The 57671-nt window shown below is 49.1% G+C and carries 47 protein-coding genes, 4 tRNA genes and 1 pseudogene (1 of these 52 running past the window's edge); 18 read left to right on the top strand and 34 right to left on the bottom strand.

The features are described 5' to 3' along the window. On the bottom strand, positions 1–29 hold the start of the coding sequence (locus HMPREF2560_RS07975; protein WP_070607571.1) for a polyamine ABC transporter substrate-binding protein. It extends 1117 nt beyond the left edge of the window; the window shows 29 of its 1146 coding nt (coding positions 1–29); the start codon lies at positions 27–29; its stop codon lies off the left edge, out of view. Between the two features lie 328 nt (positions 30–357). On the opposite strand from HMPREF2560_RS07975, the gene HMPREF2560_RS07970 reads away from it, so the two are divergent. Both HMPREF2560_RS07970 and parE read left to right on the top strand, forming a co-directional pair. Beyond that, positions 358–894 (top strand): RNA pyrophosphohydrolase, encoded by a 537-nt coding sequence (locus tag HMPREF2560_RS07970; RefSeq protein WP_049336237.1) that lies wholly within the window; start codon positions 358–360, stop codon positions 892–894. A gap of 68 nt (positions 895–962) precedes the next feature. Then, positions 963–2948, top strand: coding sequence for a DNA topoisomerase IV subunit B (gene parE, locus HMPREF2560_RS07965; protein WP_070607574.1), 1986 nt, complete (start codon positions 963–965; stop codon positions 2946–2948). Between the two features lie 189 nt (positions 2949–3137). Here the strand turns inward: parE and HMPREF2560_RS07960 are convergent. The 4 genes from HMPREF2560_RS07960 to HMPREF2560_RS07945 form a co-directional block, all read right to left on the bottom strand. Then, positions 3138–3214, bottom strand: a tRNA-Asp gene (locus tag HMPREF2560_RS07960). A 32-nt stretch (positions 3215–3246) separates the two neighbouring features. Beyond that, positions 3247–3322, bottom strand: a tRNA-Val gene (locus tag HMPREF2560_RS07955). A 122-nt stretch (positions 3323–3444) separates the two neighbouring features. After that, positions 3445–4038: a GTP cyclohydrolase II gene (ribA, locus tag HMPREF2560_RS07950; RefSeq protein WP_063068903.1), complete on the bottom strand. Its 594-nt coding sequence runs from the start codon at positions 4036–4038 to the stop codon at positions 3445–3447. Next, complete coding sequence (locus HMPREF2560_RS07945; RefSeq protein WP_070607577.1) at positions 4031–4696, bottom strand: hypothetical protein; 666 nt, start codon at positions 4694–4696, stop codon at positions 4031–4033. Before HMPREF2560_RS07945 ends, ribA begins: the two co-directional genes overlap by 8 nt. Before the next feature lie 161 nt (positions 4697–4857). Between HMPREF2560_RS07945 and HMPREF2560_RS07940 the strand changes: the two genes are divergently transcribed. Continuing rightward, positions 4858–4942: transfer RNA gene (locus HMPREF2560_RS07940), tRNA-Leu, on the top strand. Positions 4943–5106: 164 nt separating this feature from the next. Beyond that, positions 5107–6447 carry a DUF2868 domain-containing protein gene (locus tag HMPREF2560_RS07935; RefSeq protein ID WP_070607579.1) on the top strand — a complete coding sequence of 447 codons (1341 nt, stop codon included), beginning with the start codon at positions 5107–5109 and terminating at the stop codon, positions 6445–6447. Between the two features lie 73 nt (positions 6448–6520). On the opposite strand, the gene HMPREF2560_RS07930 is transcribed toward HMPREF2560_RS07935, so the two are convergent. From HMPREF2560_RS07930 to grpE, 3 genes are all read right to left on the bottom strand, one after another. Then, positions 6521–6709 (bottom strand): hypothetical protein, encoded by a 189-nt coding sequence (locus tag HMPREF2560_RS07930; RefSeq protein WP_283116304.1) that lies wholly within the window; start codon positions 6707–6709, stop codon positions 6521–6523. 298 nt (positions 6710–7007) lie between these two features. Next, positions 7008–8936 (bottom strand): molecular chaperone DnaK, encoded by a 1929-nt coding sequence (gene dnaK / locus HMPREF2560_RS07925; RefSeq protein WP_070873813.1) that lies wholly within the window; start codon positions 8934–8936, stop codon positions 7008–7010. Between the two features lie 301 nt (positions 8937–9237). Next, a complete protein-coding gene (grpE, locus tag HMPREF2560_RS07920; RefSeq protein WP_003747507.1) occupies positions 9238–9798 on the bottom strand; it encodes a nucleotide exchange factor GrpE in 561 nt (186 codons plus the stop codon). Between the two features lie 150 nt (positions 9799–9948). On the opposite strand from grpE, the gene cysE reads away from it, so the two are divergent. Then, positions 9949–10767: a serine O-acetyltransferase gene (gene cysE / locus HMPREF2560_RS07915; protein ID WP_070873812.1), complete on the top strand. Its 819-nt coding sequence runs from the start codon at positions 9949–9951 to the stop codon at positions 10765–10767. Positions 10768–10841: 74 nt separating this feature from the next. Here cysE and HMPREF2560_RS07910 read toward each other — a convergent pair whose 3' ends face one another. Then, entirely contained in the window at positions 10842–11432 is a 591-nt protein-coding gene (locus tag HMPREF2560_RS07910) for a tyrosine-protein phosphatase (RefSeq protein ID WP_070873811.1), read from the bottom strand. Positions 11433–11557: 125 nt separating this feature from the next. Between HMPREF2560_RS07910 and mnmC the strand changes: the two genes are divergently transcribed. Next, positions 11558–13168 carry an FAD-dependent 5-carboxymethylaminomethyl-2-thiouridine(34) oxidoreductase MnmC1 gene (mnmC, locus tag HMPREF2560_RS07905; RefSeq protein ID WP_070873810.1) on the top strand — a complete coding sequence of 537 codons (1611 nt, stop codon included), beginning with the start codon at positions 11558–11560 and terminating at the stop codon, positions 13166–13168. A gap of 77 nt (positions 13169–13245) precedes the next feature. Here mnmC and HMPREF2560_RS07900 read toward each other — a convergent pair whose 3' ends face one another. Beyond that, complete coding sequence (locus HMPREF2560_RS07900) at positions 13246–15618, bottom strand: TonB-dependent hemoglobin/transferrin/lactoferrin family receptor (protein WP_070735063.1); 2373 nt, start codon at positions 15616–15618, stop codon at positions 13246–13248. 175 nt (positions 15619–15793) lie between these two features. Then, entirely contained in the window at positions 15794–16417 is a 624-nt protein-coding gene (locus HMPREF2560_RS07895; RefSeq protein WP_049344636.1) for a biliverdin-producing heme oxygenase, read from the bottom strand. Between the two features lie 403 nt (positions 16418–16820). On the opposite strand from HMPREF2560_RS07895, the gene HMPREF2560_RS07890 reads away from it, so the two are divergent. The 3 genes from HMPREF2560_RS07890 to HMPREF2560_RS07880 are packed head-to-tail and all read left to right on the top strand — an operon-like array spanning position 16821 to position 20307. Further along, complete coding sequence (locus HMPREF2560_RS07890) at positions 16821–18131, top strand: paraquat-inducible protein A (protein WP_083306171.1); 1311 nt, start codon at positions 16821–16823, stop codon at positions 18129–18131. Continuing rightward, complete coding sequence (gene pqiB, locus HMPREF2560_RS07885) at positions 18128–19789, top strand: intermembrane transport protein PqiB (protein ID WP_070607596.1); 1662 nt, start codon at positions 18128–18130, stop codon at positions 19787–19789. The genes HMPREF2560_RS07890 and pqiB overlap by 4 nt, the downstream gene beginning before the upstream one ends. Further along, entirely contained in the window at positions 19789–20307 is a 519-nt protein-coding gene (locus tag HMPREF2560_RS07880) for a PqiC family protein (protein ID WP_070607599.1), read from the top strand. The genes pqiB and HMPREF2560_RS07880 overlap by 1 nt, the downstream gene beginning before the upstream one ends. Positions 20308–20366: 59 nt before the next feature. Here the strand turns inward: HMPREF2560_RS07880 and HMPREF2560_RS07875 are convergent, their stop codons facing one another. Next, positions 20367–21077, bottom strand: a complete 711-nt coding sequence (locus HMPREF2560_RS07875; protein ID WP_070607601.1) for a GrxB family glutaredoxin — start codon at positions 21075–21077, stop codon at positions 20367–20369. An 88-nt stretch (positions 21078–21165) separates the two neighbouring features. Between HMPREF2560_RS07875 and HMPREF2560_RS07870 the strand changes: the two genes are divergently transcribed. The 4 genes from HMPREF2560_RS07870 to putA all read left to right on the top strand — a co-directional run bounded on the left by HMPREF2560_RS07870 (position 21166) and on the right by putA (position 30189). After that, on the top strand, positions 21166–23379 hold the full coding sequence (locus HMPREF2560_RS07870; RefSeq protein WP_070607604.1) for a RelA/SpoT family protein: 2214 nt from the start codon (positions 21166–21168) through the stop codon (positions 23377–23379). A gap of 198 nt (positions 23380–23577) precedes the next feature. Then, positions 23578–24372 carry a formate/nitrite transporter family protein gene (locus tag HMPREF2560_RS07865; protein WP_063068917.1) on the top strand — a complete coding sequence of 265 codons (795 nt, stop codon included), beginning with the start codon at positions 23578–23580 and terminating at the stop codon, positions 24370–24372. A gap of 454 nt (positions 24373–24826) precedes the next feature. Continuing rightward, the gene (gene putP, locus HMPREF2560_RS07860) at positions 24827–26353 is read left to right on the top strand and encodes a sodium/proline symporter PutP (protein WP_070607607.1); all 1527 of its coding nucleotides are present in this window, start codon (positions 24827–24829) and stop codon (positions 26351–26353) included. A gap of 230 nt (positions 26354–26583) precedes the next feature. Next, a complete protein-coding gene (putA, locus tag HMPREF2560_RS07855) occupies positions 26584–30189 on the top strand; it encodes a bifunctional proline dehydrogenase/L-glutamate gamma-semialdehyde dehydrogenase PutA (protein WP_070607610.1) in 3606 nt (1201 codons plus the stop codon). A 57-nt stretch (positions 30190–30246) separates the two neighbouring features. On the opposite strand, the gene nth is transcribed toward putA, so the two are convergent. The 4 genes and pseudogenes from nth to HMPREF2560_RS07835 all read right to left on the bottom strand — a co-directional run bounded on the left by nth (position 30247) and on the right by HMPREF2560_RS07835 (position 34484). Further along, the gene (gene nth, locus HMPREF2560_RS07850; protein WP_049323145.1) at positions 30247–30876 is read right to left on the bottom strand and encodes an endonuclease III; all 630 of its coding nucleotides are present in this window, start codon (positions 30874–30876) and stop codon (positions 30247–30249) included. 137 nt (positions 30877–31013) lie between these two features. Then, the gene (gene nhaC / locus HMPREF2560_RS07845; protein ID WP_070607613.1) at positions 31014–32393 is read right to left on the bottom strand and encodes a Na+/H+ antiporter NhaC; all 1380 of its coding nucleotides are present in this window, start codon (positions 32391–32393) and stop codon (positions 31014–31016) included. A gap of 180 nt (positions 32394–32573) precedes the next feature. After that, positions 32574–33197: an alpha/beta fold hydrolase gene (locus HMPREF2560_RS07840; protein ID WP_070607616.1), complete on the bottom strand. Its 624-nt coding sequence runs from the start codon at positions 33195–33197 to the stop codon at positions 32574–32576. Between the two features lie 99 nt (positions 33198–33296). Next, positions 33297–34484 (bottom strand): annotated as a pseudogene (locus HMPREF2560_RS07835) (sugar MFS transporter). 310 nt (positions 34485–34794) lie between these two features. Between HMPREF2560_RS07835 and HMPREF2560_RS07830 the strand changes: the two are divergent. Then, on the top strand, positions 34795–35208 hold the full coding sequence (locus HMPREF2560_RS07830; protein ID WP_070735069.1) for a YqaA family protein: 414 nt from the start codon (positions 34795–34797) through the stop codon (positions 35206–35208). A gap of 65 nt (positions 35209–35273) precedes the next feature. Here the strand turns inward: HMPREF2560_RS07830 and HMPREF2560_RS07825 are convergent, their stop codons facing one another. The 4 genes from HMPREF2560_RS07825 to HMPREF2560_RS07810 all read right to left on the bottom strand — a co-directional run bounded on the left by HMPREF2560_RS07825 (position 35274) and on the right by HMPREF2560_RS07810 (position 39075). Next, on the bottom strand, positions 35274–36467 hold the full coding sequence (locus HMPREF2560_RS07825) for an amino acid aminotransferase (RefSeq protein ID WP_070735071.1): 1194 nt from the start codon (positions 36465–36467) through the stop codon (positions 35274–35276). 97 nt (positions 36468–36564) lie between these two features. After that, positions 36565–37215 (bottom strand): HAD family hydrolase, encoded by a 651-nt coding sequence (locus HMPREF2560_RS07820; RefSeq protein ID WP_070735074.1) that lies wholly within the window; start codon positions 37213–37215, stop codon positions 36565–36567. Positions 37216–37284: 69 nt separating this feature from the next. Continuing rightward, positions 37285–38229: a cation diffusion facilitator family transporter gene (locus HMPREF2560_RS07815; RefSeq protein ID WP_070735076.1), complete on the bottom strand. Its 945-nt coding sequence runs from the start codon at positions 38227–38229 to the stop codon at positions 37285–37287. Positions 38230–38244: 15 nt separating this feature from the next. Further along, positions 38245–39075 (bottom strand): ferritin-like domain-containing protein, encoded by an 831-nt coding sequence (locus HMPREF2560_RS07810; RefSeq protein WP_070735078.1) that lies wholly within the window; start codon positions 39073–39075, stop codon positions 38245–38247. Between the two features lie 289 nt (positions 39076–39364). Between HMPREF2560_RS07810 and lolA the strand changes: the two genes are divergently transcribed. Then, the gene (lolA, locus tag HMPREF2560_RS07805) at positions 39365–39985 is read left to right on the top strand and encodes an outer membrane lipoprotein periplasmic chaperone LolA (RefSeq protein ID WP_070735081.1); all 621 of its coding nucleotides are present in this window, start codon (positions 39365–39367) and stop codon (positions 39983–39985) included. Positions 39986–40061: 76 nt separating this feature from the next. Here lolA and glmM read toward each other — a convergent pair whose 3' ends face one another. Together glmM and HMPREF2560_RS07795 are read right to left on the bottom strand one after the other, a co-directional pair. After that, positions 40062–41399: a phosphoglucosamine mutase gene (glmM, locus tag HMPREF2560_RS07800; RefSeq protein ID WP_004520640.1), complete on the bottom strand. Its 1338-nt coding sequence runs from the start codon at positions 41397–41399 to the stop codon at positions 40062–40064. Between the two features lie 198 nt (positions 41400–41597). Next, positions 41598–42455, bottom strand: a complete 858-nt coding sequence (locus HMPREF2560_RS07795; protein ID WP_070607619.1) for a c-type cytochrome — start codon at positions 42453–42455, stop codon at positions 41598–41600. Between the two features lie 285 nt (positions 42456–42740). On the opposite strand from HMPREF2560_RS07795, the gene HMPREF2560_RS07790 reads away from it, so the two are divergent. Continuing rightward, positions 42741–42816 (top strand) — tRNA-Arg (locus HMPREF2560_RS07790). Between the two features lie 91 nt (positions 42817–42907). On the opposite strand, the gene HMPREF2560_RS07785 is transcribed toward HMPREF2560_RS07790, so the two are convergent. Both HMPREF2560_RS07785 and HMPREF2560_RS07780 read right to left on the bottom strand, forming a co-directional pair. Beyond that, positions 42908–44101, bottom strand: coding sequence for an amino acid aminotransferase (locus HMPREF2560_RS07785; protein WP_070607622.1), 1194 nt, complete (start codon positions 44099–44101; stop codon positions 42908–42910). Between the two features lie 110 nt (positions 44102–44211). After that, on the bottom strand, positions 44212–44985 hold the full coding sequence (locus HMPREF2560_RS07780) for a FadR/GntR family transcriptional regulator (RefSeq protein ID WP_070589682.1): 774 nt from the start codon (positions 44983–44985) through the stop codon (positions 44212–44214). 427 nt (positions 44986–45412) lie between these two features. Here HMPREF2560_RS07780 and HMPREF2560_RS07775 point away from each other — a divergent pair, with 427 nt between their 5' ends. After that, positions 45413–47389: a TonB-dependent copper receptor gene (locus HMPREF2560_RS07775; RefSeq protein ID WP_070607624.1), complete on the top strand. Its 1977-nt coding sequence runs from the start codon at positions 45413–45415 to the stop codon at positions 47387–47389. Between the two features lie 127 nt (positions 47390–47516). Here the strand turns inward: HMPREF2560_RS07775 and HMPREF2560_RS07770 are convergent, their stop codons facing one another. From HMPREF2560_RS07770 to HMPREF2560_RS07755, 4 genes are all read right to left on the bottom strand, one after another. Next, the gene (locus tag HMPREF2560_RS07770) at positions 47517–48854 is read right to left on the bottom strand and encodes a sodium-dependent transporter (RefSeq protein ID WP_070607627.1); all 1338 of its coding nucleotides are present in this window, start codon (positions 48852–48854) and stop codon (positions 47517–47519) included. A 267-nt stretch (positions 48855–49121) separates the two neighbouring features. Continuing rightward, positions 49122–50027 carry a metal ABC transporter solute-binding protein, Zn/Mn family gene (locus HMPREF2560_RS07765; protein ID WP_141748413.1) on the bottom strand — a complete coding sequence of 302 codons (906 nt, stop codon included), beginning with the start codon at positions 50025–50027 and terminating at the stop codon, positions 49122–49124. A 79-nt stretch (positions 50028–50106) separates the two neighbouring features. Continuing rightward, complete coding sequence (locus tag HMPREF2560_RS07760) at positions 50107–50982, bottom strand: metal ABC transporter permease (protein WP_070607633.1); 876 nt, start codon at positions 50980–50982, stop codon at positions 50107–50109. Positions 50983–51058: 76 nt separating this feature from the next. After that, complete coding sequence (locus tag HMPREF2560_RS07755) at positions 51059–51784, bottom strand: metal ABC transporter ATP-binding protein (RefSeq protein WP_070607635.1); 726 nt, start codon at positions 51782–51784, stop codon at positions 51059–51061. 270 nt (positions 51785–52054) lie between these two features. On the opposite strand from HMPREF2560_RS07755, the gene HMPREF2560_RS07745 reads away from it, so the two are divergent. After that, a complete protein-coding gene (locus tag HMPREF2560_RS07745) occupies positions 52055–52351 on the top strand; it encodes a DUF2288 domain-containing protein (protein ID WP_004520632.1) in 297 nt (98 codons plus the stop codon). 66 nt (positions 52352–52417) lie between these two features. Here the strand turns inward: HMPREF2560_RS07745 and apaG are convergent, their stop codons facing one another. From apaG to hpnD, 6 genes are all read right to left on the bottom strand, one after another. Beyond that, positions 52418–52786: a Co2+/Mg2+ efflux protein ApaG gene (gene apaG, locus HMPREF2560_RS07740; RefSeq protein ID WP_003682575.1), complete on the bottom strand. Its 369-nt coding sequence runs from the start codon at positions 52784–52786 to the stop codon at positions 52418–52420. Between the two features lie 96 nt (positions 52787–52882). Then, entirely contained in the window at positions 52883–53371 is a 489-nt protein-coding gene (locus HMPREF2560_RS07735) for a phosphatidylglycerophosphatase A family protein (RefSeq protein WP_049350702.1), read from the bottom strand. Next, the gene (gene thiL / locus HMPREF2560_RS07730; RefSeq protein WP_070607638.1) at positions 53364–54320 is read right to left on the bottom strand and encodes a thiamine-phosphate kinase; all 957 of its coding nucleotides are present in this window, start codon (positions 54318–54320) and stop codon (positions 53364–53366) included. Before thiL ends, HMPREF2560_RS07735 begins: the two co-directional genes overlap by 8 nt. A gap of 187 nt (positions 54321–54507) precedes the next feature. Continuing rightward, the gene (locus HMPREF2560_RS07725) at positions 54508–55227 is read right to left on the bottom strand and encodes an SDR family oxidoreductase (RefSeq protein ID WP_049331115.1); all 720 of its coding nucleotides are present in this window, start codon (positions 55225–55227) and stop codon (positions 54508–54510) included. A gap of 95 nt (positions 55228–55322) precedes the next feature. Further along, a complete protein-coding gene (gene hpnE, locus HMPREF2560_RS07720; protein ID WP_070607641.1) occupies positions 55323–56630 on the bottom strand; it encodes a hydroxysqualene dehydroxylase HpnE in 1308 nt (435 codons plus the stop codon). Beyond that, positions 56627–57475: a presqualene diphosphate synthase HpnD gene (hpnD, locus tag HMPREF2560_RS07715; RefSeq protein ID WP_070607643.1), complete on the bottom strand. Its 849-nt coding sequence runs from the start codon at positions 57473–57475 to the stop codon at positions 56627–56629. Before hpnD ends, hpnE begins: the two co-directional genes overlap by 4 nt. Between the last annotated feature and the right edge of the window lie 196 nt (positions 57476–57671).

Genomic DNA, 57671 nt, shown 5'->3' with positions numbered 1-57671 from the left:
ATTGCCGCCGCCATCAAAGATTTTTTCATGGTTTCAGACCTTTTGTTCGGGGGGTAAAAATATTGCAGCGGTGGCAGATGCCACTTACAAAAGGGAAACTGTGGGGGCGGCCGGCATGTGTCCTTTGCCCTTGATTCAGCAAGGTTTGCATTAAACGGCAAAAAGCTTTTGAATGCAAGACCTTAAAGCAGAAAAAATTCTCCCTTTTCAGACGGCCTGAAGCTATGGTTTTATTCATAAACAACATTTTTTCAGAAACGGTTTCATGCCGTCTGGAAAAAACTGTGGGCTTATTCAGACGGCCTCAAGATTTGTCAAAACCGCCCAATTTGTGGGAAAATTGCACGATTGAATTTAATGAAGGGCGACCCCGTGTTAGACAGAGAAGGCTATCGCCCCAATGTCGGTATTATCCTGATTAACGAACGTAACGAAGTCTTTTGGGGCAAACGCGTACGCGAACATTCTTGGCAGTTTCCGCAAGGCGGCATCAAGCCGGGCGAAAGCCCTGAGACCGCCATGTACCGCGAGTTGTACGAAGAAGTCGGCCTGTTGCCGCAACACATCAAAATCGTTGGCCGTACGCGCGACTGGTTGCGTTATGACGTTCCCAGTCACTGGGTGCGCCGCGAATGGCGCGGTTCATATCGCGGACAAAAACAGATTTGGTATCTTTTGCGTTTGGTCGGCCGCGACAGCGACGTCAACCTCCGCGCCTGCCATCATCCTGAATTTGACGGCTGGCGCTGGCACCAATACTGGGCGCCGGTTGACGAAGTCATCGACTTCAAGCGCGGCGTGTATTTGGACGCATTGACCGAACTCTCCCGTTTCTTGCGCGGCATAGAAAGCTATGAAGACTTTATCCGTCGCAATCCAATAGAAAACCTATAACCCAAACGCTTTCAGGCCGTCTGAAAGCGTTGTTTTTCATCCTTTCAGACGGCCTTTACATTATTCCTATGGCTAAAAACAATCAATACAGCGAATCCAGCATTACCGTCCTCAAAGGCTTGGAGCCGGTCAAAGAACGTCCCGGCATGTACACCCGTACCGACAGCCCGACCCATATCTGTCAGGAAGTGATTGATAATGCGGCGGACGAGGCGTTGGGTGGTTTCGCGACTGAAATTGACGTGCAAATTCATGAAGACGGTTCGCTTTCCGTCCGTGATAACGGCCGCGGCATTCCCGTCGGCCTGCATCCTGAAGAAGGCGTACCTGTAGTCGAACTCGTGTTCACCCGTCTGCACGCAGGCGGCAAGTTCAACAAAAAGGACGGCGGCAGCGCGTATGCCTTTTCAGGCGGTCTGCACGGCGTCGGCGTATCTGTTACCAACGCCCTTTCCACCCGCCTTGAAGTAACGGTCAAACGCGAAGGCAAAGTCCACCGCATCGTCTTTTCCGGTGGCGACGTCATTGAGCCATTGACTGAAGTGGGCAAATGCGCCGTCAAAGACAGCGGTACCGAAGTGCGCGTGTGGCCGGACGGCAAATATTTTGAAAGCCCGAATTACAGCATTCCCGAACTTGAACGCCTGCTGCGCGCCAAAGCCGTATTGCTGCCCGGCGTACGCGTTTCCCTGACCCGTCCGGTTAAAGGCGAAGACGAAGCACACACCCAAACTTGGCACTATCCAGACGGCCTGAAAAGCTATCTGACCGACCTCATTGCCGACGCGCAAGAAGCCGTGCCTATCTTCTCCTGTGAAAACTACATTTCAGACGGCCACAACGGCGATTTCAGCATTGGTGAAGGCGCCGCCTTTGCCCTGACTTGGCTGGAAGAAGGCTCATGCGCCAACGAAAGCTATGTCAACCTCATCCCCACCCCTTTGGGCGGCACGCACGAAGCAGGCTTGAAACAAGCCGTGTTCAACGCCGTCAACAACTTCATCAATCTGCACAACCTCTTGCCGCGCGGCGTAAAAGTACAAAGCGACGACGTGTTCAGCAAAACCGCCTTCGTCCTCTCTGCCCGTGTCCTCGACCCTCAGTTCCAAGGTCAAACCAAAGACAAGCTGACCAACCGCGATGCACTGAAACTCGTTGCCACTGTATCGGGCGATCCTTTGGAATTGTGGCTAAACCAAAACGTGGACTACGGCAAAAAAATCGCCGAACTCACTATCCGTCAGGCACAAGCACGGATGCGTTCTGTTAAAAAGATTGAAAAGAAAAAAGGTAGCGGCGTCGCCGTCCTGCCCGGCAAATTGACGGACTGCGAAAGCGAAGACATCCGCGAAAACGAACTCTTCCTCGTCGAAGGCGATTCCGCCGGCGGCTCAGCCAAACTTGCCCGCGACAAAGCCACACAAGCAATCCTGCCCCTGCGCGGCAAAGTGCTTAATAGCTTTGAAGTCCACCCCGACCAACTCTTCGGCAACGCCGAAATCCACGACATTTCCGTCGCCATCGGCGTTGATCCGCATGGAATCAACGATAATCCCGACTTAAGCGGCCTGCGCTACGGCAAAATCGCTATCCTGTCCGATGCCGACGTGGACGGCTCGCATATTCAAGTTTTGCTGTTGACCCTGTTCTACCGCCACTTCCCGAAACTGGTCGCCGACGGACACATCTACGTCGCCCAGCCGCCGCTGTTCCGCGTCGATGTCAACGCACAAGGCAAAAGCAAACCCGCTCGCAAATTCTACGCCCTCGACCAAAACGAACTCGACGGCATTTTGGAGCGGCTGCAAAAAGAAGGTGTTAAAGAAACTGCTTATTCCATCAGCCGTTTCAAAGGCTTGGGCGAGATGAACCCCGACCAGCTCAAAGACACCACCATGCACCCCGACACCCGCCGCCTGTTGCAGGTACAAATCCCAGAAGGCGCAGATGACGAAACACGCGACATCTTCGTCAAACTGATGGGCAAAGGCGAAGCCGCCGCCCGCCGCGCATGGATGGAAAAAGAAGGCGATACGGCAGAATTGGATATCTAATCTATTGTTTCAATAGACTAAAGGCCGTCTGAAACTTTAAAAGTTTCAGACGGCCTTTTTTCAATCATCAGAAATTAAGATTAAACAGTATTTCAATATCCTGTTACTTACCTGTTTCTTTTTTCGCAGCTTAATTGTGTCTTTAAGATAAAGAAAAAAGCACTGATATAATCAGTGCTTTTTAAATAATGGCGCGGCGGACGGGGCTCGAACCCGCGACCCCCGGCGTGACAGGCCGGTACTCTAACCAACTGAGCTACCACCGCGCATCCACTGTCAAAGACAATGAAAGGAAACTTGGTGGGTGATGACGGAGTCGAACCGCCGACATTCTGCTTGTAAGGCAGACGCTCTACCAACTGAGCTAATCACCCGGTAGGCCGACATTAAATCAAAAAATCAGGCTACGCGCAAGGTTTTTATTTAAATAAAAATATATCCCATTGAAAGAATATGGAATATTTTATTTAACCTCAAAAATTACCGTACCGTTCTATCAATCGAAAATCAAATGTCCTAATTTATCCGCTTTAGTATGCAGATAACGTTCATTTTCCACATTTTCGCCGACATGCAATGCAATCCGTTCGACCACATTAATGCCGGAATCTTTCAACGTTTGGATTTTTTCAGGATTATTGGTCAACAACTTGACTTCACGAATATGCAGATAATCATAAATCTGCTTAGCCAAAGTGAAGTCGCGCGCATCAACAGGAAGGCCGAGCGCTACATTGGCTTCAACCGTATCCAAACCTTGATCTTGCAAACGATAAGCACGGATTTTGTTTATCAAACCAATGCCCCTGCCTTCTTGGCGCAAATATACGATAACGCCACGCCCTTCTTTCTGAACGGCCTGCATCGCTGCTTGAAGCTGAGGGCCGCAATCACATTTCACCGAAAATAAAGCATCGCCGGTCAAGCACTCGGAATGAATACGCGACAACACAGGCAGGCCGTCTGAAACATCGCCCATCGTCAATGCGACATGCTCCTGACCGCCCTCTTCTTCAAAGCCGTGCATGGTAAATTCGCCCCATTCCGTAGGCAAACGGCATGACGCGACAAACTTCAACGCGTTACTCATTTTCCGCTTCCTCGTTTTCAGCCACGCCCAAGAGGTTTTTCAAAGGTTCCGCCAAGGCTAATGCAAGGGCAATCCAAGACACCAATACTTCATCAGGCGCACCGTCTTTGACATCAAACTCGGCATGCACTACACCCAAAACCGCACCGCTGGACATACAGACAGGAACTGAAATCTGACTCAAACCGGGATGATTGCGTTCGTCCGACAATTCACCAATTTCCTGCCAATACGCCACATTCTGACAAACATTCATCCAACCGCTTTGCGCCGTACGCACAGCCAAAAAAGCCTGCCCGGCCGGCTCATCGATTGGAATCACATTTTCCAACGGCACGCCCCAGCGGCACAGACGAACCAGCGACAACGCGCCATCTTTCGGAAACGCTGTATAAACCGCTGCACTTTTCAAATGCTCGGTGCGCTCGGCAACTGAATCCAAAGCCATAAAAATCTGTTTCAGCAACCATTCATGTTCGGCATCAACATAATCCGCCAACTGCCAACCATTTTCAGACGGCCACAAAATCGAACGCTCAACCGAAGCATTGCCCATTTTAATCACAGCCTGGGCAGTCAAATAAGCAACATGTATCTCATCCGCAGGCAACTTCAAACCTTGCGTCTGCAAAAAATCTTTAATCAATAAAGCAGGCATCTGCCCTTCCTCACCAATAGTAAAGTTGAGGCCGTCTGAAAACAAACCCTGCTTTCAGACGGCCGGAATAAACCATTATATAAGGGATAAACCGAAAAATTCAAGCAAACAAGACTTTGCACCCCCATTAATCTTGTGTATAATCCACGGTTCAAATTAGTGCGGACGTGGCGAAATTGGTAGACGCACCAGATTTAGGTTCTGGCGCCGCAAGGTGTGAGAGTTCGAGTCCCTCCGTCCGCACCACACTCAAAATGAGCAGCTTTCGGGCTGCTTTTTTTACATCTATTCCACTATATACCCTATTCAAAATCAAAACTGCTTTTAATTTTTTGACCTTTGCAAAAAAAGGGGTTTATTTGGGGGTATAACAGACGTTTCCATTTTATCTTTCAGACGGCCTATCATTTATGTTGAATCAATCGCAAAAACTTGTCGAATTGGTCCGTATCCTTGAAGAACGTGCCTATATTTTTCCGGGAGATCCTGTGCAGGCGACGGAAGCGTTGCGACATATTGATGGCGGCAATGAGGAAAAACTGATACGCCGTGCCCAAATTATTGACCGCGACCAGCATTTGAAATATGTGTTGCAACAGGTGGAGACAGGCTCGTTTTGGCTTTGGATTGTTGCGGCGACGTTGTTGTTTACGGTTGGTTTTTCCAGCACTTATCTTTTGATGGACAATCAGGGGCTGAACTTTTTTCTGGTATTGGCCGGGATTTTGGGCATGAATACAGTCATGCTGCTGGTGTGGCTGGCGACTTTATTCCTGCGTTTGAAAAATGTGCACTTTATCAGCAGTCCGGCAACTTGGCTCCGAGGTAAAGACCCGGTCAATCAGGCAATTTTGCGGCTTTATGTGGATGAATGGCGCAAACCGCAAACGCGTTGGCTGATTGGTGCAACTTCACACGGCCTGTGGCTTTGTACGCTGTCGGGAATATTGGTTTCTGTTTTGCTGCTGCTTTTGGTGCGTCAATATACGTTCAACTGGGAAAGTACGCTTTTAAGCAATACGGCATTGGTGAAAACGGTTGAGGCTTTGTCATGGCTGCCGGAACGTTTGGGCTTTCCTGTTCCTGACAGTCAGGCTGTGATTGCAGGCCGCCTGAACAATCATATCGAAGATGCACGCGCTTGGGCAGGCTTACTCATCGGCAGCATTGTCTGCTATGGCATTCTGCCGCGTTTGATTGCTTGGCTGGCTTGCAAGATTACTTTAAAAACCCTTCGCGAACGTTTGGATTTGAATCAGCCCTACTATCAAAACATCCTCCGCACATGGCAAACGAAGATTGTTGATGCCGATGATTTTCAGGAAAACATCGTTCCCGTTTCATCTAAAATTACGCTGAATAATGCGCCCAAATGGGCTGTTACACTGGAAACGGAATGGCCTGAGCCGCTTTGGTTTTCCGGCGTTCTGGCGCAAGAGTGGATAAACAAAGGCGTGGCCGCCGGCAGAAAAGATTTGGAACAATTAGAAGCCGAATTGAAACAAACTCCGGCGCAACTTCTCATCGGCGTACGCACGCAAACTGTTCCCGACCGCGGCATTTTGCGTCAAATCAGCCGCTTGGCCGAAGCTACGGACGGTGGCGTTATCATTCAACTTTTGAATCAAGACAGTTTCTCTGAAGATTTGGATACCAAACTGGATTATTGGCGCGATGCGCTGGCAGAAAGAAACATTGCCTGGCTGGAGCCGACCCGTTTGGCACAAGAAAAACGGCAAAGCGCTATTTGACAGATAAACCGAAGGCCGTCTGAAAACTGATGTTTGGGTTTCAGACGGCCTTATTTATTGTTGAGGGTTCATCTTAATGATGTTCGTGGCGATGCTCTTGATGCTGTTTGGGCTTGGCTGCGTGGTGTTTGGCTTTAGGTGCAGGTTTTTTCATTTTTTGCGGTTTGGCTTTTTTGTACATACGCTCTTGTTTCGGATGCATTTCATGTTTGCCGTGTGCAGAAGCGACTGGAGCCAATACCAAGCCGGCAGCTGCAACCATCAAAGATGGTCATTTGAATCAGTTTTTTCATATTTATCTTCTTTCAAGTGGTTGATTTGAGGTAAAAATAAGAATTTATTCGCACTCAAGCGATGGACAAATATTAATGGCTTTGACTGTCAGCTGCTGTCAGCATTCGGCGAAATCTGTTCAAAATTCGGCAATAGAAGTATGGCGACACGATGATGTAGCATGGTTCTGAAAGTTTGCCGTCAATTTCGACAAAGCGTCTTTACACATTTCCCAAACGACAAAAAGCGCGAACCTTTCGATTCGCGCTTTTTTCAGACGGCATCAATTATTTTTTGTCGTCTTTTACTTCTTCAAAGTCGGCATCTACAACGTCGTCGTCTTTCTTAGCGGAAGACTCGGTTTGTGCGCCCTCGCCTGCTTGTGCTTCGGCTTGCGCTTGAGCGTAAACCATTTCGCCCAGTTTTTGGCTAGCTGTACCCAAAGCTTCGGCTTTGGCATCGATAGCGGCTTTGTCGTCGCCTTTAACTGCTTCTTCAGCTTCTTTCAACGCAGCTTCGATTTTTTCTTTCTCAGCAGCGTCGAGTTTATCGCCGTAGTCAGCCAGAGATTTTTTCACAGAGTGAATCAGGGCTTCGGCTTGGTTGCGGGAAGCGACCAATTCAGTCAGTTTTTTATCTTCTTCAGCGTTGGCCTCGGCATCTTTTACCATGCGTTCGATTTCCTCTTCGCTCAAACCTGAAGAACCTTGGATGGTGATATTGGCTGCTTTGCCGGTGCCTTTGTCTTTGGCAGAAACGTGCAAGATACCGTTGGCGTCGATGTCGAAAGTAACTTCAATTTGTGGCATACCGCGTGGTGCAGGTGCGATGTCGGTCAAGTTGAACTGACCCAAAGATTTGTTGGCAGAAGCACGTTCGCGTTCGCCTTGCAGTACATGGATGGTTACTGCGCTTTGGTTGTCTTCGGCAGTTGAGAACACTTGAGACGCTTTAGTCGGAATAGTAGTGTTCTTTTGAATCAGCTTGGTCATCACGCCGCCCATGGTTTCGATACCCAAAGACAGAGGAGTTACGTCCAGCAGCAATACGTCGCTGCGGCCGCCGCTCAATACTTCGCCTTGAATCGCTGCGCCTACGGCAACGGCTTCGTCAGGGTTCACGTCTTTGCGAGGCTCTTTGCCGAAGAAGTCTCGAACGGCTTCTTGTACTTTCGGCATACGGGACTGACCGCCGACCAAAATCACGTCGTCGATGTCGCTGGTGCTCAAGCCGGCATCTTTCAATGCGATTTTGCAAGGCTCGATAGAACGTTGGATCAAATCTTCAACCAGGCTTTCGAATTTGGCACGGGTAATTTTCATGGCCAAGTGTTTCGGACCGGTTGCGTCCATAGTAATGTACGGCAGGTTGATTTCGGTTTGCTGACCGCTGGACAATTCGATTTTGGCTTTCTCGGCAGCTTCTTTCAGGCGTTGCAGAGCCATGACGTCTTGTTTCAAATCAATGCCTTGTTCTTTTTTGAACTCGTCAATGATGTAGTCGATTAAGCGTTGGTCGAAGTCTTCGCCGCCCAAGAAGGTGTCGCCGTTGGTTGCCAATACTTCGAATTGTTTGTCGCCGTCGATGTTGGCGATTTCGATGATGGAAATATCGAAAGTACCGCCACCCAAGTCATACACGGCAATTTTACGGTCTTTGCTGTCGCCTTTGTCCATACCGAATGCCAAAGCGGCTGCGGTCGGTTCGTTGATGATTCGTTTTACTTCCAAACCTGCGATACGGCCTGCGTCTTTAGTCGCTTGACGTTGGCTGTCGTTGAAGTAGGCCGGAACGGTAATCACGGCTTCGGTTACTTTTTCGCCCAAGTAAGCCTCGGCTGCTTCTTTCATTTTACGCAAAACTTCTGCGGAAATTTGAGGAGGAGACAGCTCTTTGCCTTGTGCTTTCACCCATGCGTCGCCGTTGTTGGCTTTGATGATTTCAAAAGGCATGGATTCGATGTCGCGTTGTACTTCTTTGTCTTCAAATTTGTGGCCGATCAAACGTTTGGCCGCGTAAATAGTGTTTTTAGCGTTGGTTACCGCTTGGCGTTTTGCAGGCGCGCCGACGAGGATTTCACCGCCGTCCAAATAAGCGATAACGGAAGGAGTGGTGCGTGCGCCTTCTGCGTTTTCGATTACTTTGGTTTGACCGTTTTCAGAAATGGCCAAACAAGAGTTGGTTGTACCTAAGTCAATACCGATTACTTTTGCCATATTATGTTGCTCCTAATAAACTTTTCTAAATTAATAATCCTGTGGAACATTTCGTTCCGATGGCTTGTAAATAAGGTTGCTTCATTTTTTTTCAAGGCCTATTTTGAATTTTTTTTAAGATTAAATTCAAGTGCTTGATTTATTTATCCACAAGCCGTTTATTCTTTTTTCAGACGGCTCGGTTTTCATTTTCCGATTCCGGTTTATCGGAATGATTTTCCAATAGCGGAACATCGGGTTTTGAAACCGGATAAGGCCGTCTGAAAATTTTATGCTTGATAAACTTTATCAAGCGATGCCTTCAATCTTCTTTTTTCGCCACGACAACCATTGCAGGACGCAGCACGCGGTCGGCCAATGTATAGCCTTTTTTCATCACGCTGACGATGGTATTCGGCTCTTGCTCGCTGACGACTGCCTGCATGGCTTGATGTTGGTGCGGATCGAGTTTGTCGCCCGGCTGCGGGTTGATTTCTTTAATGTGTGTGGCATCAAATGCTTTTTGCAGCTCGTTCAAAGTCATTTGCACGCCCATTTTCAGCGCATCGAAATTGCCGCTTTGGTCCAGCAGCGCCATTTCGAGATAATCTTTAACCGGCAACATTTCTGCTGCAAATTTTTGTCCGGCGAATTTATGGGTATCGGCGATTTCCTGCTGATGGCGGCGGCGCAGGTTTTGCTCGTTTGCCAGACCGCGCAATTCGCTGTCTTTGAGCTGGCCTTCCAACTCGGCGACACGCGCCTGAAGTTCTTCGTAAGTCGGTTCGGCCTGTTCGGTTTCAACGGTTTCGGCAGTTTCTACGGCTGCCGCTTCTTCTGCTTCGTGTTGATGTTGTTCGTTATGCTCCGTCATTTCTGACATCCTTTTAGCGTGTTGATATTCGATGTTTCATATATAAGGCCGTCTGAAAAAACTTCAAGCATTTGAATGCCGATTATCAAATGCCTTGTTAAAATACGTTGGAAAACGGTAAGATAGCCATCTGATTGTATTCTTCAGACGGCCTCAAACATGAAAAAAGACCATTTGAATTCAACTGATTTTAATCTGTGGCACACCATCCGCGAAGAAACCGAAACCGCCGCCGCGGCCGAACCGATGCTGGCGAGCTTCCTGCATCAAACCGTATTGCGCCACCAGTCTCTCGATTCGGTATTGGCCTACCATCTTTCCAGCAAGCTCGGCAGTCCGATTATGGACGTGCGTGCGCTGTTTGAAATTTATCAGCAGGCTTTAAGTGCGGACACCCGCATCAGCAAATGTGTCGAGGCCGACTTGAAAGCTATTTACGAGCGCGACCCGGCTTGTGATGAATATTCGCTGCCGCTGTTGTATTTCAAAGGCTTCCACGCCGTACAGGCACACCGCATCAACCACTGGCTCTATCAAAACGGCCGTAAAACGCTGGCGTATTTCCTGCAAAACCGCATGTCGGAAGTCTTCGGTGTCGATATCCACCCGGCTGCCCGTTTCGGTCATGGTTTAATGCTCGACCATGCCACCGGTTTTGTGGCCGGCGAAACCGCCGTCTTGGGCAACAACATTTCCATCCTCCACGGCGTAACGCTGGGCGGTTCGGGCAAAGAAAGCGGCGACCGCCACCCGAAAATCGGCAATGGCGTGATGATTGGTGCGAACGCTTCGATTCTGGGCAACATCCGCATCGGCGAAAATGCCAAAATCGGCGCAGGCAGCGTGGTGGTTGCTGACGTACCGTCTTCAATTACCGTTGTCGGCGTACCGGCCAAACCGGTCGGCCGCTCTTCCAAAACCCCGTCTGCCGATATGGATCAAAGCATTCAATTATCATCTACGGATTTTGTGATTTAAACCGTCTGCCATTAAAAAGGCCGTCTGAAAAAACAAATCTTTCAGACGGCCTTTTTATGTTTTGAATCTTGGCGTCAACCGCGTTTGCGCAAGGCTTCCAAATGCGTTTTAACCTGCTTGACTTTCTCTTCGGTAAACAGCTTGGCAATGTTTTTCCAAATGCTGTGATAACCGTAAGGCCCGTGTTGCATTTCGGCTTTTGCCTCTTCCACCGGCCAGCCTTGATAAATGATGCGGTACATTCCGGCAATCAAACCGGTACGGTCCGCACCGTGATAACAATGGATAAGTACCGCACCGTTTTGCTGTTGTTTTTCAATCAGGTATAGGATTTCCGCAATCTCTTTCGGCTTAATGCTCCATGACAGCAACGGACGGTTTAACAAGGTCAAACCATACTCTTTCAAATGGTCATCATCGTTGCGGTCAAAAAAGCGCAAGTTGATCACGCTTTGAATGCCCAGCTTGACGATGGCTTCACCATCTTCGGCAACAGGCTGCTCGCTGCGGTAAAGCTTGTCGTCAATACGATAAAGGTTGGCATCGTGTTTGACGGGCGTTGCCCAGCGTTCGGACTGAACGGCTTTGTTGCCGTTATCCGGCGGCGCGGACGAACAAACGATGGGCAAGCCGGAAGCAAGAAGGCACAATAAAAGACGGCGCATAAAATTCCTGTATGAAAATCAATTGGAAATCAAAATATCATGCGATTCTATCAAAACACGTTCGGATATTCTATCCGCGCAAACCGCGTTACAATAAAGCCTCTTTTTTCAGACGGCCCTTCATCATGACCTGCCTTGCTTGGAACACCACGCCTTCCCTTGCTACCCTTTGCCGCGCGATCGAACAACATACCGTGCCACTTTATTTGATTGTCTGCCTGCCTGAAAACCATATTCCCGATTTTCCGCTGTCAAATCTTCCCTCCGAGCTTGAAGGCCGTCTGAACAACCGTCTCGCTCAATCCGTGAAATGCCTTCAGTTCAACAGCGTCAATGTTTTAGAAAACCTATTGCCTGATGTGCATCTCTGGCTGGTTCCGCCACACCGCGCCGACCGCTTACACGAACATTTCCATCATATCGAATGGCAAACCGAAGCCGTACCGCAATCTGCGCCTACTCTTCTAAAACCTTGGTTCAGACGGCCTGAACATCAAGCCGCACCCGAACACGTCCTGATTATCGGTGCAGGTATTGCCGGCGCAGCGACCGCGCGCAAACTGGCGGAGCACGGCGTACGCGTTACGGTTTTGGAGGCAGGCAAAGCGGCGCAGGCAGGCAGCGGCAACCGCCAAGGCTTGCTCTACGCCAAAATCTCACCACACGATACCGAACAAACCGAGCTGCTGTTGACAGGCTACGGCTACACGCGCCGATTATTGGAAGACTTGCTGCCCGACTCCGACGTATGGGGCGGCGACGGCGTATTGCATTTGAATTTTGACGACAGCGAACGCAAACGCAATCAGGCCTTGGGTTTGCAACACCAGCATAAACACCTTTACCGCAGCGTATCTGCCAAAGAGGCTGCGTCCATCGCAGGCATAGACGTATTTTCAGACGGCCTTTACTGGCCGCAAGGCGTATGGATGAATCCGCCCGCCATCGTGCATACCTTATTGAATCATCCGCTGATTGAGTTGCACGAACACTCGCCGCTGACCGCCGTATCGCATGACGGTACACAATGGACGGTACACACGCCGGACGCGCATTTCAATGCCAGCCATATCGTTTACTGTATGGGCGCGCACAGCCCGACTGCCGCCGACACCAACGTCTCCGCCCTGCCTTTCCGCCAAATCCGCGGACAAACCGGCGTTGTGTCCGCCAGCCCGTTTTCACAAAAACTGCGTTGCGCCATTTCCGGCGAAAGCTACATCAGCCCGAGCTGGCAAGGCCGCCACTGCTACGGCGCGACATTTATCCTCAACAGCAACGATGAAACTTGGTATCCGTACGAAGAAACCGAAAACCGCGCCGCCCTGCAACAGCTCAATCCGCCATTGGCACAATCCCTGTTTGAGCAAGATTCGTTTTCAGACGGCCTTCAAGACACACAAGGCCATGCCGCCCTGCGTTGCGACAGCCTAGACCATTTGCCCGTTGTCGGCGCACTCGGCGACATCGCCGCCATGCAGTCTGCCTATGCCAAACTGGCATTAGACAAAAACTACCGCCTCGACAGTATCCCCTGCCCTTACCTGCCTAATGCCTACATCAATACGGCACACGGCACACGCGGCCTGGCGACAGCCCCCATCTGCGCCGCCTCCATTGCGGCCGAAATACTCGGCTTGCCGCATCCGCTATCGCAAAGGCTGAGAACCGCGCTGCACCCCAACCGCGCCATCATCCGCGCGATTGTTCGGCAGTATCCGTTGTTGTCCGTTTAAAATTTTCGTTTTAAATAAAAAAGGCCGTCTGAAAGTCATCAAAACTTTCAGACGGCCTTTAGCTATCCGTTAACTGCTTAGAATTTCCATTCCAGCGATACAGCGTAATTGCGGCCTGGGGCGCGATAGCGGTCTAAGCCTTTGCCGTCTTTATCCACAGAGTTCGTGGTGCTGTAGCTGTACAGGCCGCGCAGGGAATCCCAAGTGGTGTATTTGCGGTTGAACACATTATACACGCCGGCGCGCAGGGTTAGGTTTTTCACCGGTTTGTAGAAACCGTACATATCGAACACATAAGCCGATTTGTTCAGCCATGGGTAATCTTTTACCTTTTTCTGCAAAGGCGTACCCCAACCGTTGTCTTCATAAACGGTATATTGTGCGTCTTTGGCCTTTTTCGCTCCCAGATAGGTCAGGCGGGAGAACACGCCCCATTTTTCGCTCGGGCTTTCGTAGTCGATGCCGGCAATCACTTTCAGCGGTTGGGTGGACAGAAGGCTGTTGTCGCCCGACAGTTTGCTTTTCGCGTAGCCCAGCGAGCCGAACAGTTTCCAGCCTTCAGGTACGAAAGAAACCACTTGACCCAAATTCAGACGGCCTGTCAGCTCAAGACCACGGATTCGGGCCTTGTCGATGTTTTGCATCTGCCATTCCAGTTTTTCGGAATAAGGATTGCTACAAATACCATAGTAGTAATTCATCTGAGTACAGCCGACATCGCCACTGGTGGTCAGCTTCTGCTCTTCAGACAAGAAGTTGCGGTAATTGCTTTGATACAGGTTGGCATCCAAAGTACCTTTTTCGCTGCGGCCTTGCAGAGAAAGGGTATGGGTGGTGCTGCGCTCGGCTTTCAGGTTCGGATTAGGCAACCAGGTACCTGAGCCGTGGTTGTAAGTGAAATACACTTCAGACGCATTCGGCACGCGGAAACCGGAAGTTACATCGTAACCCAAACGCCATGTCTGACTCAGCTGTGCAGCCAAGCCGACAAAACCGCTCCAGCCTTTATAAGTGTTGGCTGCAGGTGGTGTTTTGTCACAAGCATGACACTCGGCATTCAGTTGCTGCGGCGTCATTTTGGTGTAGTCGTAACGGATACCTGCGCGGCTGCTGAACACATCGTTCCATTGGATTTGGTCAGACAGCGAGAAACCGTAGTTGTTGGTTTTCACTGGATGCTGAATCGTGCTGGACGTGCGTAAAATACGGCCGCTGAAGTAGTAGTCGTCGCGGTTTAAGTTTTCAAACTCACGCTGGCTGGCGAAAGTTTTAAACGACAAGCGATGTTGGCCGCCCATTTGCAACGGTTGGCTGTCCATACGCAATGTAATGCGTTTGAAGGTTGTATCCATGCTGCGGTTGTAGATTTCGTCCAAATCCTTCTGATTGTAGTTGCGCGTCCAGGTAGAATAATCCATCGGGAACGAGCCTTTGTTGTTAACCGCCGCTACTTTGGTTTTCTGATAATCGAAGTCCGCTTTCAACAACGACAACCAATTCGAATCGGGCGTCCACTCGTAAAACAGGTTGGCATTGCGCCGTCTGTTTACGTCATCGGCTTCGCGCCAAGAAGAAGCGGTCAGGTTATAAGACTCTTCGATCGTGTAATTGTGGCCCTGCTGACCGTTGAGAGATGCGCCGATACGATGGTTGTCGTTGATTTGGTAAGCAATCTTACCCAAGAAGCTGTGGTATTTATGTTTGGACGGGTCAGGAATACCGCGCGCAGAACCACGGATATTCGCTCCGCTGCCGGCGCCCTCTACCGGATAACCACGCTCGCCCGCGCTTTCAGTCTCATGGCCGCGACGTTGCGAATACAGCAAAGCGGCATCCACGCGGTCGTTGTTCAAACCGAACCCAAGTGTATTTGTCCATTCGCGGTTGCGGCTGCTGTAACCGTTTTTCATCATCACGCCGAACTGACGCTCAGGCAACAGCAAATCATGACCTTGCAGGGTTTGGTAATTCACGCCGCCACCCAATGCACCGCTACCGGTATTGAAAGAGTCTGCGCCCTTCACGATTTCGATGTTGCGCACGAGTTCGGGGTCGATAGACAGACGCGAGCTGTTGAAGTTGCCATAACGGGCATACAGCGAGTTTTCTTCGGAATCAGGCAGGTTTACGCCGTCAATGCTGACGCCGACACGGTTGCCTTCCACGCCGCGTACGGCAAAGCCTTTTTGATGGCGGCCACTGTCGCTCAAGCCAACGTCGGTGGAATAACGTACCAAGTCTTTGTTGTCACGTACCATTTCTTGTTGGATACGGCCAAGGTTGACACGTTCCACGGCTGCAGGCGCATTGCGCTGACCTTTAACGCGGACTTCTTTTATCTCTGCTTTAACGGGTGTGGTTTCAGTTGCAGCTTCATCTGCTGCTAATACTGGATTGCCAAAAATACTGCCGACCAGTGCGGCAATAGGGAGCATTTGTAATGGTTTCATATTATCAACTCAAGATGTAATGGATTGTTCATCCATCAGTTAATGCATAAAAAATTTCTGATAATCATTAATGATTAATAAGACAGCAACCCGTTCAAACAAAACTTTGTTGTGTAATTAAAGGCCCCTGCAAACATCTACGCCGAGACCTTGTCTGTTTGATTTAATTATTTTTTTAGAGTCTGTGCGGCGTCATACCTTCAGGCGCTTCCGCACCTTCCGGCAGACCGAAGGTTTCGCGCAGAATCACTTTATAGAATTCAAAAGCTTCGCGCGCGCCTTGAATGGCTTCCGCCTCAGCTTCCGGAGTCAAGTTCAAAGCGTTCAGATGCTCGACAAAAGCACGCCAGTGTTTGCCGCGGCCGTTCGGATGAGGAGCCAGGTGGCGTGCGCCAAATTCGCCGTTGTATTCGAGTTTTTGAGCGTGTTTGAACAAGAATGCCGCTCCTAAATTAGAACCTTCGGCGCAATACAGCCAGCCGATGGCTTTATTGCCGGTTTCGTGTGGCAATTCTTTGTCAAATTTGTAAGGCTCTTCGCCCAAGTCTTTCAAGTCTTGAGTCACGGCATCGTAACGCGCCATGTATTCAAGCTCTGGAATGGCTTTGTTCAATTCGGCATCTTTATAGATGTGGTCGACAGCCTTATGGAAAACAGATTGAAGTTTCAAGAATTTGATGTAGTTTTCTTTGCTGGAAAAAGGTTGAACGGACATAACCAAGTTATCAACGCTGTCGTGCGTTGTCGTGGTTTGCTCTTTCAAGCGTTTGGCGAAAGTCAGCTCTTGGGTTTCACTCATGATGTTTCCTTTGAATTAAGAGACTAATGGTTTCAGACGGCCTTTATGGTTAAAAATACCGTCTAATTTGAAAAGAATCGTTTTAAAAACAAAGAAGATAATTTTTAACCTGCTTCAGATTCGTTAACCGCGTACCTTCCACAGATCTACAAGGCTCATCGTGTTTTTAAATATTGAGAATATATCTTATTTTTAATATAATAACAATAAACCAAACTAAGACCTATTAATAAAATTTAACGGCTCATAGCAATAACCTTCTAAACCTTTTCAAACTTTTCAGACTGCCCAAACCTTACTAAGCAGCCGCCATTCAATCAAATATCGACCTAAATTTGAGCTATCCTTCTGTTTTCCTTTATAATGCGACACTCTTTGCTCCTTCTTTGTCCCCTGCCGAACCATGAAACGGATTCCTGCCTACCATCGCTGGTGGCGCTACAAGTCTTATCTTCCTGATGCGACGCTGCCTGCACATACGGTGGAATGCCCTGATTGCGGCTGCCGTATGGATATTCCGCGCCTGCGTCAGGGGCAGGAGGCGCATTGTCCGGTGTGTAACCATGAAATCGTGGAAGTGGAAAACAATCCGTATATCGCGCCGATTGCCTATGCGCTGACAACCTTGATTCTGATGGCGTTCGCGTACAATATGGTGTATATCCGCGTCGATTTGTTCGGCGTGACATCGATTTTGTCGTTGCCGCAAATGATGCGGCTTTTGATTTCGCTGGATTACGGTTTTCTGGCGGAAGTGATGTTTATCCTCACCTTCGGCGCGCCCTTACTGTTTCTGCTGCTCTGCCTTTATGTTTATACGGCTTTGATACGCGAAAAGGCCTACCCTGCGCTGCGCTTTGCAACGCGCGTATTAGTGCGGCTGCGCCATTGGATTATGGTGGATGTGTTTTTTATTTCCACTTTGGTGGCGTATATCAAGCTCTCATCCGTTGCTACAGTGGAATTCGGCTCGGCGTTTTATCTGATGTTTCCGCTGTCGGTCATGCTGATTCGGACTTCGGTATCGATTCCGCAGCATTGGGTTTATTATAAGATTCACCGTTTAACCGGCGGCCATGCGGTTCAGACGGCCACTGAAGACAAAATCTGTTGCAGCCGCTGCCTGTATTTCCGCAATAAAGACGAGCAGCCTTGCGGCGTATGCGGCGCAGACTTATACCGCCGCCGCCCGAAAAGCCTGAGCATTTCGCTGGCGTTTTTAATGGCGGCGTTTATCCTGTATTTCCCTGCCAACATCCTGCCAATTATGATTTCGTCCAATCCGACGGCTTTGGAGATCAATACGATTTTCAACGGCATTGTGTATATGTGGGACGACGGCGACCGATTGATTGCCGTGATTATCTTTAGTGCCAGTATTATGCTGCCGGTTTTGAAGATTATTGCGATGGCGGTTTTGATTTATTCCGCATACTTCAAACCCATGATGAGCGCGGACAAAATGTCGGTTTTGTATCGGATTACCGAATCCATCGGCCGCTGGTCGATGATTGATATTTTTGTGATTATTATTTTGATGAGTTCGTTCCACACCAATATGGCACGCGTCGTGCCGGGTGGTGCGGCGGTTTATTTCTGCCTGGTCGTTATTTTGACCATGCTTTCGGCCTATTATTTCGATCCCCGTCTGATTTGGGACAAACAACAGCAGCTTTCAGACGGCCTTGATTCTGACCAGACCTTAACACAATGAAAAAACACGATTCTTCACCCAATTATCACGCCCCGGCGCGTGTCAAGAAAACCAATGTCTTCACATCTATCGTGTGGCTGATTCCGCTGATTGCGCTGATTGCCGGCGGCTGGCTTTTGGTTAAAGACATCCGCAACCGCGGCCCTGTCGTTACACTGTTGATGGACAGCGCGGAAGGCATCGAAGTCAACAACACCGTTATTAAAGTGTTGAATGTCGATGTCGGACACGTTACCCGCATCAAATTACGCGATGACCAAAAAGGCGTGGAAGTTACTGCCCAGCTCAGCGCCGACGCCAAAGACCTTATCCGCAGCGATACCCAATTTTGGGTGGTCAAACCGCGTATCGACCAAAGCGGCGTTACCGGCTTGGGAACCTTGCTTTCCGGCTCATATATTGCATTTACACCGGGTAAAAGCCAAGAAACCAAAGATGTATTTGTCGTCCAAGACATTCCGCCGATTGCCGCCATCGGTCAAAGCGGCCTGCGCCTGAATTTGATCGGCAAAAACGACCGTATCCTCAACGTCAGCAGCCCGGTTTTATATGAAAACTTTATGGTTGGCCAAGTAGAAAGCGCGCATTTCGACCCGTCTGACCAAAGCGTACATTACACCATCTTCATCCAAAGCCCTAACGACAAACTGATTAATTCTGCCAGCCGTTTCTGGCTGGAAAGCGGCATTAATATCGAAACCACAGGCAGCGGTGTCAAACTCAATTCCGCCCCTCTACCTGCCCTGCTGTCCGGCGCAATTTCCTTTGACTCGCCTAAAACAAGCGACAGCAAAAATGTCAAAAGTGAAGACAGCTTCACACTTTACGACAGCCGTAGCGAAGTCGCCAACCTGCCTGACGACCGCTCGCTGTACTACACCGCGTTTTTCAAACAATCCGTACGCGGCCTGTCTGCCGGTTCGCCTGTCGAATACAAAGGCCTGAATGTCGGCGTGGTTTCCGATGTCCCTTATTTCGACCGCAACGACAGCCTGCATTTGTTTGAAAACGGTTGGATTCCCGTACGCATCCGTATCGAGCCTTCCCGTTTGGAAATCAATGCCGACGAGCAAAGCAAAGAACATTGGAAACAACAATTTCAGACGGCCTTAAACAAAGGCCTGACCGCCACTATCTCCAGCAACAACCTGCTGACCGGCAGCAAAATGATTGAGTTGAACGATCAGCCTTCCGCATCGCCTAAGCTGCGACCGCATACCGTTTATGCAGGCGATACCGTTATCGCAACCCAAGGCGGCGGTTTGGACGATTTACAGGCAAAAGTGGCCGATTTGTTAGACAAGTTCAACAATCTGCCATTGGATAAAACCGTTACCGGCTTGAACGGTTCGCTTGCCGAGCTCAAGTCCACACTCAAATCTGCCAATGCCGCTTTAAGCTCCATCGACAAACTGGTCGGCAAACCGCAGACACAAAACATCCCTAACGAGCTGAACCAAACCCTGAAAGAGTTGCGTCAAACCCTGCAAGGCGTATCGCCGCAATCACCTATCTACGGCGACGTACAAAATACGCTGCAAAGTTTGGACAAAACCTTAAAAGACGTTCAACCCGTGATTAATACTTTGAAAGAAAAACCCAACGCGCTGATTTTTAACAGCAGCAGCAAAGACCCTATCCCGAAAGGAAGCCGATAATGCGCCTCTTCCCGATTGCCGCCGCCCTGACGCTTGCCGCCTGCGGCACTGCGCAAAGCACACAATATTTCGTCCTGCCCGACAGCCAGTACATCCGACCTGCTGCCCATGGCAACGAAATCGCGGTCAAAGTCAACCTTGCCGAACCGCTTGCCAACGGCGGCCTCGTTTACCAAACCGATGCCTATCATGTGAATCTGGCGAAAAACCACCTTTGGGCGGCACCGCTCGATGACGCATTGGCGGCAAACCTCAGCAACAAGCTTAACCGCCTCAATCCGCATCGCACCTTCGTGCCTGCTTCACGCAGCCAAAGCAGTCAAACCCTGAAAGTCTATATCGAAGCCTTCCAAGGCAGCTATCAGGGGCAGACCACCATCAGCGGTTATGCACAATGGCCGGACGGACGCAGCAAACCGTTTAACGCCATCACGCCGCAACAAGGTGACGGCTATACCGCCATGCTCGAATCGTTGGAAAACGGTTTGTCACAGGTTGCCGATACGATTGCCTATTAAAAACCCAAAGGCCGTCTGAAAAAACTTTCAGACGGCCTTTTTTATGTTTCAAACATTCATCACAACGCGCGGTCAAAATATAAAGCCACGCCGGAACGTTCGCTCATTGCCAACAAATAATCCATCAATTTTTGCGGCCATTGAATACCGCGTACAACGGTTAGGTTGCGCAAAATAGGGAACGTCAGGATATCTTCCAAACTGATTTCACCGCCCAAGCCTTCGCCTTCGCACACCAGCGCTTCCAGTTCTGCCAAGTCTTGATGCAGACGCTCCAGATATTGCGCCGTTTTGTTCAGATTAGTCTCAAAATTACCGATACTTTTCTCTTTTTTGTCGATAAAGTATTTTTTCGCTTCATCGGTCTCAAATTCGGGCAGGCCGATTTTAACCATACGCGGCTGTACCAATTTGTTATTGTATTCGCCCACTTTGTCCAACCAAGCCTGCACTTCTGGACGAACCTCTCCTTTCAGATGGCCTTGATCAATGTAACGGACAATATCCAAACTCTCGCCCATAAACGAACCGTCTTCTTTTTGCAAAATCGGCACTTGTTTTGAGCCAATCATGCCAATCGGCGTAGCTTCATCATCGTTCGCCAAGACAACTTCTTCCACCGCTACATCGCGCAAGCCGAAAATCATCCGCGCACGGACGCAAAACGGGCAATGGTCGTAAATATACAGTTTCATCGAAATGCTCCTTAAAATTTCAAAACGGTTAACCATAACACCCAAGGCCGTCTGAAACAAGACTTCCTGAAACATAGTGCCACATTCGCATACAAATCTAGGGCTGTCGGCAATAAACTGTTACAATAGCAGCGTTTTTATCAGAAAGAAAAAAACGCACGCCATGACCACTATTCGCCAAACGCCCCAAACATCGAGCGTAACGCTGGAAGGCCTCCTCGCATGGTTCGACGGCTATGTTGCCGCGCTGCCTGATCCCGATAAAAACCTGATTCAGACGGCCTTTGACCTGTCTAAAGAACATTATCCTGCCGATGCCCTAACGACTTACGGCGAGCCATTGATGGAACATTTCCTCGGCTCGATGCAAATCGTCAGCGAACTCGACCTCTTGCCCGATGCCGTGGCCGCTACGATTTTGTCCGACATCGGCAAATACGTTCCCACTTGGCGCGAATTGGTTACCGAACGCTGCAACAGCACCGTTTGTGAGCTGGTCAAAGGTGTGGACGAAGTGCAGAAACTGACCCAATTCGCCCGCGTGGACAGCCTCGCCACGCCGGAAGAGCGCGCCCAACAAGCCGAAACCATGCGCAAAATGCTGTTGGCGATGGTTACCGACATCCGCGTCGTCCTGATCAAACTGGCCATGCGTACGCGCACCCTCCAATTCTTAAGCAACATTCCCGACAATCCTGAAAAACGCGCCGTTGCCAAAGAAACCCTCGACATTTTTGCCCCGCTCGCCAACCGCTTGGGCGTGTGGCAACTCAAATGGCAGCTCGAAGATTTGGGCTTCCGTCATCAAGAGCCGGAAAAATACCGCGAAATCGCCCTGCTTTTGGACGAAAAACGCACCGAGCGCCTCGAATATATCGAAAACTTCCTCAATATCCTGCGTACGGAACTGAAAAAATACAATATTCATTTTGAAGTTGCCGGAAGACCGAAGCATATCTACTCCATTTACAAAAAAATGGTGAAGAAAAAGCTCACTTTCGACGGCTTGTTCGACATCCGCGCCGTACGGATTTTGGTGGACACCATTCCCGAGTGTTACACCACGTTGGGCATTGTCCACAGCCTCTGGCAGCCGATTCCGGGCGAGTTCGACGACTATATCGCTAACCCGAAAGGCAACGGCTATAAAAGTTTGCACACCGTTATCGTTGGCCCGGAAGACAAAGGTGTAGAAGTCCAAATCCGCACCTTCGACATGCACCAATTCAACGAATTCGGTGTTGCCGCCCACTGGCGTTATAAAGAAGGTGGCAAGGGTGATTCCGCCTATGAACAGAAAATCGCTTGGTTGCGCCAACTCTTGGACTGGCGCGAAAACATGGCCGAAAGCGGCAAAGAAGACCTTGCCGCCGCCTTTAAAACCGAGCTGTTCAACGACACGATTTATGTTTTGACCCCGCACGGCAAAGTCCTCTCCCTGCCTACGGGCGCTACCCCCATCGACTTTGCCTATGCCCTGCACAGCAGCGTGGGCGACCGTTGTCGCGGCGCAAAAGTCGAAGGACAAATCGTACCGCTGTCTACGCCGTTGGAAAACGGACAACGCGTTGAAATCATTACCGCTAAAGAGGGAAATCCTTCCGTCAACTGGCTCTACGAAGGCTGGGTCAAATCCAACCGCGCCATCAGTAAAATCCGTGCCTACATCCGCCAGCAAAATGCGGATACCGTGCGTGAAGAAGGCCGCGCCCAATTGGACAAGCAGTTGTCAAAAATCTTCCCCAAACCCAATCTGCAAGCATTGGCAGAAAAACTCGGCTTCAAAAAAACCGACGAACTCTATACGGCCATCGGTCAGGGCGACGTTTCCAACCGCGCCATCCACAAAGCCTGCGGCGCGCTGAATGAACCGCCTCCTGTACCGATTGATGAAACCAATATCGTCAAGCAGTCCAAAATCAAAAAAGGCGGCAAAAACGGCATTTTGATTGACGGCGAAGACGGCCTGATGACCACGCTTGCCAAATGCTGCAAACCGGCACCTCCTGACGATATTGTGGGCTTTGTTACGCGCGACCGCGGTATTTCCGTCCACCGCAATACCTGCCCTTCTTTCCGCCACCTTGCCGAGCAGGCTCCGGAAAAAGTGTTAAATGCAAGCTGGGCAGCCTTGCAAGAAGGACAAGTATTTGCCGTCGATGTTGAAATCCGCGCCCAAGACCGCTCCGGTTTGCTGCGCGACGTTTCGGATGCGCTGGCGCGTCATAAACTCAACGTTACCGCGGTGCAAACCCAATCGCGCGATTTGGAAGCCAGTATGCGCTTTACCCTTGAAGTCCGCCAAGTCAACGACCTGCCGCGCGTATTAGCCAGCTTGGGCGACATCAAAGGCGTTTTAAGCGTAACGCGCTTGTAATTCCCATTCCCCCATCTAAAGGCCGTCTGAAAGTATTGCTTTCAGACGGCCTTTCACACATCGGCTGCCAATATATAACCTACGTTTCTATCCTTACAATCAGCCGTTATTTCCTATCCGCCATATTCTCAGGCAAACTCGCCATCCGTATGATAAAGAAAGATATTTTTATTCTTATATTAACCTTAAGGAAACTTCATGGATACACGAGACCTGTTCCCTCATGAAATTTTGCAGGACGCCATCGGCAAAAGTTGCGCCAAATCTGAATTCAGCATCAAAATGTTGGTGATTTTGAGTTTTTTAGGTGGTGGCTATGTCGGCTTCGGCTATCTTGCCTGCCTGCGCGTCATCAGTGGCATTCCTGCCGAATGGAACGGCCTGGCCGCCCTTTTGGGCGCATCCGTGTTCCCGATTGCGCTGATTTGTATCTTAATCGGCGGTGGAGAGTTGGCAACAGGCAATATGATGATTATGGCTTTGGGCAGATTGACCGGCCGCGTCAGCACTCACAAACTGGTACGCAACTGGCTCATTGTCAGCTTGGGCAATCTGGCAGGCGCCGTTGCCATGGCCTATTTCCTCGGCCACTATGTCGGCCTGGCAGAGGGAGCGGCTACGGCTAAAACCATTGCCATCGCAGAAGCCAAAGTTAATATGGACTTTGGCCGTGCATTCGTCTCCGCTATCGCATGTAACTGGATGGTGTGCATGGGTATTTGGTTCTATTTCGGTTCACGCCATACTTCAGGCCGCATTTTGGCAACTTGGTTTCCGGTCATGATCTTCGTGTTAATCGGCTTTCAACATTTTGTTGCCAATATGTTCATCATTCCGGCCGGCATTTGGGCGGGCGCAAACGTCAGCTGGGGTCAATTTTTCTACAACATGATTCCCGTTTTCTTAGGCAACGTCCTGGGCGGGTCATCCTTTGTCGCAGCCTCTTATCTCTTTGCTTACAAACACTTACTAAAAGACGATTTTTCTATTTAATGTAGTCTTTTTTTCTAAAAACCCCGTATCTACCCGACACAGATACGGGGTTTCTGCACAAGGCCGTCTGAAAGTCCAAGTCGTTTAATTACTTTTTCTCTTTAATCCTCAAAAAACATCAGGAAAGATAGTTTCACACACTTTCCTTCGTCATCATCGGTAAAAATTTATATATTTTTATGTTTTTAAATGACTTAGCTAAAAGGCGGCATCAATTTCGAATAAAGGCTGAGTTCTTCGCTTTGCAAAAGCGACTTTTTACGGTATGCTGGTTTAAATTATTTACAATTTAATGCATTAAAATTTCGTATTTTATTGTATTTGAAAATAATTTATCCTGTCTCTCTCGCAAAAAACAGGATTTTTAAGCTGTATTTTTATTAGAAAAAAGTTTGGGTATGAATTGCTTGCAATTTCAAAACCCGTATTTATAAGTTAGATGAGGAATAAGTACATGAATCCCATGTATATCACTTTCGCGATCTATTTGGTCGCCGTATTACTGATCGGCCTCGCCGCCTATTTTTCAACACGAAACTTCGACGACTACATTCTCGGCGGCCGCAGCTTAGGTCCGTTCGTGACCGCGATGTCTGCCGGTGCTTCCGATATGTCAGGCTGGCTTTTGATGGGCTTGCCAGGTGCCATTTACCTGAGCGGTTTGAATGAAGCTTGGATCGCCATTGGTCTGATTGTGGGCGCATACCTCAACTGGCTGTTGGTTGCAGGCCGTCTGCGCGTACATACCGAATACGCCAACAACGCGCTGACGCTTCCTGATTACTTCTTTCACCGCTTCGGTGCCGGCGGTCACTTGATGAAAGTGGTTTCTGCACTGATTATCTTGTTCTTCTTCACTATTTACTGTGCTTCAGGCATCGTAGCCGGTGCTACCCTGTTCCAAAGCCTATTCCACGGTATGTCTTACACTCAAGCCATGTGGCTGGGTGCCGGCGCAACCATCGCCTATACTTTCTTGGGCGGTTTCTTGGCAGTAAGCTGGACCGATACCCTGCAAGCTTCTTTGATGATTTTTGCATTGGTACTGACTCCTGTCATGGTGTACTTGGGTTTGGGCGGTGCTGATCAAATGAACGCTGCCATCCAACAAGTTGCCGCTTCTACCGGTAAAGAATACGGCAGCCTGTTTGCCGGTACTACTTTCATCGGCATTATCTCTACCGCCGCTTGGGGCTTGGGCTATTTCGGCCAACCACACATCTTGGCCCGTTTCATGGCTGCTGAAAGCGCTAAATCTCTGGTTTCTGCACGCCGTATCGGTATGACCTGGATGATTCTGTGTATGGCCGGTGCCGTGGCTGTCGGCTACTTCGGTATCGCTTACTTCGGCGCAAACCCTGCCCACGTTGATGAAATGAACGGCAACCACGAACGTATCTTCATCGCTTTGGCCACCCTGCTCTTCAACCCTTGGATTGCCGGTATCATCTTAAGCGCGATCCTCGCCGCCGTAATGTCCACCCTGTCTTGCCAATTGTTGGTTTGCTCCAGCGCGATTACCGAAGACTTCTATAAAGGCTTCCTGCGTAAAAACGCCCAACAAGCTGAATTGGTATGGATTGGCCGCGTAATGGTATTGGCTATCGCCGTGATTTCCATCCTGATTGCTTCTGACCCTGAAAGCAAAGTATTGGGCTTGGTAGCTTACGCATGGGCAGGCTTTGGTGCCGCATTCGGTCCGGTTGTGATCCTGTCTGTTTTGTGGAAACGCATTACTGCCTACGGCGCACTCTCCGGCATGATTGCTGGTGCGCTGACTGTGGTTGTTTGGGCTGAGTGGATTAAAAAACCTGCTTTGGCCGCACAAGAAACAGGCTTCTCTACCGTTTATGAAATCGTTCCAGGCTTTATCGCTTGTACCCTCGTGATTGTTTTGGTATCTCTGATGGACAAACAACCGTCACGCGAATTGCAAGAACGTTTCGAAAAAGCAGACGCAGAATACCGCGCCTCTAAATAAGACGTTTTCAGACGGCCTGCATGATTCAGTGCAGGCCGTCTGTCTGTGTTATGAAATAAACTGTTTCAAAATAATCTGAGCCTTATCAGAAAAAACAGCAATTTATGCGGATGCATCTTGTATCCGCATCATAATTTTATTACGATATTACTATCCTTCAGAATGCCTGTTTTAGCAGTCTTAATTCAGGCCGTCTGAAATCATGAAAAAACCTTTGGAGAACATAAATAATGTTTAACTTCGCTTTTCCAACACAAACTCCTCTGCGTCAAGCTGTAACTGATGCCTACCGCCGCGATGAAATCGAAGCCGTACAGGATATGTTGCAACGTGCACAGATGACCGACGAAGAGCGCAACGCCGCTTCCGAGCTTGCCCGTCGTTTGGTTACTCAAGTCCGCTCCAGCCGCACCAAAGCAAGCGGCGTAGATGCCTTGATGCACGAATTCTCTCTCTCCAGTGAAGAAGGTGTTGCACTGATGTGTCTGGCCGAAGCCCTGCTGCGTATTCCGGACAATGCAACCCGCGACCGCCTGATTGCCGACAAAATCTCCGAAGGCAACTGGAAAAGCCACTTGAACAACAGCCCTTCCCTCTTCGTTAACGCGGCTGCATGGGGTCTGTTGATTACCGGCAAACTGACCGCGACAAACGACAAACAGATGAGTTCCGCATTGAGCCGTCTGATCAGCAAAGGCGGCGCACCCCTGATCCGTCAAGGTGTGAACTACGCAATGCGCCTGCTGGGCAAACAGTTCGTAACCGGCCAAACCATTGAAGAAGCGCTGCAAAACGGTAAAGAGCGCGAGAAAATGGGTTACCGCTTCTCTTTCGATATGTTGGGTGAAGCCGCATACACCGAAGAAGATGCCAACCGCTACTACAACGACTACGTTCAAGCCATTCACGCCATCGGTAAAGATGCCGCAGGCCAAGGCGTTTACGAAGGCAACGGTATCTCCGTTAAACTTTCCGCCATCCACCCACGCTACTCACGCGCCCAACACGAACGCGTTATGAGCGAACTGTTGCCACGCCTGAAAGAATTGTTCCTTTTGGGTAAAAAATACGATATCGGTATCAATATCGACGCCGAAGAAGCAAACCGCCTCGAATTGTCTTTGGACTTGATGGAAGCTTTGGTTTCCGACCCTGACTTGGCCGGCTACAAAGGTATCGGTTTCGTTGTTCAGGCCTACCAAAAACGTTGCCCGTTCGTTATCGACTATCTGATTGACCTGGCTCGCCGCAACAACCAAAAACTGATGATCCGTTTGGTTAAAGGCGCATACTGGGACAGCGAAGTGAAATGGGCTCAAGTAGACGGCATGGAAGGCTATCCGACTTACACCCGTAAAGTCCACACCGACATCTCCTACCTCGCCTGCGCACGCAAACTCTTGGATGCGCAAGATGCCGTGTTCCCACAATTTGCTACCCACAATGCTTACACTTTGGGCGCAATCTACCAAATGGGTAAAGGCAAAGACTTCGAACACCAATGTCTGCACGGCATGGGCGAAACCCTGTACGACCAAGTGGTTGGCCCGCAAAACTTAGGCCGTCGCGTACGCGTGTATGCCCCGGTCGGCACACACGAAACCCTGCTTGCCTACTTGGTACGCCGTCTGTTGGAAAACGGTGCGAACTCTTCTTTCGTGAACCAAATCGTTGACGAAAACATTAGCATCGACCGCCTAATTAAGAGCCCGTTCGACACCATTGCTGAACAAGGCATCCACCTGCATCCGGCATTGCCTCTGCCGCGCGATTTGTATGGCAAAGACCGTCTGAACTCCCAAGGCGTCGATTTCAGCAACGAAAACGTATTGCAAAATCTGCAAGAAAAACTCAACCAAGCTTCTTCCGAAGACTTCCACGCCGCGTCTATCGTCAATGGCGAAGCGCGTAACGTGGGCGAAGCGCAACCCGTCCGCAACCCTGCAGACCACAACGATGTTGTCGGCACTGTCAGCTTTGCCGATGCGGCATTGGCTCAAGAGGCTATTGGTGCAGCCGTTGCCGCCCTGCCGGAGTGGAGCGCCAAACCTGCTTCAGAACGCGCCGACTGCCTGCGCCGTTTTGCCGATTTGTTGGAACAACACACGCCTGCATTGATGATGCTGGCCGTCCGCGAAGCCGGTAAAACCCTGAACAACGCCGTTGCCGAAGTACGCGAAGCCGTTGACTTCTGCCGCTACTATGCCAACGAAGCTGAAAACACCCTGCCTAAAGATGCCAAAGCTGTCGGCGCAATCGTTGCCATCAGCCCATGGAACTTCCCATTGGCCATCTTTACCGGTGAAGTGGTTTCTGCATTGGCAGCCGGTAACACCGTTATCGCCAAACCTGCCGAACAAACCAGCCTGATTGCTACTTACGCCGTTTCCTTGATGCATCAAGCCGGTATTCCGACTTCTGCGTTGCAACTCGTACTCGGCGCAGGCGATGTCGGCTCTGCCCTGACCGGCGATACCCGCATTGGCGGCGTGATCTTTACCGGTTCTACCGAAGTAGCGCGCCTGATCAACAAAGCCCTGTCCAAACGCGACGACAGCCCTGTCCTGATTGCCGAGACCGGCGGTCAAAACGCAATGATCGTGGACTCTACCGCCCTGCCGGAACAAGTCTGCCTCGACGTATTGAACTCTGCCTTCGACAGCGCGGGCCAACGTTGTTCCGCTCTGCGTATCTTGTGCGTTCAAGAAGATGTTGCCGATAAAATGGTCAACATCATCAAAGGTGCAATGGACGAGCTGGTTGTCGGCAAACCGACCCAACTGACCACAGACATCGGCCCTGTCATCGATGCTGAAGCCCAACAAAACCTGTTGGCCCACATCAACAAAATGAAAGGCGTAGCAAAGGCTTACCACGAAATCAAAACTGCCGCCGACGTTGATGACAACAACTCTACCTTCGTTCGTCCAATTCTGTTTGAATTGAACAACCTGAACGAGTTGCAACGCGAAGTGTTCGGTCCTGTACTGCACGTTGTCCGCTACCGCGCCAGCGAATTGGATCAACTCATTGACCAAATCAACGCCAAAGGCTATGCTCTGACCAGCGGTGTACACAGCCGTATCGAAGGCACTGTTGACCATATCCGCGACCGCATCGAAGCTGGTAACATCTACGTTAACCGCAACATCGTTGGTGCTGTTGTCGGCGTACAACCTTTCGGCGGTCACGGCTTGTCCGGCACCGGTCCAAAAGCAGGCGGTTCATTCTATCTGCAACGCCTGGTTCGTACTCCTGAATGGGTTGCCCCAACCCTCAGCCGAATCGGCCAAGCAGACGAAGACGCGCTCAAACGTTTGGAAACCCTGGTTCACAAACTGCCGTTTAACGCAGAAGAGAAAAAAGCCGCAGCCGCAGCTTTGGGTCACGCACGCGTCCGTACCCTGCGCAAAGCCGAAACCGTATTGGTCGGCCCGACCGGCGAACGCAACTCATTGAGCTGGCGCTCTCCAGAACGTGTTTGGGTACATGGCGGCAATCTGCTGCAAGCCTTCTCTGCCCTGACCGAGCTGGCAGCCGCAGGCATCCAAACCGTTGTTGAGCCTAACAGCCCGTTGGCTTCGTACTCAGCCGATTTGGACGGTTTGTTGCAAGTCAACAGCAAACCTGAAAATGCGGGCATCAGCCATGTTGCCGCCATCGAGCCTTTGAGCAGCGAGCGCAAACAAGAGTTGGCCGGCCGCGACGGTGCGCTCATCCGCATTCTGCCTTCCGAACAAGGTCTGGACATCCTGCAAGTATTTGAAGAAATTTCTTGCAGTATCAATACTACCGCTGCCGGCGGTAACGCCAGCCTGATGGCAGTTGCCGACTAATCACAGCCAAATCAAAGGCCGTCTGAAATTCAGACGGCCTTTTTTATCTATTTTTATTTACATTTTTGCCGGATATTCGCACAAATCGTTAATCAAACATTTGCTACATTGCGGTTTCAAAGCCTTACATGTATAGCGGCCGTGCAAAATCAACCAATGATGGGCATCCATCAAAAATTCTTTGGGAATAAAGCGCATCAGCTTGTCTTCAACTTCGCGCACATCCTTACCAGGCGCGATTTTGGTGCGGTTGGCCACACGGAAAATATGGGTATCGACCGCCATAACAGGTTGCCCGAATGCAGTATTCAACACCACATTGGCTGTTTTACGGCCAACACCGGGCAAAGATTCCAAAGCCTCGCGGTCGGCAGGTACTTCGCCGTTGTATTTCTCCAGCAAAATACGGCAAGTCTGCATGATGTGTTTGGATTTGGTTTTATAGAGGCCTATGGTTTTGGTGTATTCCATCACGCCGTCCAGCCCCAAATCCAACATGGCTTGCGGCGTATTGGCAACGGGAAAGAGTTTGGCAGTCGCTTTGTTCACGCCGACATCAGTCGCTTGTGCAGACAATAAAACGGCGATAAGCAGCTCAAACGGCGAGCTAAAATTCAACTCGGTAGTCGGATGAGGATTGGCAGCGCGGAAACGCTCGAAAATTTCTTGGCGGATTTGTTTGTTCATTGTTTGGATTATTTTTTTATTGGCGCAGCAATTATAGTGAAATCATGTTGATACGGCTACTTCAAGTAAAACAAGGCCGTCTGAAATTGTTTTCAGACGGCCTTGTTTTATAAAAGCATTGCTATTCTAAATGCGATTTACTTCTTACTCAAAGTCAGCCCTGTCCAGCCAAACACCAGCGTCAGAGCCAAACTCAAGTAGCAGAAGAAGGCATAAGGCAGGTATTCCCAAACAGGCACACCCAAGGCATGGCTGATGAATACACCGCAGACACTCCAAGGCACCAACGGGTTGATGACCGTACCTGCATCTTCAAGTGTACGGGCAAGGTTGCGCGAATGCAGACCAAGCTTGTCATAAACCGGCTTAAAGGTTTCGCCGGAAAGCAGGATACTTAAATATTGCTCGCCAATCAGGAAGTTAACACCGACCGATGTCATGGCCACGCTGAAAGTAGCGCGTCCGGCATTGGTCAGGAACGCACGAATAGCCTCCAACAAAGACGGAATCACACCGATGCTGAACAACAGGCCGCCCAAGCTCATGCCGAGTATCACGATGGTTTGCGTAAAGAACATGCTTTCCAAACCGCCACGAGAAATCAAACGGGCAATGTCTTTAAATGCTTCACCTTCGAGTTTGTATCCGCCGTAAAACCACGCGCCCAGCTGTTTCAAATCAGGCGTACTGTGGAAGTAAGTGACAATCAGCGCCACCACAACGGTAAACAACATGGCCACAATGGCATTGACGCGCATCAGGGCGAGGACAACCAGCAAGGCAAACGGAATCAGTGAGTAAGCATGGACCAAACCGGTTGCTTCCAATTGCGCGCGGAAAGCTTCGACGCTGTTCATGTCATGCGCGGCAACATTGGGCAAGAGCCACAACATCAAGGCCGCACTGATCAACCACGCAGGCACAGTGGTATACATCATGTTTTTGATGTGCTCGAACAAATCAATGCCGACAATCGAAGCAGAAATACCGGTCGTATCGGAAAGCGGCGACATTTTATCTCCGAAGAATGCACCCGACACAATCGCACCTGCCGTCATCGCCATATCGGCATGAAACGCAGCCGCCATCCCCATAAATGCCACGCCGACAGTTGCACAAGTCGTCAAACTACTGCCGATAGAAATACCGATGATCGAGCAAAGCGCAAACGCTGAGAAGTAAAAATAAGTCGGCGAAATCAATCCGAAACCGTAATACATCAGCGTCGGAATCGCACCACTCATCATCAGCGCGCTGACCATCAGGCCGATAAAGAAAAACAGATAAATCGCGCCCATGCCCTGCCCGACCGCGCCGATCATACCGTTTTGCATGTCTTGATATTTCAAGCCGCGCATCAAACCGTACAAAAGCAAGACCACGATCGCCGTCACAATCGACATATGCGGCAGCCATTCAAGCGAAATAATCGTATAACCCATTGCCGCCACCAAAGCCAAGGCCACCGCAATGGCCTCGAAACGCGGCATATTGAGTAAGGATTTGAAAGCAAACATTGTTCTTTGCCTTTTTAATAAGTATTTAACAGATTTTAGCATAACAGGCCGTCTGAAAAACCGGTTTCAGACGGCCTGCTGATTATTTTACGAAAACAACGCTCACAAATCCTTGCCATTTTCTTTAAAATAAACGAATTATTTAGAATAAAATATTTTTTAATCAGAATGAATGGTATTTTATTGCTTTTTAAAATATCCATCATGCAAAAATGCCACCACCTGTCCGGCAGTTTTGCGGTTGAAAAGCATACCGCTATGGCTGACTGGCAAAACAACATGATCGCGCATATTCGGACAATGCGTTTCGCTGACCAAGACCGTACCATCATGTGCGCCGTGCAAACCTAAAACACGGCCCAGCCCATACGGTTTATTGCCGGCAATACTGCCCAGCTCAACACTTACGGGCAATTCAGGCATGCTGCCGTCCAATGCCCCTTTGTAAGAGCCGCCCAATACCGGCTTTTGCAAACCCAAATTGAGTACACGTTGCGCGGCACGGCTGCCTTGGTGCGGCGTACCCATGGTAACGATACGACCGCTGACTTTATCCGGATATGCCGCCGCAAAATTGCGTAAAACCAAGCCGCCCAAACTGTGGCCGACAAAGTGCAGCGTTTCATCAGCATGGTTCTCATCAATCCATCGCGCCAAATCTTCAACATGTCGGTTCATCGAATGCAAAACACTGTAATAATCGAACAGAGCAACTTCAAAACCTTCTTGTTCCAGCAAATACGCCAGCGGTTTCATTACCCACGAATGCATGTGCAAGCCATGCAGCAAAATGATTTTGGCCATTTTTTCCTCCTGTCATTCAAATCATTATGCCACAAAGTAAAAAGGCCGTCTGAAAACCTGATTTCCAAGTTTTCAGACGACCTTCTGTTCAAACCATGCTTACTCGTCGGCTTTATAACCTTTGAGGGCAAAGAAGAAGATGTAGAGGTAGCACACGGCAGGTGCAACATAAGAAATCATCATACCGTAATCATCGGCGATCTTACCTTGCAAAACAGGAATCAACGCGCCGCCAACAATGGCGGTACAAAGAAAACCTGAAGTAGAATTGGTAAATTTGCCGAGGTTTTTGGTTGCCAGCGAAAAGATAGTCGGGAACATAATGGAGTTGAAAAAACCGATGGCAATCAACGCCCACATGGCGATGTCGGCATTACCTTTACCAACCATGATGGCAATGACGAGCAAAGCAGTAGCAACTGAGGCATTAAAGGCAAGGTAGCGGTTTGGCGCGACTCGAGTCATAACTGCCGAACCGAGGAAGCGTCCGAACATTGCACCACCCCAGTATAACACCAGCATATCTGCGGCTTTGGAATGATCAAATCCTTTCAGGAAGCCCAAAATATTGACCATGAAAGAGCCGATGGATACTTCCGCGCCAACGTAGCAGAAAATGCCAACCACACCGAAAACAAGATGTTTGTATTGCCACACGCTGCTTTTGCCGTCGTAGTTGTGTTCGCTTTCCTCAACGGCAATTTTGCGTGCATCGGGCAGACGGATCATTTTCACAAAGACGGCGAGGAGGATCAAAAATCCCGCCAAACCCAAATAAGGGATTTGGACGGAAGCAATTTGCTCGGCTTTGCTGGCTTTCTGAGCCGCATCTGTAAAAATGAGAAGTGAACCGATTTTCGGAGCAATAGTCGTACCCAATGAATTGAATGCCTGCACCAAAGTCAGCGTTGCAGATTCTTTGCCCGGTTTCGCCAACAAGGTCACATACGGATTACCCGCAACCTACAACAGGGTTACACCTGAAGCAAGAATGAAGAGAGCGTCCAAGAAAGTCGGGTAAGATTGGCTGTCTGCGGCAGGATAAAGCAACAAGCATCCGACGGCGGTCAGCAAGAAGCCGCCGATGACGCCATTTTTATAGCCGATTTTACCGACGAAATGCCCCATCGGAATCGACATGATGGCATAGGCGGTAAAGAAGCAGAACTGAACCAGCATCGCCTGAACATTGGTTAGCGTGAAAATTTTCTGCAGATGCGGAATCAAAATATCGTTCATGCAGGTAATGAAACCCATCATGAAAAAGAGTGTGGTTAGGACAACCAGCGCAGGAGTATGATTTTATTGTGAATGCGCAGACATGATTTGGCTTTCGTTTTGTTAAGATTTGCTGGAAAAATGAGCTTAAATCAGTTCATTAAACTTAACACCCATTAACAGCCGCCCGTATCATACTGATAATCCGTCACTTTGAAAACTATTTTCTAACAGCCGACTACATTATCCTTCAGCCGTTTAATTTTAAAAATTTCAATAATATTGGATTTATATTTTATTAGATTAAAAAATAAAGGCATAATCCTCTTATTAAGCCTATTATTTCTTTTTTACAATATCACTTGATGTAACTCAAAACATGCCCCCTCTTTACGCTTACCTTGCCCTGATTGCTTCTGCCTTCACTTCAGCCACACTACTTCCGGGTACATCCGAGGCGGCATACGCCGCATTTGTGTACCAATATCCGCAACATGCCCTCGGAGCATGTTTGTGTGCCGGTTTGGCGAATGGCTTGGGCAGTATGGTTTCGTATTACATGGGCAGAATGTTTCCGTCCAAGAAAAGGCCGTCTGAAAAAGTATTGGCGCGTATACAAAGATGGGGAATTTGGCCGCTATTATTTGCATGGTTGCCGATTATCGGCGATGCCCTCCCCCTTGCCGCAGGCTGGCTCAGGCTCAATGCTTTGCATTGCGCCATTATTCTGATTGCAGGCAAACTGCTGCGCTATGCCATGATTTATTGGGGAATGAACACAGTTGCCGGATAAGTTTTGACAATCCAAAATAAAGGCCGTCTGAATGATTTAGACGGCCTTTGCCTTTAATTCGACAATTACAAGACTTTCACAATGCTTTCGCACAGATAGTCGATATTGTCATCGGTAATGCCTGCAACATTAATGCGGCCGGAGCGGACGGCATAAATGGCAAACTCATTTTTCAAACGGTCGACTTGTTCGGGAGTCAGACCGCTGAAAGAGAACATACCGTTTTGTTCAATAATGAAATCAAAGTCTTGGGTTGCGCCTTTGGCTTTGAGCAACTCGACAAATTTTTGGCGCATGGCTTTGATGCGGCCACGCATTTCATCGAGTTCGGCAATCCATTGTGCTTTCAAATCATCATTTTTCAACACCAGCGCAATGGTGTTCGCGCCGTGTGAAGCCGGGTTGGAATACAAGGTACGGATGATGGTTTTGACTTGGCTGTGGGCACGGGCTGCTGTTTCTTCATCTTCGGCCACCAAAGTGAACGCGCCGACGCGCTCGTTGTACATACCGAAGTTTTTAGAATAAGAACTGGCAATCAGCAATTCTGTATTGTGTTTCAAGAACACGCGCAAGCCGTAGGCATCTTCTTCCAAGCCATTGCCGAAGCCTTGGTAGGCAAAGTCAAACAGTGGCAACCAGCCTTTTTCGGCAGAAAGTTTTGCCAAAGTTTCCCATTGTTCGGGCGTAGGGTCGATACCGGTAGGGTTGTGGCAGCAGCCGTGCAGCAGGACGATGTCGCCTTTTTGCGCTTGGCTCAAGTCTTCAATCATGCCGTCCCAATCCAAACCATGTTTGGCGGCATCATAGTAGCGATAAGGTTTGTCTTGGATACCGACCGCTTTGGCGATGGCATTGTGGTTAGGCCAAGTCGGATTGGAAATCCAGATGGTTTGCGCGTTCAACTGACGTTTGGCAAATTCGGCCGCAATGCGCAATGCACCTGTACCGCCAAGGCTTTGCGCTGTTTTGGCACGACGGCTGGCAATGATTTCGTGGTCTTTACCAAACAACAGGATTTGGGTTTGCTCGTTGTAATCGGCAACGCCGTCGATGGTCAGGTAATTTTTAGTTATCTCACTTTCCAGCAGGCGTTTTTCAGCCTCTTTGACGGCTTTGACAATAGGCGTTGCGCCGGATGCGTCTTTATACACGCCGATGCCGAGATTGACTTTTTCGGGACGGGTTTCGGCTTTAAACGCTTCGCCCAAACCTAAAATCGGATCAGCAGGAGCTGCTTCGATATGCTTGAAGAACATGATTTTTCTCTTTACAAGTGTAAAACGGTTGAAAAAATACAAATTTATGTAATTTTACGCCGTTTCAGGCCGTCTGAAAACGGATTATTACAGGGTTTTAACGCAAGATTGCCAACAAATCCAAAGGCGTGGCAATACGAAAATCGGCAAGCCAGTTTTCGGTTTGGTCTTCGGCAGAAATATAGCCCCAATCGGCAAGCACGGTCGTCATGCCTGCATTTTTGCCTGCCTGCATATCGCGCTCTGCATCGCCGACATAAAAGCATCGCTGCGCTTCGACACCCATCTGTTCGCACGCATAAAACATAGGCTTCACGCTGGGCTTGGGTTCATCGCAAGTATCGCCGCTGATAATGACGGCAGGAGGCACGGTAAACCCGAGCTTAGGCACGAGGACATCGGTAAAACGCATGGGCTTGTTGGTAATAATGCCCCATTGGATACCGCGTTGAACTAAGGCTTCCAGCATTTCATTTACGCCGTCGAACAAGATGGTTTGGTCGGCATAGCAGCGGCTGTATTCGTCCAAAAACTCTTTGCGCCATTGCATATAGTCCGGATGGTCGGGCGTAATGCCTGCACCAAGTTTGAGCAAACCGCTCGCACCGTGACTGGCCTGCGGACGGATTTCATCCATGCTTTTCTCTGGCAAACCGTGTCGGCGCAATACCGTGTTGAGCGCGCCACCCAAATCAAGTGCGGTATCGGCAAGCGTGCCGTCAAGGTCAAACAATACGGCTTGGGTCATAAGTGTTCCTTTGATGATTTTAGAAGGCCGTCTGAACAATCCAACAAGTTTCAGACGGCCTGAATATGGTTAATGGTGATGATGTTCGTGCATTTCCTGCGAACACAAAACTTCATCTTTATGCGGATGCTGTTCGCTTTCAATCTGAATCGTACAATGCCCGATGTTGTGATGCGCCAACTCATGTTCGATGCGGTAGGCAATTTGTTCGGACTCTGCAACCGTCATGTTGCCATCGACAACAATATGGCAGGACAAAACGTGGATATTGCTGGTAATCGTCCAAACATGCAAGTCGTGAACGGACTTTACGCCCTCCGTATTGCTGATAACGCTGAGCAACTCATCGGTATGGATGTTTTCCGGCGCGCCTTCCATCAAAATGTGCAAAGTCTGTTTAAACAGCTTCCAGCCGCTGCGCCCCACCAAAGCCGCTACCAGCACGCTGGCAACCGTATCCGCCCATTGCCAGCCATACGCCATCATCAGCACTGCTGCGACAATCGCCCCTATCGAGCCGAATAAATCGCTGATTACATGCAGGTACGCGCCGCGCATATTGACGTTTTCTTCAGTATCGCCATTCTTCAACATATAAACGGCGACACCGATGTTGACCAACAATCCGATAATACTGACCACCAACATGCCGCCCGTCAAAATTTCCGGCGGATAAAACAATCGTTTGACTGCTTCATAAAAAATCATTCCCGCAATCAACACCAGCGACAATCCGTTAAACATCGCCGTCAAAATTTCAAAACGCTTATACCCAAATGTCTTTTGCAGCGTGGTCTGTTTCTCGCCAAGTTTGAATGCCCACAATGCCACACCCAGCGAAAACGCATCGCTGAACATATGCCCAGCATCGGAAAGCAGGGCCAAAGAGTTGGTCAGCCAGCCGCCGACCGCCTCAACCAGCATAAATCCAGCAATAACGAAAAATGAAATGCGCAATACCTGCTTATTGGCAGTATGCGTGTGCGCGTGCGAATGATCGTGATGATGTGCCATGATGATTTTACCGTTTCAGACGGCCTTTTTATCCTGTTTCAAACTTTTCTCAAAATCTTCCAACATATCCAGCTCGAAACGGCTGAATCCAGCACGTTCCCGTGCTTCGATATTGACGTAGCCGCGGAAAATAAACATATCGTAACGCGCAATCAGGCTGCGGAACAAGGCAACCGGTTCCAAACCGCGCTCACGGCAAAGATGCTGATACCAATGATTGCCAATGGCGACATGCCCTACTTCATCGCGATAAATAATATCCAACACATCGCAGGTTTCCACATCGCCGCGCTGCGCCACTTTTGCACGAATACCCGGGGTGACATCCAAACCGCGCGCTTCCAACACCCGCGGCACCAAAGCCATGCGCAATAAAGGATCGTAAGCGGTTTTATATGCCATATCCCACAAATGCCCGTGCGCTTCAAAATCGCCGTAATCGTAGCCCAAGCTGTTCAGACGGCCACGCATCAAGCCGAAGTGAAACACTTCTTCTTTCGCCACCCTTACCCAATCGCGTACAAACTGAAACGGCATATTGCGAAAACGATACGCCGCATCCAAAGCCAGATTAATCGCATTAAATTCAATGTGCGCAATCGCATGCAACATGGCCGCATAGCCTTCGACCGTATTCATCTTGCGCGGCGTAACCTCCGAAGGCGCAACCAAACGTGGACGCAACGGATGTCCGGCAAAACGGCAATCTACAGGTTTCGACTCTTCAACCGTCAAACCTTCCGCCTCGCCCAACTGCGCAAACAAGGCCTGCGCCAACCCTCCCTTTTCATCCGGATTTTCCGACAGCAAAGCCTGTTCCAATAAAGGATAAGGATTCAGATACATACAAAACCATTGTTTTAAAAAGATAAATATTATAACCGTTTTAAAAAGCAAACAGAAAGACTATAATTTCAAGCTTTCCGTAAAATGACATTAAATACCACACCAAACCATTGTGTGCTTCATTAAAAAAACGTCAAAACCAAATGCAGGCCGTCTGAAGAAATGAAATTATTTCAGTCACTTGATTGGATTTTTCATATTTACACAAATTAAACCCTCCATTCAGCCCCTTGCCTGTTACACCATAACGTCTATACTGAACCCATCTCTCCGAACAAGGAACCAAAACATGAAAACTACCCGACTGCTCACCCTGACCGCTGCCGCTCTGCTTTCTTCAGCCATCGGCTTTGCACAAGCCGGCGCAGTGGACGCCCTGAAAAAATTCAATAATGACGCCGACGGTATCAGCGGCAACTTCAGCCAAACCGTTCACAGCAAAAAGAAAACCCAAACCACATACGGTACATTCAAAATCCTGCGCCCTGGCTTGTTCAAATGGGAATACACCAAACCCTACAAACAAACCATCGTCGGCGACGGCAAAACCATTTGGCTCTATGACGTAGATTTGGCGCAAGTAACCAAGTCCTCACAAGACCAAACCATCGGCGACAGCCCTGCCGCCATCCTCTCCAACAAAACGGCATTGGACAGCAGCTACACGCTGAAAGAAGACGGCTCTGCCAACGGTATCGACTACGTTTTGGCTACACCTAAGAAAAACAACGCCGGCTACCAATACATCCGCATCGGCTTCAAAGGCGACAACCTCGCCGCCATGCAGCTGAAAGACAGCTTCGGCAACCAAACCAGCATCAGCTTCAGCGGTTTGAACACCAAGCCTAACCTTTCCAGCGGTATGTTCAAATTCACGCCTCCTAAAGGCGTTGATGTCTTGAGCAACTAAGCTTCTAATAAAACACAAAGGCCGTCTGAACAACAGACGGCCTTTTATTTAGTTCAATTCAAAATCAAACACACTGTTACTTTTGACCTTGAATGGCAGCGGCAATTTTTTCTGCGCCTTTTTTCGCCCAGTCTGCCTGCTTGGCTTCCACCATCACGCGTACGACAGGCTCGGTACCGGATGCACGCAAGACCACGCGGCCTTTGCCTTCGAGTTCTTTTTCCACTTCAGCCAAAGCCTCTTTGGAAGCGTCCTGCCAGTTTTGGCCTTTTTTGATGCGGACGTTGATCATGGTTTGCGGATACGGCTGCCAATCGGCGCAAACGGTGGCAAGGTCTTGATTCAAGGTTTGCAGTGCGGCCAAAACTTGCAGCGCGGAAATGATGCCGTCACCGGTATTGTGTTTGTCCATGCACAAAATATGGCCGCTGGCTTCGCCGCCAATCAACCAACCGCGTTGGTGGAGCTGTTCCAACACATAGCGGTCGCCCACTTTGGCGCGGCAGAAATCAACGCCCTGCTCTTTTAAAGCAACTTCCATCGCCATATTGGTCATCACTGTACCCACTACGCCGCCGATTTCCACGCCTTCGTGCGCACGTGCTTTGGCAATCACATAAATCAGGCTGTCGCCGTCATACACTTTGCCATTGCGGTCAACCATCATCAAACGGTCGCCATCGCCATCCAAGGCAATGCCGTAATCGGCTTCATTTTGCAACACAGCCGCTTGCAAAGCTTTCGGGTGGGTCGCACCACATTTCTCATTGATGTTGTAGCCGTTTGGCTCATCACCGATGCTGACCACTTGCGCACCCAACTCGTGGAATACTTTAGGCGCAACCGCATAGCCTGCACCATTGGCGGTATCGACCACCAATTTCAGACCGCGCAAGTCCAAATGGCTTGGGAAAGTGGATTTACAGAATTCGATGTAGCGATCATCCGCACCATTAATCCGGCGCGCGCGGCCCAAACGGCTGGACGGCTGGGTTTTCATTTCTTCATCGATTTTGGCTTCGATTTCCAACTCGATTTCATCGCTCAGCTTCACACCGCCTTCGGCAAAGAATTTAATGCCGTTGTCGGAATAAACGTTATGAGAAGCAGAAATCATCACACCGGCAGACAAACGCAAAGCGCGGGTCAGATACGCTACGCCCGGGGTTGGCAGAGGGCCGGTTTGAATAACATTGACACCGGCGGCGGTAAAGCCGGCAATCAGCGCGGCTTCCAGCATATAGCCTGAAATACGCGTGTCTTTGCCAATTAAGACGGTCGGTTTAATTTCGCCTTCGTGCTGTACCAAAACCTGACCTGCCGCATAACCCAATTTCAAGACAAAATCAGGATTGATAGGGAATTGACCGACTTCGCCGCGCACACCGTCAGTACCAAAATATTTTTTTGCCATGAGATAACTCCGTGATTGTTTTGTCGTATGTGAATATGGTTGAACTTCTTTAAAAAATATTGTGTTTGAAGGCCGTCTGAATCTTTCAGACAAACCACAATCTACTACTTCCGTATTATAGCAAGATCAGACCTTCCTGCACGAAAAAAGCGCATCCTATACAGAATGCGCTTTCTATTCGAGATTCAAAGTCAAATCTTAGAATTTAGCACCAGATTGATTAGCCATGTAATCAACTGCAGCTTTCACTTCATCGTCGCTCAGGCTGCCGTTACCGCCTTTGGCAGGCATTGCGTTAAAGCCTTCGAGTGCGTGTTTGTGCAGGGTGTCTTTACCTTGTTTGATACGAGGAGCCCAGTCTTCTTTTTTGCCTACATGAGGAACACCGGGAACTGCACCGCCGTGACATGCTTGGCAGTTGGCTTCGTAAACTTTTTTACCGTCCGCACCGCCGGCAGCTGCGCCTTTGTCTTCAGTCTTGGCGGCATCTGCTTTAGGAGCATCGGCAGGAGCTGCAGCATCAGCCGCTGGAGCTGAAGCAGCTTCGCCGGAAGCAGCGGTATCGGCAGGAGCCGCAGCATCAGGATCAGGGAAAGTACCGCCGGCTTTGTTGGCCATATAAGTAATCGCGCGTTTCAATTCTTGGTCGGTCAAATCAGCCGCACCACCTTTGGCAGGCATTGCGTTGAAACCGTTCAAAGCGTGTTGGAACAAAGTATCAAAACCTTGGGCGATACGAGGAGCCCAATCGCCTTTGTTTTCAAATTTAGGCGCATTAGGAACAATGCTGTCCGCCGCGTGACATTGGATACAGATTTTGTTGAAAATCTGGTCGCCTTGACGTTCGCCGACAGGGATGCCGTCGCCCAGTTTGAGTTGGCCGACTGGTTGGATACGGGTTTGAGTCGCAGCTTCGGTTGTTTCGTTAACATCGCCGAATGAACCGCTTCCTGCCAATTTGATCAGGAAGAAAATCACTGCAATAACAATAACGATACCGCTCACAAGGGTGAACAATGCAGAGCCTTGGGCTTTGTGGTCGCGGAGTTGTTTCATTTGGTAGGCCTCGCCGTTAGGTTAGGTTGTGCTGTAAGTTATAGTTTATGTGTTAAACGCAATTAACAATATTTTGCTGGATTATACTGAATTCGCAAAGGCTTTCCAATCCATCTTGAGAAAAAGATACGCAAAAATCCTCAAAAAGGCCGTCTGAAATCTATAAGCCTTTGTAATTAATTGATTATTCCAGCCATACAAAAAAGTGGCCGCCAATGCCACTTTCAGACACTTTCAAGATAAACTTTGCCAATAAAGCCAATATGCGTTAACCTTACGGCTTCCGCACCCATAGCTCAGTTGGAAGAGTGTCAGTTTCCGAAGCTGGAGGTCACAGGTTCGATCCCTGTTGGGTGCGCCAATTATAAAGAGGCCGTCTGAAAGATGAAAATTTTTCAGACGGCCTTTTGATTTACTTCAAATAAAACTACATTCAATTTCAGATTGAACGGCTATTGCAACACTTTGGCAAATGCCTCGGCCACATAATCAATATTCGATGCATTCAAACCGGCCACACACATCCTGCCCGAATCCAGCAAATAAACGGCAAACTCGTCGCGCAGGCGGTGCACCTGCTCTACGGTCAGACCCGTATAGCTGAACATGCCGCGCTGTTTGATGAAATAGCTGAAATCGCGATTGGGGATTTTTGCCGTCAAAACATCATAAAGTTTCTGGCGCATGGCACGGATGCGGTCGCGCATGGCGTAAACCTCGTTTTCCCACAAAGCGCGCAAATCATCGCTGTTCATCACATCAGACGCAATATATGCACCATGCGCAGCAGGGCTGGAATAAATGCGGCGGATGGTAAATTTCAACTGTCCGAACACCAGCTCTGCTTCTTCCTTATTGGGACACACTACGCTCAAACCGCCGACGCGCTCGCCGTACAGCGACAGATTTTTCGAGAAAGAGTTGCTGACAAACAAAGGCAGACCCATTTCGACGGCTTTACGGATTGCATAGGCATCGCTGTCCAAATCCTCGCCGAAACCTTGATAGGCAATATCCATAAACGGAATCAGCTTGTGCGTTTTGATGATGTCCAACACCTCATCCCATTGCGCTTGCGACATATCTACGCCGGTCGGGTTTTGACAGCATGGATGCAAAATCAAGACGCTGTTTTCCGGCAATGTTTTGAAAAACGCAGTCATTTCTTCAAATTTCACGCCGACGGTTTCAGGATTGTAATAAGGATACGTCCCCACTTCAAAACCTGCGCCTTCAAAAATGCCTTTATGATTGTCCCAAGTCGGATCGCTGACATAGGCTTTTGCATTGGGGAACCAACGGTGCAAAAAGTCGGCACCGACTTTCAACGCCCCCGAACCGCCTAAAGTCTGTACGGTAGCAACACGCCCTTCTGCCAATGCCGGATTATCCTTGCCAAACAACAAACGCTGAACCGCGCTTCGATAAGTGTCCAAACCTTCCATCGGCAGATAAGGCGATGGTCGCGGTACGGCCGCACGCTCTGCTTCTGCCCGGCGGACAGATTCCAAAACCGGCATTTTACCTTCGTCATCAAAATAAATGCCTATGCTCAAATTGACTTTTTCAGGACGCTCGTCGCGTTTGAAGGTTTCAACCAAACTCAAAATCGGGTCGCCCGGATAATACTCGACATGACGGTACATGGTGCTTCCTTTGTTTTCAGACAGAATTGATGAAGATTGTGGCACTAAAAGGCTTTGTTTGCAAAATCAGGCCGTCTGAAAAATTCAGACGGCCTGATTATTTTTAAACGCTACCAATCTACCCGTTTCAAATCATTTTGCGCCAATACATCCGCATGCTCGCTGCGGCTTTGATATTCCCTGTCCTGCAAAATGCGGCGGGCGACATAATTCAAATGTAGCTTGGCCGCTTCAGCAGCCTCCGCCGGTTTGGCCTGCGCAACGGCTTCAAAAATAGCGCGGTGCTGGGCAATCAATGTCGGGCGCGGGTCTTCGGTTTGATGGATATAGATAATGCCGCTGCGTGTTTGCTGATAAAGCATTTTGAGCAGGCTACTGGAAAGATGACTGAATAGGATATTGTGTGCAGCATCGGCAATGGTTTGATGGAAGCTGACGTCTGCTTCGGCTTGATGCTCCAAATTTCCGCTTTCACAGGCCGTCTCGAACTTCTGCCGCCAGAAGTCAATGCGTTTCAAATCAGCATCAGTCCGTCTTTCGGCGGCCAGCGCCGCCATACAGCCTTCAACGTGACAGCTGAAATCGAATACATCTGTTTCCCAATTGGTATGTTTGCCGAGCAACTCCTGCCAGCTTTGTAAAAAATCCTGTTGCGGCTTGACGGAAACATAATAGCCATCGCCCTGCCGCGCTTCCAAAACCTGCTTGGCAATCAAGATATTCAATGCCACCCTGACCGACGGACGCGATACGCCGAATTCTTCCGCAAGCGTACGTTCGGGAGGCAATTTACTGCCTTCTTCATAAATGCCGGTAGCGATACGTTCTTCCAAAACGGCTAAAACCTGATCGCTGATTTTCTGCGGACGAACCAATTTCGTCATGTTGTATTCCTGATGATTGAAGGACAGTTTTATTCAGACGGCCATAAATTGGATTGACCAATTGGCCGCCCATTCTAATCAATCTCCTATTTTTTCGTCAAGAAATGTTATCAAATCGCAACATCAATAGAAAATCATAAGCAAATGACGCTTTCTATACCAAATATCTTCTTGCTTTTAGTTAAATAATTAAATTAATGAAATTCCAAATAATCAAGTTTAAACCCATATTGGTATTTTCATTAACTGCTTAAGAAGAATCAAATTTTACCATCACTGGTATAACCAAATCACGAACCAGCAAAACATGCAAATAAAATGATAAATATTGATATAAGTTAAAAACAGTATGTTTTAATTTTATTAAACTTTATATATACTACTTAAGTATTACTCGACATGACACTTAATAATAGAGAGAAACCACATGAAATACCCACCATTACTTATCTTGCCTATCGTCTTAGCCGTATCCCAAGCATGGGCAGACACTGATCCTGTACCTGAAGAAACTGTTACCCTTTCCCCTGTCACCGTCACCGGCACACAACAAGAAAAAGCCAACCGCGTTACTTTCAACCCCAAAGCTGCTTTGCAACCCCTCCCTGCCGGTGACGGGGCAGACCTTTTGCAATCCGTGCCTAATATGAGCATCATCCGCAAAGGCGGCAGCTCGGGCGATCCGCTGTTCCGTGGCTTGGGCGGCTCGCGCTTGTCCGTTAACGCCGACGACCAGTTTATTTATGGCGGTTGCGGTATGCGCATGGACCCGCCGACTGCCTATATTCACCCAAATTCATTTGATAAAGTCGTGGTCACCAAAGGCCCGCAAACCGTTACCCAAGGTATGGGCTTGGTCAGCGGCTCGGTGCAATTTATCCGTAAAGATCCTGATTTCACTGAAAAACCTTACAACATCAACGCCACCCTGACGGCGGGCAGCAACGACCGCCTTGACGGCTCGCTGGAAGCCGAGTTCGGCGGCAAATACGGCTATGTCCGTACCAATATCTCCCATAACGAAGCCGACGATTACAAAGACGGCGACGGCAACCGCATTCACTCCCACTTCAAACGCGACAGCCAAATGTTGCAACTGGGTGTTACCCCGACAGAAAACACCACCATTGCCGGCACATACGAACGCAGCAGAGCCAAGGTTGCCTACGCCGACCGCATGATGGACGGCAGCAAATTCGACCGTGATGCATGGAACATCCGCTTTACCCAACGCAACCTTACTCCATGGTTCAGCGAGTTGGAACTGCGCTACGGTAAAAGCGAAATCGACCACGTGATGGACACATACAGCCTGCGTACCATCTACAATCCTGCCGGCAAGCAGATTAAAAATGCCAACAACCCTAAACGTAATACCGATACAGGCCGTCTGAAAGCCACTTTCGACTGGGACAAGCTCAACCTGCAAACCGGTTTGGATTATTTGGATGACGTCCACGTCGCGCGTCATGAGCGTGGTGGCGACGGCTACAGCCACAAGCCTTACATGCCCAACCAAAGTTTCAAACAATGGGGTATTTTCACCGAAGCCTCTTGGCAGCAAGCCGATAATCAACGCTGGGTAGCAGGTTTGCGCCATGACCAAGTCAAAGCGCATTACGATACCGCGCGCGTGACTGACCCCGTTTTGAAACATCAAAAATTCAATTTGAACTCAGGCTTCCTGCGTTGGGAAAGAAATACGGACAACGGCCTGAAATACTATGCCGGCTTCGGTATTGCCGAACGTGCACCTGACTACTGGGAACGCCTGCGCTCTGAAAACAAAGCTATCCGAGCAGAGCAAAACCGCCAAATCGATGCAGGTGTAATCTGGAAACGTCCTAACCTCCACGCGTCTGTATCCGTATTCGGCAGCAACATCAAAGACTTCATCATGATGGAGCGCCAAGGCATGGATTTCAACGTACGCAACATCAATGCTTCACGCTTTGGCGGCGAAGCCGAAGTCAAATGGACATTTGCGCCTAACTGGGAAGTCGGCACCAGCCTCGCCTACACCCACGGCAAAAACCGTACCGACGGCAAACCTTTGGCACAAACTCCGCCGCTCGAGTGGAACAATACCCTCGCCTTTGACAACGGCAAATTCAGCGCGGGCGCATTATGGCGCGTCGTAGCCAAACAAAACCGTTACAGCAAAGGCCAAGGCAATATCGTCGGCCAAGACATCGGGGCCTCTTCAGGCTTTGGCGTACTCTCGCTCAACGCCGGTTGGAAATTCAGCAAATACGCCACATTGCAAGGCGGCGTGGACAACGTGTTCAACAAAACCTATGCTGAATTCGTCAGCCGTGGTGGAGACCCGTCTGCCGGTACTCAAACCATGCGTGTGAACGAGCCCGGCCGTACTGCATGGCTGAGACTGCAAGCGAAGTTCTAATCAGCCTCGCGCGTATATAAAAAGGCCGTCTGAAAAATTTTCAGACGGCCTTGATATTTCTTAATGATGTTTTAAACAAACAGTCCGGCGAAACAATACAACGCCGGACTGTTTGCTCACTATCGGATTAAATCAAACCCAAAGAGTTGATGAACACGACAATAATCGCAATCGGCGCAAGATAGCGAAGCGCACCCAGCCACAGATAAAGCAACTGTTTCGGAATGGTACTGCCCATGCCCGCATCACGCAGGACGGACTGTTTGTCCTGAACCCATGCTGTAAACACGGCAACGCTCAATGCGCCAATCGGCATGATGACGGCGGAAATAATAAAATCCCACAAATCAAAAATGGTTTTGCCGAAAATTTTAAACTCGCTCCATACACCGAAAGACAGCGCTGAAGGAATACCGACTATAAAAATCGCAATGCCGGTTACCCAAGCATGGCTGCTGCGCTTTTTCTCGTCTTGGCGGATGGTTGCCGCGATAACGGTTTCCAGCATGGAAAACGCGGAAGTCAGCGTGGCAAAAACAACCAACAGCATGAACACAGCAAACAAATACGTACCCATCGGCATTTTCATGAAGACCGCAGGCAACACAACAAAAATCAAACCAGGGCCTTGACCGGGTTCAAAACCGAAGGCAAATACCGCAGGGAAAATCACCAAACCGGCCAGCAGCGACACAAACAGGTTCATCCACATAATCATATGGCCGGAACGGAACATATCCTGATCTTTACCCAAATACGAAGCATAGGTAATCATCGCGGACACGCCGATACTCAAGGCAAAAAACGCCTGTCCCAAAGCAGTCAGCATCGTACCCGGTTTCAAATACGACCAATCCGGTTTCAACAAGAATGCCACGCCCTCCATTGCGCCGGGCAAGGTCAGCGAACGGACAGCCAACGCGATAAAGAGGATAAACAAACCCGGCATCAACACGCGGTTTGCCTTTTCAATGCCGTCTGAAACGCCGCCTTTGACCACCCAAATGGTAATCAGCATAAACAATCCTTGGTAAAACAGCGAACCAAACGGCGAAGAAATCGTATTTTCAAACAGAGCCTTAAAGTCTGCGCCAACATGAATTTCGCCAGTAAAGCTGTGTACGACGTAGTTCAATACCCAGCCGCCGACCACGCTGTAAAACGACAGCAAAATAAAACACGCGGCCACACCCATGCGACCAACCCACGGCCACTGCGAACCGGGGCGCAATACTTTGAAGGAGTCGATGGCATTTTTACCGCCCGTGCGGCCGATGTAAAACTCGGCCAGTTGAACCGGCAAAGCCACCAAAATCGTAAAAATCAAAAACAAAAGAAAGAATACGGCGCCACCGTTTGTACCGGCCGTATAAGGGAATTTCCAAATTGCACCCAAACCGATGGCCGAGCCTGCCGCAGCAAGCACAAAGCCGATTTTAGATGACCAAGATGAATGGTTGCTCATGATGTAATATTAAGAAACGTGAAGATGCCGAATTGTAACAGGGTGAAGTCAAGCCGTGAGTGGCCGGCAGACAGTCGATAAGTAATTCGCACGGATGGTGCGTACTTACCAAGCAAATTAGCATGAATTTTTGATAATTAAACTTTCAATAGCATAAATTTTATTTTTATATTCTAAATTTGACGGTTTATTTTAAAAACAAGCATATAAAAGGCCGTCTGAAACCTTGTTTTTAAGGTTTCAGACGGCCTTTATCCTTAAGCCGCTTTATTTTTTCATGGCATCGGTCATAACTTTGACATTGTAGCGGTACATGCCGATATAGCTGTTGGCCGGTGCGCCACCCAATGCATCGGAATACAAACGTCCGCTGACATTGACGCCTGTTTCTTTGGCAATACGGTCAATCATGCGCGTGTCTTTGATGTTTTCAGTAAAGACGGCTTTAATGCCCTCGCGTTTGATTTGGCGGATGATGGAAGCCACTTGTTTGGCAGACGGCTCGGCTTCGCTGCTCACGCCTTGAGGGGCGATGAATTCAATATTGTAGCGTTTGCCCATGTAAGAGAACGCATCGTGTCCGGTCAAGACTTTACGCTTGGCGGCAGGTACGGCATTAAAGGCAGCCTGCGCATCACTGTGCAGTTTTTTCAGCTGCATTTGATAGTTGCCCAAACGTTGCTGATAGTAGGTTTTGCCCTCAGGGTCGGCTTGAATCAGCGCATTGGCAACGTTTTGCGCATAAGTACCCATCAGGACGGGGTCGGTCCAAACGTGCGGATCAAACTCACCATGATCGTGATGATAGCCTTCATGATCGTGGTCATGATGATGGCCGTCCTCTTCTGCTTTCAAAGCCTGAATGCCTTTGGTCGCTTCCGCGAAAGGCACCTTGCTCTGTTTGACGGCGCGCTGTACATCGGCGGCCTCCAAGCCCAAACCGTTAAGCAATACCAATTTGGCACTGCGGATTTTTTTGATGTCGCCACTGGTCATGTGGTATGCATGGCTGTCTTGGTTAGGGCCCACCAAGCTTTGAACGGCCACGCGGTCGCCACCAATCTGTTTGGCCACGTCGCCCAAAATGCTGAAGCTGGTCACAACAGGCAGCGGAGCGGCATAAGCGGCACCGGTCAATAATGCGGCAACGATGCCGAGTTTCCAATGTTTCATATTCTCTCCAGTGATATAACGTAACATTAACATCATCATAAAACAGACCGCCTGATTATTCAAGCGGCCGTCTGAAAAATCATGCCGTGCGGTGTTTCTTGCGGCGCAGCCATTTTGCCAAAATACCGCCTTCCCAACCGAACACGACGGAAATCAGGTAAAGCGTGCCGCAGCATAAAATAATCGCCGGGCCGGACGGGATTTCGATATGATAGGAAAACAACAGTCCTGCCAAGCCGCAAAGCAAAGCCAATGCGACAGACAAAATCATCAGCCAACCCATGCTTTTTGCCCACAGTCTGGCGGTAATCGCCGGCAACATCATCAAGCCTACCGACATCAGCGTACCCAATGCCTGAAAACCGGCAACCAAATTCATTACGACCAGCACCAAAAACAACACATGCCAAAAGCCGCCCTTACCGCCGACAGCCTTGAGGAACAAAGGGTCTATGCTTTCCAACACCAGCGGACGGAACATCACAGCCATCAGCAAAATAGTGACACTCGCAGAAACGGCAATCAGCTGCAAAGCCGGAATATCCACTGCCAATACCGAGCCAAACAGCAAATGCAGCAAATCGACGCTGCTGCCGTTTTTGCTGACCAAAACCACACCGATGGCGAGGCTGCTCAAATAAAATGCGGCAAAGTTCGCGTCTTCTTTCAATGAAGTAAACCGGCTGACCAATCCTGCCAACAACGCCATCAGCAAACCGGCCACAAAACCGCCGACACTCATCGCAGGCAAACTCAAACCGGCAAACATATAGCCAATAGCCGCACCGGGCAAAACTGCATGGCTCAAGGCATCGCCCACCAAACTCATGCGGCGCATCACCAAAAATACACCGACAGGCGCCGCGCTCAATGCCAGGCAGAAAATCGACGCCAAGGCATAGCGCATAAAGTCGAATTCGACGAACGGCGCGACGACCAAATCATATAAATCCATGTTTTATCGCTTTTTTATTAATCTCTGAAAGCCTTAGGCCGTCTGAAAAATACTCACTTTCAGACGGCCTTGTCCATTAAACCGCGCACCAATCGGCCGCTTCCTGCTTCTGCATCATTCGGTTTGCCTGCGCCAAAAATTCATCGGTCAACACATTTTCCGTCGCACCGGCAGTCACTTTCTCACGCGCCAAAAGCAGCGTGTTGGCAAAATATGCCCTGACCTGCTCGTAATCATGCAACACGGCAATCACTGCCTGACCGTCCTGATGGCACTGGCGCAAAACTTCCAACAGCGCATAAGTCGTCCGCGCATCCACCGCGTTAAACGGTTCGTCCAGCAGCAAAAATTTGGCATCCTGCACCAGCATCCGCGCAAACAATACGCGTTGGAATTGGCCATTAGATAAGTGCGCGATTTGGCGCGTGGCAAAATCCTGCATTTCCACGCGTTCCAAAGCCGCCATCACGCGCTTTTTCTGCGCTGCGTTCACGCGTCCGAAAAAGCCGATTTCATACCACAGCCCCATCGCCGCCAGTTCAAACACCGTCATCGGCTGGCTGCGGTCAATATCCGACTGCTGCGGCAGATAGGCAATGTCCTTGCGCGCCATATTTTCATAGCGCACGCTGCCCGTGTCCGTCTTCTGCAAGCCCATAATGGCTTTGAGCAGGGTCGATTTACCCGCGCCGTTCGGCCCGAAAATCGTCCACATCTTGCCATCTTCAAACACCATATCGACATGGTGCACCACCGGCCTGCGCTGATAGCTGACCGTTAGATTTTCTACCACGATACTCATGGCGATACCGCCCAAAAATATACAGCCCACAACGCTGCCAATGCGGCAAGCGCAATCAGCAGCCTTTGCAGCAATCCGGTCAACAATACAGAATTCATAAGCCTAAAACCGCCCTTGCCCGAATACGGACAACAGGCCGTCTGAAAGAAAATTAAAACATTAAAATGATACTGTATAACGTTAACCCTGTAAATTTCTTTCGTTTTCAGACGGCATCAGGCAAAAGGCCGAATATCGGTTACAATCCATTTTTTATTTGATGATTGTCCTATGTCTATTCCACTCTTAAACGAAAAACTCAATACCGAAACCGCCCGCATTTCATGGGAAGAGCTGCAACCCCACTTCGCACGCGGTGCCGCCGTCTATGTTGCGCCTGATTTGGATTTGATCGCCGTCGCCCGCCATGTTGCCGAAGATGAAGCCGCGCCATTGAAACAATGGATGGAACAAGGCAAATTCGGTGCCATCAGCGATGATATGGCGCGCACATTTTTAGCAGATAAGCAGGAAATGTGGGCGGTTGTCGTGGCACCGTGGGTATTGGTACAGCCCTGCAAAGACTGATAAGGCCGTCTGAAAAAACAAAACCGGAACATTTCGCATGTTCCGGTTTTTCATTTTTCAGACGGCCTATTGCAAAGTAAAGCCTGCTTTAAATTCAAGCTTCGGCACCCCGATAACGAAACGTTTGCCGATGCTGTCTTCAAATTCATACGCGCCTTCGATACTGCCCCAAGGCGTGCTGATTTGCGAACCGCTGTTGTACTCGTAGGCTTCGCCCGGGTACAAAACAGGTTGCTCTTCAATCAGGCCGGCATGACCAACCTGCTCTGTCTCACCGTGTCCGTCGGTAATTTCCCAAAAACGCTGACGCAAAGTAATGATTTCATCACTGCGGTTGCAGATGGTAATCAGATAATTGAAGGCGTAGCGGTCGCGATAGACGTCGCTCTGACCGGCCATATAACGCGGCTCCACGTTAATCTCGATTTCATTCATAATTGTTTACCCCGTATGGTATTTATTTTATTTCAATCCGGATAATTCCGGCGTGTCCGCCCTATTTTTGCAAAGGGTCGAAACACTTAAAACGCATCACGCGATCCAATAAAACAGGCCCAAGACCATCAAGGTCATCACAGCCGCAATCAAATCATCAAGCATAATGCCTAAACCTCCATGAATCCGCCGGTCAAACCATTTGATCGGCCATGGTTTCAACGCATCAAACAAGCGGAAAATAATAAAAGCCGCCAGCCACCAGCTCCATTTAAACGGAATCAGTGACAGCACCAGCAGCATCGCGACAATTTCATCCCAGACGATACCGCCGTAATCCTGAATACCCAATTCCCTCTCGGTATAACCGCAAATGCGGATACCCCAAAAAAACAAGGCGATACACAATAAAAGCAATATCCAGCCGTCTATGCCCAACAGGCACAATACAAAAGCCAGAGGTAATGCTGCCAGCGTTCCGGCCGTACCCGGCGCAACCGGCGACAAGCCGCTGCCGAAACCGAATCCTAAAAAACACAATGGTTTGTGCAACAGCCAAGAAAAAGTAGGTTTACGTTCAGCCAAAATGATCAAATCCTAAAGAAGTCAGTTCCAATACGCCGCCTTCGGCATCCAAAATATTCAGACGGCCTGAGTCAGTCATTTTACCAATTCGGGCGACCGGTACGCCACTTTGTTTCGCTGCCTGACAAACGCGTTCCCTGTCTTCTGGAGCGGCAGTAAAAATCAGTTCGTAATCATCGCCGCCGGCCAATACTGCCGACAACCATTGCTCGCGCGACAAAACGTTTTTCAATTCAGGCAACGACGGCACACAATCGGCAAATATTTCCGCTCCGACAGCAGAGGCTTTTAAAATATGTCCCACATCTTGAGCCAGGCCGTCTGAAACATCTTGCGCAGCATGGGCAAATGGCAACAATGCCTGACCCAATGAAACACGCGGCTCCGGACGGAGCAATTTATCATCGCAAACCGCCATGATTTCAGACGGCAATTGATAATGCCCCAGATGTTTGTTCAACGCAGCGGCAGCCAAACCCAACCGACCCGATACCCAAATATCGTCGCCGACTTCGGCCGCATCACGCCGCAGGGCATGCCCTGTCGGAACTTCACCTACTATTGTTACATTAAAGACCAAATCGCCCTTGGTGGTATCACCACCAATCAACACCGTATCAAAACGCGCAGCCAAAGCAAAAAAGCTATCGCAAAAGCGTTTGAGCCAGTCTTGATTCAATTCAGGCAACGCAGCACTGAGCAACACCCAACGCGGCTTGGCACCCATTGCGGCCATATCGGACAAATTTACTGCAAGCATTTTCCATGCCAAATCTTCGGGCAAAACATCTTCAAAAAAATGTCTGCCTTTGATCAACATATCAGCGCTAAAACATAAATCAAATCCGTTACTTGGGCGAATAATAGCGGCATCGTCCCCTATACCCAAAATCAGACCTTCCGATTTTTGTCGCTGCAAATATTGTCTGATAAAGTCAAATTCCGTCATATTTATCCAATATAACTATAACTTAGATTACTATATCTAATTTTGTGCCAGCCTGATGTTTGCCTGCTAAAACGTCAAACATTACACTTCAACACTATTTAGATATAAAACTCAATAGGTTAAAGGCCGTCTGAAAATATAGATTTCAGACGGCCTCATGTTTTCAAACCACTCTGAGCAGGTAGATTTACAGATAGACGATTTCGCCTGTCCGCCCCCTGCTCTCTTGACTTGCCCACCAAATAAATTGCGGCAGGACATCTTCGTAGTTTTTACGTTCGCTTTTCGATTCGCCCGGATGAGATTTGATACGTTGCGGCGAATTGATGGCACCCGGCACCAAAACATTGGCACGCAGGTTGTCAAAACGTTCCCACTCATCCGCGGCCACTTTACACAAATAATTGAGCGCGGCTTTGGAGGCACCGAAACCGCCCCAATAGGCTTGCGGTTTTTCGCCGTGGCTTTCGCCAACAAAAATCACAGAAGCGTCTTCGGATTGCTTCAACAATGGGAACAGCGCACGGGTCAAACCCATAGGTGCCACGGTATTAATACGGTATTGGTTGACCCATTCTGATACGGTTTGGAAATCCAATGGCGACAAAGCATAGAAATAGCTGGCGCAATGCACCACGCCATCCAATTTTCCGCCGGTAGCTTCATCAATGGTTTCCGCAAACTGTTTAAATTCTTTTTCCTCAGCGCTCATCAAATCAAAGCAGATGGCAAACGGCTCTGGGCTGCCCGCAGCCACAATGGCATCATATACTTTTTCCAAACGCTTTTGATGACGCGCCACCAAAATAACAGTCGCTCCGGCCGCCGCATAGGCTTTGGCAACCTGCTCGCCCAAGCCTTGGGATGCGCCGGTAACCAAGATGGTTTTGTCCGCTAATGTCGTCATGACTTTTCCTTGAACTTTATGGTTTCGGATATTGTATCGGCTTGGTAAGTTTTGTAAAGTCAAAAAGGCCGTCTGAACATTCAGACGGCCTCAGTTTATTCAAACCGCAAATCCAGCATAAGCTTTTCAGCCGCGGCAAAACCTGACTGAACCGCCGCTTCCAAGGTTGCCGGATAGCGCGGATGGAGGTAGTCGCCGGCCGGATAAATACGGCGATGGTGCAGCCATGAGAAATCAGGTTGTACAAAATCAACCGTTGCCGCCGTAGTCGCGCGTTTTTCCGTAATAATGCGTACGGCTTCGGGTTTATCCAAATCCGGACAAATCCGCTTGATGTCCGCATGAATTTTCTCGGCTAAATCTTTATCCTTCCAAGCCTCGGTGTAATCGGAAACGCTGATGACGACCGCGACTTCATTATCCGGCAAACCCAACGCCCCCCGATGCAGCACCCACTGCGCCGTACCATCAGCAAACCCGGTTAAAGGCGCAGGCAATTTGACTGCTTGGGCATAACGCAAATAAACCGTAGTAATCGCATGGTAATGCAACGATTGATAGGCCGTCTGAATATAGTCAGGCGTATCTTCAGGCAAAAGCGCGTCAATATGATATGGCGCAACAGCCAAAATCACCGCATCAAATACTTCGCCATTGATTTCAATTCGGCCATCGATATGATGGTTTAAATGTGTAATACGGGTTTCAAGATGTATTTTTGCACCATGCTTGTGCAGGAAATCCAAAGCCGGTTCGGCTACGATCCGCCCTAAATCCTGCTTAGGCAAAAGATAATCGCTGTTCGCCTTTTCAGACCACACGCCATCATTCAATACATTGCATAAAATGCGCAACGATGCCTGTTCTAACGGCGTATTTAAAGCACCCCAGACCAAAGGTTGCCAAAATTGGCCAAGCAGGCTGCGGGGAACATTTCGTGTTCTCAACCACTTTGCAACGGTCAAATCAGTTTTATGATGGCCTGCCCACCGCTGCAATGCCGACATATCCGACAGCAATTTGATTTTCAATGAAAAGGAAAGATTTTTTGCAAGCAGGATACCGACAAGCAAATGCCAAGGCGCAGGCAGAGAGGCCGTCTGAAATTGCAATCCCTCATGGATGTACCATTGCAAAGGCTGGCGTAAAAAGGCTGATTCAGGTTGAACGCCAATATGTTGCATCAAAGTTTGAACACCATGATACGCACCCAATAAAATATGCTGCCCATTATCCAAAAAGCTGAATCCATCATCTTTCCCTGCTAAGGCACGCGCCCTACCGCCCGCTTGCCTCCCGGCTTCAAACAAAGCAATATCAGCTCGTTGAATCAGGGAAACCGCCGCAGACAAACCTGCCCAACCGGCACCAATCACAGCAATTTTTGGACGCCGAATATTCATGGTTTAAATCCAAACAGCCAAGTTTTCAAAGCAATACGTTTTTTACGGGGAGAAGGAATCGCAATTTTGTAAGTCAACACATTTTGCGCACCATCACGGTCGATTTCATTTAACAACGCATAATAAATGGCCGCCATAATCAGGCCGACTTTTTGCGATTTCTTATCCGCAGTCGGCAAAAGCAACATAGCCTCACGATAAGTTTCACGGGCCCTATCCACTTGAAACTGCATTAATTTCGCAAAATTGTCTGTCGGTTTACACTGCATGATGACGTTGGCAGGCACATCAAATTTCTGCATTTCCTCTATCGGCAGATAAATTCTTCCCTGCCGCGCATCTTCGCCCACATCACGAATAATGTTCGTCAACTGCAAAGCCAAGCCCATTTTTTCCGCATATTCCAAAGTTTGGGGATTTGAAAAACCTAAAATCCGTGCAATAAGACGCCCCACAACTCCAGCAACACGGTGACAATACAGCTTTAATTCATCAAAACTACCATAACGAGCCTGCACCAAATCCATCTGCATGCCATCAATCAAAGCTTCAAATTCATTCTTCGGCAAATCAAAACTTGCCCGAATATCCTTTAAAGCTTGATGAACGGGATGCTCAGGCATCTCATTATTAAACACTTTCTCCAAATCACTGCGCCACCAATTCAAGGTAATCTGAGCCACATTCGGATCGGTACAGCCATCGACCACATCATCCAGTTCGCGACAAAAAGCATATAAAACAGTGATCGCATTTCGTTTTTCTACTGATAAAAAACGAAAACCGGATAAAAAACTGGAATGGCTTTCCGCAGCCTTTTGACGACAATAATCTAAAGCAAGCACTGTGTATCCTAAAAATATCGTTATAAATAATTAGCAGGGATTTTATCTGTATTTAAAAAAGTACGCCAATATCAAAAACTCATCTTACAACAAGGCCGTCTGAAAGCTATTCTTAAGTATCTTTCAGACGGCCTAATATCCACCGTCGCCAAGATCGAAACCAGCAGCATCACCACCAACAGCTGTATCAAAGAGT

The sequence above is a fragment of the Neisseria sp. HMSC078H04 genome (assembly GCF_001838135.1).
Classification (GTDB): Bacteria; Pseudomonadota; Gammaproteobacteria; order Burkholderiales; family Neisseriaceae; genus Neisseria.
Note: the sequence above shows the minus strand (reverse complement) of the source record. Positions and strands in the feature narration are given on the sequence as shown.

Excerpts from the sequence above, each read along its gene's own strand:
- HMPREF2560_RS07970 (WP_049336237.1), top strand. The coding sequence starts at position 358 with ATGAAGGGCGACCCCGTGTTAGACAGAGAAGGCTATCGCCCCAATGTC.
- parE (WP_070607574.1), top strand. The coding sequence starts at position 963 with ATGGCTAAAAACAATCAATACAGCGAATCCAGCATTACCGTCCTCAAA.
- ribA (WP_063068903.1), bottom strand. The coding sequence starts at position 4,038 with ATGAGTAACGCGTTGAAGTTTGTCGCGTCATGCCGTTTGCCTACGGAA.
- HMPREF2560_RS07945 (WP_070607577.1), bottom strand. The coding sequence starts at position 4,696 with ATGCCTGCTTTATTGATTAAAGATTTTTTGCAGACGCAAGGTTTGAAG.
- HMPREF2560_RS07935 (WP_070607579.1), top strand. The coding sequence starts at position 5,107 with ATGTTGAATCAATCGCAAAAACTTGTCGAATTGGTCCGTATCCTTGAA.
- HMPREF2560_RS07930 (WP_283116304.1), bottom strand. The coding sequence starts at position 6,709 with ATGGTTGCAGCTGCCGGCTTGGTATTGGCTCCAGTCGCTTCTGCACAC.
- dnaK (WP_070873813.1), bottom strand. The coding sequence starts at position 8,936 with ATGGCAAAAGTAATCGGTATTGACTTAGGTACAACCAACTCTTGTTTG.
- grpE (WP_003747507.1), bottom strand. The coding sequence starts at position 9,798 with ATGTCAGAAATGACGGAGCATAACGAACAACATCAACACGAAGCAGAA.
- cysE (WP_070873812.1), top strand. The coding sequence starts at position 9,949 with ATGAAAAAAGACCATTTGAATTCAACTGATTTTAATCTGTGGCACACC.
- HMPREF2560_RS07910 (WP_070873811.1), bottom strand. The coding sequence starts at position 11,432 with ATGCGCCGTCTTTTATTGTGCCTTCTTGCTTCCGGCTTGCCCATCGTT.
- mnmC (WP_070873810.1), top strand. The coding sequence starts at position 11,558 with ATGACCTGCCTTGCTTGGAACACCACGCCTTCCCTTGCTACCCTTTGC.
- HMPREF2560_RS07900 (WP_070735063.1), bottom strand. The coding sequence starts at position 15,618 with ATGAAACCATTACAAATGCTCCCTATTGCCGCACTGGTCGGCAGTATT.
- HMPREF2560_RS07895 (WP_049344636.1), bottom strand. The coding sequence starts at position 16,417 with ATGAGTGAAACCCAAGAGCTGACTTTCGCCAAACGCTTGAAAGAGCAA.
- HMPREF2560_RS07890 (WP_083306171.1), top strand. The coding sequence starts at position 16,821 with ATGAAACGGATTCCTGCCTACCATCGCTGGTGGCGCTACAAGTCTTAT.
- pqiB (WP_070607596.1), top strand. The coding sequence starts at position 18,128 with ATGAAAAAACACGATTCTTCACCCAATTATCACGCCCCGGCGCGTGTC.
- HMPREF2560_RS07880 (WP_070607599.1), top strand. The coding sequence starts at position 19,789 with ATGCGCCTCTTCCCGATTGCCGCCGCCCTGACGCTTGCCGCCTGCGGC.
- HMPREF2560_RS07875 (WP_070607601.1), bottom strand. The coding sequence starts at position 21,077 with ATGTTTCAGGAAGTCTTGTTTCAGACGGCCTTGGGTGTTATGGTTAAC.
- HMPREF2560_RS07870 (WP_070607604.1), top strand. The coding sequence starts at position 21,166 with ATGACCACTATTCGCCAAACGCCCCAAACATCGAGCGTAACGCTGGAA.
- HMPREF2560_RS07865 (WP_063068917.1), top strand. The coding sequence starts at position 23,578 with ATGGATACACGAGACCTGTTCCCTCATGAAATTTTGCAGGACGCCATC.
- putP (WP_070607607.1), top strand. The coding sequence starts at position 24,827 with ATGAATCCCATGTATATCACTTTCGCGATCTATTTGGTCGCCGTATTA.
- putA (WP_070607610.1), top strand. The coding sequence starts at position 26,584 with ATGTTTAACTTCGCTTTTCCAACACAAACTCCTCTGCGTCAAGCTGTA.
- nth (WP_049323145.1), bottom strand. The coding sequence starts at position 30,876 with ATGAACAAACAAATCCGCCAAGAAATTTTCGAGCGTTTCCGCGCTGCC.
- nhaC (WP_070607613.1), bottom strand. The coding sequence starts at position 32,393 with ATGTTTGCTTTCAAATCCTTACTCAATATGCCGCGTTTCGAGGCCATT.
- HMPREF2560_RS07840 (WP_070607616.1), bottom strand. The coding sequence starts at position 33,197 with ATGGCCAAAATCATTTTGCTGCATGGCTTGCACATGCATTCGTGGGTA.
- HMPREF2560_RS07830 (WP_070735069.1), top strand. The coding sequence starts at position 34,795 with ATGCCCCCTCTTTACGCTTACCTTGCCCTGATTGCTTCTGCCTTCACT.
- HMPREF2560_RS07825 (WP_070735071.1), bottom strand. The coding sequence starts at position 36,467 with ATGTTCTTCAAGCATATCGAAGCAGCTCCTGCTGATCCGATTTTAGGT.
- HMPREF2560_RS07820 (WP_070735074.1), bottom strand. The coding sequence starts at position 37,215 with ATGACCCAAGCCGTATTGTTTGACCTTGACGGCACGCTTGCCGATACC.
- HMPREF2560_RS07815 (WP_070735076.1), bottom strand. The coding sequence starts at position 38,229 with ATGGCACATCATCACGATCATTCGCACGCGCACACGCATACTGCCAAT.
- HMPREF2560_RS07810 (WP_070735078.1), bottom strand. The coding sequence starts at position 39,075 with ATGTATCTGAATCCTTATCCTTTATTGGAACAGGCTTTGCTGTCGGAA.
- lolA (WP_070735081.1), top strand. The coding sequence starts at position 39,365 with ATGAAAACTACCCGACTGCTCACCCTGACCGCTGCCGCTCTGCTTTCT.
- glmM (WP_004520640.1), bottom strand. The coding sequence starts at position 41,399 with ATGGCAAAAAAATATTTTGGTACTGACGGTGTGCGCGGCGAAGTCGGT.
- HMPREF2560_RS07795 (WP_070607619.1), bottom strand. The coding sequence starts at position 42,455 with ATGAAACAACTCCGCGACCACAAAGCCCAAGGCTCTGCATTGTTCACC.
- HMPREF2560_RS07785 (WP_070607622.1), bottom strand. The coding sequence starts at position 44,101 with ATGTACCGTCATGTCGAGTATTATCCGGGCGACCCGATTTTGAGTTTG.
- HMPREF2560_RS07780 (WP_070589682.1), bottom strand. The coding sequence starts at position 44,985 with ATGACGAAATTGGTTCGTCCGCAGAAAATCAGCGATCAGGTTTTAGCC.
- HMPREF2560_RS07775 (WP_070607624.1), top strand. The coding sequence starts at position 45,413 with ATGAAATACCCACCATTACTTATCTTGCCTATCGTCTTAGCCGTATCC.
- HMPREF2560_RS07770 (WP_070607627.1), bottom strand. The coding sequence starts at position 48,854 with ATGAGCAACCATTCATCTTGGTCATCTAAAATCGGCTTTGTGCTTGCT.
- HMPREF2560_RS07765 (WP_141748413.1), bottom strand. The coding sequence starts at position 50,027 with ATGAAACATTGGAAACTCGGCATCGTTGCCGCATTATTGACCGGTGCC.
- HMPREF2560_RS07760 (WP_070607633.1), bottom strand. The coding sequence starts at position 50,982 with ATGGATTTATATGATTTGGTCGTCGCGCCGTTCGTCGAATTCGACTTT.
- HMPREF2560_RS07755 (WP_070607635.1), bottom strand. The coding sequence starts at position 51,784 with ATGAGTATCGTGGTAGAAAATCTAACGGTCAGCTATCAGCGCAGGCCG.
- HMPREF2560_RS07745 (WP_004520632.1), top strand. The coding sequence starts at position 52,055 with ATGTCTATTCCACTCTTAAACGAAAAACTCAATACCGAAACCGCCCGC.
- apaG (WP_003682575.1), bottom strand. The coding sequence starts at position 52,786 with ATGAATGAAATCGAGATTAACGTGGAGCCGCGTTATATGGCCGGTCAG.
- thiL (WP_070607638.1), bottom strand. The coding sequence starts at position 54,320 with ATGACGGAATTTGACTTTATCAGACAATATTTGCAGCGACAAAAATCG.
- HMPREF2560_RS07725 (WP_049331115.1), bottom strand. The coding sequence starts at position 55,227 with ATGACGACATTAGCGGACAAAACCATCTTGGTTACCGGCGCATCCCAA.
- hpnE (WP_070607641.1), bottom strand. The coding sequence starts at position 56,630 with ATGAATATTCGGCGTCCAAAAATTGCTGTGATTGGTGCCGGTTGGGCA.